The organism is Providencia sp. PROV197 (assembly GCF_028479625.1).
Classification (GTDB): Bacteria; Pseudomonadota; Gammaproteobacteria; order Enterobacterales; family Enterobacteriaceae; genus Providencia; species Providencia vermicola.
On sequence record NZ_JAMPNZ010000006.1, the window covers coordinates 172,869 to 230,539 of the forward strand.

31 protein-coding genes (2 of these 31 cut by a window edge) are annotated in these 57,671 nt (G+C 38.6%); 11 read left to right on the forward strand and 20 right to left on the reverse strand.

What is annotated here, in order from left to right; genetic code table 11:
- Positions 1–116 carry the beginning of a DNA helicase IV gene (helD, locus tag PR808_RS03870; RefSeq protein WP_272538742.1) on the reverse strand. It extends 1,939 nt beyond the left edge of the window, so 116 of the gene's 2,055 nt are visible here — the first part of the coding sequence; its start codon is at positions 114–116; its stop codon lies beyond the left edge, outside the window.
- Between the two features lie 122 nt (positions 117–238).
- On the opposite strand from helD, the gene yccS reads away from it, so the two are divergent.
- Positions 239–2,389: a YccS family putative transporter gene (gene yccS / locus PR808_RS03875; protein WP_272538743.1), complete on the forward strand. Its 2,151-nt coding sequence runs from the start codon at positions 239–241 to the stop codon at positions 2,387–2,389.
- Between the two features lie 118 nt (positions 2,390–2,507).
- Here the strand turns inward: yccS and PR808_RS03880 are convergent, their stop codons facing one another.
- Positions 2,508–3,122: a TfoX/Sxy family DNA transformation protein gene (locus PR808_RS03880; RefSeq protein ID WP_206086676.1), complete on the reverse strand. Its 615-nt coding sequence runs from the start codon at positions 3,120–3,122 to the stop codon at positions 2,508–2,510.
- A 233-nt stretch (positions 3,123–3,355) separates the two neighbouring features.
- On the opposite strand from PR808_RS03880, the gene sulA reads away from it, so the two are divergent.
- Together sulA and ompA are read left to right on the forward strand one after the other, a co-directional pair.
- A complete protein-coding gene (gene sulA, locus PR808_RS03885) occupies positions 3,356–3,877 on the forward strand; it encodes an SOS-induced cell division inhibitor SulA (protein ID WP_206086675.1) in 522 nt (173 codons plus the stop codon).
- A 354-nt stretch (positions 3,878–4,231) separates the two neighbouring features.
- Complete coding sequence (ompA, locus tag PR808_RS03890; RefSeq protein ID WP_272538744.1) at positions 4,232–5,293, forward strand: porin OmpA; 1,062 nt, start codon at positions 4,232–4,234, stop codon at positions 5,291–5,293.
- A gap of 171 nt (positions 5,294–5,464) precedes the next feature.
- Here ompA and matP read toward each other — a convergent pair whose 3' ends face one another.
- Positions 5,465–5,935 carry a macrodomain Ter protein MatP gene (gene matP / locus PR808_RS03895; protein ID WP_206086673.1) on the reverse strand — a complete coding sequence of 157 codons (471 nt, stop codon included), beginning with the start codon at positions 5,933–5,935 and terminating at the stop codon, positions 5,465–5,467.
- Positions 5,936–6,108: 173 nt separating this feature from the next.
- On the opposite strand from matP, the gene PR808_RS03900 reads away from it, so the two are divergent.
- From PR808_RS03900 to fabA, 3 genes are all read left to right on the forward strand, one after another.
- A complete protein-coding gene (locus PR808_RS03900) occupies positions 6,109–6,285 on the forward strand; it encodes a GhoT/OrtT family toxin (protein ID WP_206086672.1) in 177 nt (58 codons plus the stop codon).
- A 206-nt stretch (positions 6,286–6,491) separates the two neighbouring features.
- On the forward strand, positions 6,492–8,228 hold the full coding sequence (locus tag PR808_RS03905; RefSeq protein ID WP_272538745.1) for a Lon protease family protein: 1,737 nt from the start codon (positions 6,492–6,494) through the stop codon (positions 8,226–8,228).
- Between the two features lie 96 nt (positions 8,229–8,324).
- The gene (gene fabA, locus PR808_RS03910) at positions 8,325–8,843 is read left to right on the forward strand and encodes a bifunctional 3-hydroxydecanoyl-ACP dehydratase/trans-2-decenoyl-ACP isomerase (protein WP_206086670.1); all 519 of its coding nucleotides are present in this window, start codon (positions 8,325–8,327) and stop codon (positions 8,841–8,843) included.
- A 129-nt stretch (positions 8,844–8,972) separates the two neighbouring features.
- Here the strand turns inward: fabA and rmf are convergent, their stop codons facing one another.
- From rmf to rlmKL, 6 genes are all read right to left on the reverse strand, one after another.
- Positions 8,973–9,143 carry a ribosome modulation factor gene (gene rmf, locus PR808_RS03915; RefSeq protein ID WP_004909639.1) on the reverse strand — a complete coding sequence of 57 codons (171 nt, stop codon included), beginning with the start codon at positions 9,141–9,143 and terminating at the stop codon, positions 8,973–8,975.
- 359 nt (positions 9,144–9,502) lie between these two features.
- Positions 9,503–10,057 carry a membrane integrity-associated transporter subunit PqiC gene (gene pqiC, locus PR808_RS03920; protein WP_206086669.1) on the reverse strand — a complete coding sequence of 185 codons (555 nt, stop codon included), beginning with the start codon at positions 10,055–10,057 and terminating at the stop codon, positions 9,503–9,505.
- Positions 10,057–11,706, reverse strand: a complete 1,650-nt coding sequence (pqiB, locus tag PR808_RS03925; RefSeq protein ID WP_206086668.1) for an intermembrane transport protein PqiB — start codon at positions 11,704–11,706, stop codon at positions 10,057–10,059. Before pqiB ends, pqiC begins: the two co-directional genes overlap by 1 nt.
- Positions 11,703–12,977 (reverse strand): membrane integrity-associated transporter subunit PqiA, encoded by a 1,275-nt coding sequence (gene pqiA / locus PR808_RS03930; RefSeq protein WP_206086667.1) that lies wholly within the window; start codon positions 12,975–12,977, stop codon positions 11,703–11,705. The genes pqiB and pqiA overlap by 4 nt, the downstream gene beginning before the upstream one ends.
- Positions 12,978–13,009: 32 nt before the next feature.
- A complete protein-coding gene (locus PR808_RS03935; protein WP_206086666.1) occupies positions 13,010–14,917 on the reverse strand; it encodes an ABC transporter ATP-binding protein in 1,908 nt (635 codons plus the stop codon).
- 12 nt (positions 14,918–14,929) lie between these two features.
- The gene (gene rlmKL, locus PR808_RS03940; RefSeq protein WP_272538746.1) at positions 14,930–17,038 is read right to left on the reverse strand and encodes a bifunctional 23S rRNA (guanine(2069)-N(7))-methyltransferase RlmK/23S rRNA (guanine(2445)-N(2))-methyltransferase RlmL; all 2,109 of its coding nucleotides are present in this window, start codon (positions 17,036–17,038) and stop codon (positions 14,930–14,932) included.
- A 98-nt stretch (positions 17,039–17,136) separates the two neighbouring features.
- On the opposite strand from rlmKL, the gene PR808_RS03945 reads away from it, so the two are divergent.
- The gene (locus PR808_RS03945) at positions 17,137–18,252 is read left to right on the forward strand and encodes a YcbX family protein (RefSeq protein WP_272538747.1); all 1,116 of its coding nucleotides are present in this window, start codon (positions 17,137–17,139) and stop codon (positions 18,250–18,252) included.
- Between the two features lie 136 nt (positions 18,253–18,388).
- Here the strand turns inward: PR808_RS03945 and PR808_RS03950 are convergent, their stop codons facing one another.
- The 3 genes from PR808_RS03950 to pepN form a co-directional block, all read right to left on the reverse strand.
- Complete coding sequence (locus PR808_RS03950; protein ID WP_206086663.1) at positions 18,389–18,934, reverse strand: cell division protein ZapC; 546 nt, start codon at positions 18,932–18,934, stop codon at positions 18,389–18,391.
- 251 nt (positions 18,935–19,185) lie between these two features.
- On the reverse strand, positions 19,186–20,196 hold the full coding sequence (gene pyrD / locus PR808_RS03955) for a quinone-dependent dihydroorotate dehydrogenase (protein WP_206086662.1): 1,011 nt from the start codon (positions 20,194–20,196) through the stop codon (positions 19,186–19,188).
- A gap of 330 nt (positions 20,197–20,526) precedes the next feature.
- Positions 20,527–23,145, reverse strand: a complete 2,619-nt coding sequence (pepN, locus tag PR808_RS03960) for an aminopeptidase N (protein ID WP_272538748.1) — start codon at positions 23,143–23,145, stop codon at positions 20,527–20,529.
- Between the two features lie 467 nt (positions 23,146–23,612).
- Here pepN and pncB point away from each other — a divergent pair, with 467 nt between their 5' ends.
- The 4 genes from pncB to PR808_RS03980 all read left to right on the forward strand — a co-directional run bounded on the left by pncB (position 23,613) and on the right by PR808_RS03980 (position 30,007).
- Positions 23,613–24,827, forward strand: a complete 1,215-nt coding sequence (gene pncB, locus PR808_RS03965; RefSeq protein ID WP_206086660.1) for a nicotinate phosphoribosyltransferase — start codon at positions 23,613–23,615, stop codon at positions 24,825–24,827.
- Positions 24,828–25,315: 488 nt separating this feature from the next.
- Positions 25,316–26,716: an asparagine--tRNA ligase gene (gene asnS, locus PR808_RS03970; protein WP_272538749.1), complete on the forward strand. Its 1,401-nt coding sequence runs from the start codon at positions 25,316–25,318 to the stop codon at positions 26,714–26,716.
- Between the two features lie 560 nt (positions 26,717–27,276).
- Complete coding sequence (locus PR808_RS03975; protein ID WP_272538750.1) at positions 27,277–28,383, forward strand: porin; 1,107 nt, start codon at positions 27,277–27,279, stop codon at positions 28,381–28,383.
- 433 nt (positions 28,384–28,816) lie between these two features.
- Entirely contained in the window at positions 28,817–30,007 is a 1,191-nt protein-coding gene (locus tag PR808_RS03980; RefSeq protein ID WP_206086658.1) for an amino acid aminotransferase, read from the forward strand.
- Positions 30,008–30,083: 76 nt separating this feature from the next.
- On the opposite strand, the gene PR808_RS03985 is transcribed toward PR808_RS03980, so the two are convergent.
- From PR808_RS03985 to mukF, 8 genes are all read right to left on the reverse strand, one after another.
- On the reverse strand, positions 30,084–38,840 hold the full coding sequence (locus PR808_RS03985; RefSeq protein WP_272538751.1) for an anthrax toxin-like adenylyl cyclase domain-containing protein: 8,757 nt from the start codon (positions 38,838–38,840) through the stop codon (positions 30,084–30,086).
- A gap of 201 nt (positions 38,841–39,041) precedes the next feature.
- Positions 39,042–39,677 carry an MBL fold metallo-hydrolase gene (locus tag PR808_RS03990; RefSeq protein ID WP_272538752.1) on the reverse strand — a complete coding sequence of 212 codons (636 nt, stop codon included), beginning with the start codon at positions 39,675–39,677 and terminating at the stop codon, positions 39,042–39,044.
- Positions 39,678–39,716: 39 nt separating this feature from the next.
- Positions 39,717–40,265 (reverse strand): YcbK family protein, encoded by a 549-nt coding sequence (locus PR808_RS03995; protein WP_206086655.1) that lies wholly within the window; start codon positions 40,263–40,265, stop codon positions 39,717–39,719.
- Between the two features lie 353 nt (positions 40,266–40,618).
- Positions 40,619–42,403, reverse strand: coding sequence for a L,D-transpeptidase (ldtD, locus tag PR808_RS04000; RefSeq protein WP_272538753.1), 1,785 nt, complete (start codon positions 42,401–42,403; stop codon positions 40,619–40,621).
- 486 nt (positions 42,404–42,889) lie between these two features.
- Complete coding sequence (locus PR808_RS04005) at positions 42,890–51,862, reverse strand: C80 family cysteine peptidase (protein ID WP_272538754.1); 8,973 nt, start codon at positions 51,860–51,862, stop codon at positions 42,890–42,892.
- Between the two features lie 550 nt (positions 51,863–52,412).
- Positions 52,413–56,855, reverse strand: coding sequence for a chromosome partition protein MukB (gene mukB / locus PR808_RS04010; RefSeq protein ID WP_272538755.1), 4,443 nt, complete (start codon positions 56,853–56,855; stop codon positions 52,413–52,415).
- Positions 56,855–57,580, reverse strand: a complete 726-nt coding sequence (mukE, locus tag PR808_RS04015; protein ID WP_272538756.1) for a chromosome partition protein MukE — start codon at positions 57,578–57,580, stop codon at positions 56,855–56,857. The genes mukB and mukE overlap by 1 nt, the downstream gene beginning before the upstream one ends.
- Positions 57,561–57,671 carry the 3' end of a chromosome partition protein MukF gene (gene mukF, locus PR808_RS04020; RefSeq protein WP_206086650.1) on the reverse strand. The gene runs 1,215 nt beyond the window's last position, so 111 of the gene's 1,326 nt are visible here — the last part of the coding sequence; the start codon falls outside the window, past its right edge; the stop codon is at positions 57,561–57,563. Before mukF ends, mukE begins: the two co-directional genes overlap by 20 nt.

Here is a 57,671-nt window from a genome sequence, read left to right on the forward strand (position 1 = left end):
GGGATAAGATATTGGTGATTTTCACCGCTAACTTCAATACCTGCGTTGAGTAAGCGAACCCGATTGTAGGGATGCTGAGCCAGACGCTGTCCAATCTGTGTTGATTTCAGTTCCATACGTCCTGCACCTAAGAATATCAATGACTAAAATACGTTGGCTTGATTCCAAACGGTTTTTTATTCCGAGTAAACACGCTATCCTATAAGGAATAGGGATTTTCTTACCTTTGAGGTACTTTGTGCTAACGCTGCTTACCAGTTATCGTCGTGTGCTCTATAACAGCCATATTCTATATTATATCCGAATCTTTATAGCCCTGACAGGCGCAACCTTATTACCATGGCTCTTAGGTCAAGAGCCAAAAATCACCATTCCGCTTACATTAGGTGTCGTTGCTGCTGCATTAACTGACTTAGATGATAGGCTAACTGGCAGAATAAAAAATTTAATTATTACTCTTTTTTGTTTTTTTATTGCCTCAGTTTCTATTGAACTTTTATTTCCTTATCCTCTATTTTTCTTTTTTGGATTAGCATTTTCCACCTGCGGATTTATTTTATTGGGTGCATTAGGGCAACGTTATGCCACCATTGCGTTCGGTGCATTATTAATTGCAATCTACACCATGTTAGGCGTCCCAATTTTCGATACATGGTACCAACAGCCAGCCCTTCTTCTAATAGGGGCAATCTGGTATAACCTTTTAACCTTAATCGGCCATATTTTATTTCCAGTGCGGCCATTGCAAGATGCCATTACGCAGTGTTACCAACAGTTATCAGCTTATTTAGATGCTAAAGCTAGCTTATTTGACCCCGACCTTGAAGATGATTATCAGCAATCTGTTTATGATTTAGCGCTAGTTAACAGCAGCTTAGTTAATACCATGAACCAAACAAAAAGCGCATTACTTAGCCGCTTAAAAGGCGACCGAGGGCAAAAAGGGACGCGCAATACTCTGCATTATTATTTTGTTGCTCAAGATATTCATGAGCGAGCCAGCTCATCCCATATTCAATATCAACAGCTTAGCCGTACACTTCGCCATCATGATATTTTATTCCGTTTTCAACGTTTATTAACTATGCAAGCCCGCGCTTGCCAACAAGTTGCTCAATCTGTGTTATGGCGTAAACCATACCAACACAATCCACGCTTCGAACGTACATTTGCTTACCTTGAAAATTCCTTGCAACTCCTCAAGGAACAATCCCCTACGCTCCATGAAATCAAGGCATTACATAATCTATTGAAAAACTTGAAAGGTATCGATGTTCAACTGAAAGGGCTGAGCCTTGAACAAAGCTCATGGCAACAAAATAATAAACAAATTGAGCAATTATCTGATGAATCGCTCTCAGGTTTTAGCGATATTATTTCACGCATTAATCACCATTTAACGCCAAAATCCTCTTTATTTCGCCATGCGGTGCGAATGTCAATTTTACTTTGTACAGGTTATGCAATTATTCAATTGTTTGATATGGAAAGGGGCTATTGGATTTTACTCACCAGTTTATTTGTCTGCCAACCTAACTACAACGCCACTAAACGACGTTTAGCACTACGTATCATCGGCACGATTGTGGGTATTATTATCGGCTTACCGCTCCTTAATTTAATCCCTTCAATAGAAGGGCAGCTTACTCTCATCGTGATTTCAGGGTTGTTGTTCTTCATGTTCCGAAGCAGCCAATATGCCCAAGCCACGCTGTTTATTACTTTGTTGGTTTTATTCTGTTTTAACCTACTCGGTGAGGGCTTCGATGTCGCACTCCCTCGAATTATCGATACCTTAATTGGCTGCTTTATCGCATTACTTGCGGTGAGTTTTATTTGGCCTGATTGGAAATTTCGCCAACTGCCTCAGGTTGTACAAAAAACCATGGATAGCAATTGCCGCTATTTAGATGCGATTTTATTACAATACTACCAAGGAAAAGACAACGGCTTAGAATATCGAGTAGCACGGCGTGAGGCACATAATAATGATGCCGAATTTGCTTCCATTGTCTCCAATATGGCATCAGACCCTAAATCTTATCGAATAACCCAAGAGCAGGCATTTCGTTTATTATGCTTGAATCATACTTTACTAAGTTATATTTCCGCCCTTGGCGCTCACCGAGAGAAAATACAAAATGAAGAGAATTTAACCTTATTAAATGATGCCATTTGTTATGTCGAATCTTCTCTACAAATTACCACGCTAGATCCATATATCGTTGATGAAAAATCAGAAAAGTTGCGTGATAGCCTCTTACACCGTATTGACAATATTTCAGCGAGTGATGATGAAAAAACATTGTTAATCATGGAGCAAATAAAGCTTTTACTTGAGCTTATTCCTGAAATAAAACAAATGATCCAGCAAATCAGTTCATCATAAATATTACCGATGAGCGGGTATTAGAATATAAAACAAGCTCTTAATACCCGCTTGATTTTCTGTTTTATGCAGTGCTGTCAATTAAACGGCTTAATTAAGCACCTTTACGATGACGCTATCACATTGTCGTTAATTCAAAACTATTATACCAGGCAATTAGCTCTTGCTTAATTGTCTTCGGTAATACTGCGCTGTGGCACCCTTCAATCGCGGCGGCTAAACCAATCAACAACTTAATACTTGGCTTATGCCTTCCATGTTGTTTTAACTTCATAAAACAGGCTTTCGCACCCACCATGCGTAAATCGTCAGCATGCAAGATCCCTATCTTCCCCAAAGCCCTTTCAACAGACATATTCATATTCGGTAAATCTTTTATTCTACGCGTTGTAACCTGCTTTTGTTGCAGTTCCTCAACAGCAGAATGGTAAGCAATTTCAATAAGTTGTAGAAGACGCTTTTCGTCACACCACATTTGCTCTGATAGCTGGTAATAACGCATTTCCAATGGGATACCTTTTTTAGTATAGACTAGCCTATCAAGCCCCGAGGCCTCAAAGTGGCTTCTCGCTAACAAACACCCTCTGAGATAAAAATGCCCATCCAGTAATAATCCCACAATCGCATCATCGACTAATAAACAGTATCCGCCAAAGTGGTTTTTGCGTTTAAGCTCACCCAACTGGTTTAATAAACGGTACAAATAAAAAATTTTTTCTTCTGATAACAACATTTACCTTAACTCCTTTTTGGGCCTGGTTAACTTTCATCCTTGAGAAAATTAATTTTATTATTTCTTTCATTACAAGCAATTACGCATAACCAATTCTGAGAGTTTCAATAAAAAATGCCAAGTAGAATGCATAGAAAAACACCAAAGTTGCGAAGCGCTTTGAAAAAATAGTCTTGATATTGGATGGATATACAGTTACTGTATGTTCATACAGCATTGTTGCGAGGTGAATTATGAGCATCTATTCTTGGAATAACACAACAGAACATTCTCTTAATAATTACACACAATCTTTCCAAACTGCGGAGCCAACCAATGGCTCAATGCAGCAAGGTATGGTGAGTGAACTTGTCTACGATGAAAAACATCCTATAATGGATTTCATCTTGTTGCCTATGCTGCGTCAGTTTGGTGTTCAATCACGTTGGTTACTGTGGTTAAGCCCAAACAAAAAACTTAGTAAACACTGGTTAGAACAAGCGGGTATTCCTACACATAAGGTTATGCAGTTAAATCATATGGCACCAATAACCACCATTGATGCAATGGAAAAAGCATTAAAGAGTGGTAATTACAGTGTTGTTTTAGGATGGCTACCTGAATTAAATGAACAAGATTTTGTTCGCTTACAAGACGCAGCACAAGAAGGTCATTCTATCGGCTTTATTATGCGCCCACAAAAGACATATAATATGGTGAGTATGCAATCAGGACAGCTAAACAACCTAAAAATTCATTCAACTCACTATCACTAACCAAGATTAAGAATTTTCTTACTAAATTTAACCTTTAGAAATATTTATCCCTAAAGTGAAATGAAAAGCATTGAAGATCAATCAGATAGATAAAAAACAATCATAATACGAAATATACATATCTCTCTGATTTATACACTAAAAAAATACTTTTTTTAACGTTTATTGCTCACTCTACTTGTATCTTTCTAAGTTCGTTGTAGACTTTAGCTTGTTAAGCTTACGGCATTATTTTTTACTTTTATTAATTTTTTGTAGATAATGTCTGCGAAACCTAGCAAGTAAATTGAACCAATGGCGAATAATAAGGCTCATTGAGGCCATGCCAATATTGGATGATAACGAGGCGTAAAAATGAAAAAAACAGCTATCGCAGTAGCAGTGGCAGTAGCCGCTTTTGCAACAGTTGCTCAAGCAGCTCCAAAAGATAACACTTGGTATACAGGTGCTAAATTAGGTTGGTCTCATTACGAAGACACTAAATTCACTCCTAACGGTGGCCCATCAGTAGGTAGTTCTACTGAGCGTGACACTTTAGGTGCAGGTGCATTTGCTGGTTACCAATACAACCAGTACATGGGCTTCGAATTAGGTTACGACTGGTTTGGTAAAATGAAATACAAAGGCGCTGACAAAGGCGACTTAACCTCTATGGGTGTTTCATTAACCACTAAATTAAGCTATCCAATCATGGATGACTTAGACGTTTATACTCGTCTGGGTGGTATGGTTTACCGTACAGAAGCTAAAGCTAACCAACGTGACTACAAAGAAACTGATACTGGCGTTGCGCCTGTATACGCATTGGGTCTTGAGTACGCAATCACTCCAGAGTGGGCTACTCGTTTAGACTACCAATGGGTTAGCAACTTAGGTGATAAAGACAATATCGGTACTCGTCCAGACAACGGCATGCTGAGTGTTGGTGTTGCTTACCGCTTTGGTCAAGAAGAAGCTCCAGTAGTTGCTCCAGCTCCAGTTGTTGAGCCAGCAGCTCCAGTTGTTGAAAACAAACGTTTCACACTGCGTTCAGACGTTCTGTTTAACTTCAACAAAGCTTCTCTGAAACCAGAAGGTCAGCAAGCTCTGAACGAACTGTACAACGAACTGAGCAGCATCGACCCAACTCAAGGTCGTGTACTGGTTGTTGGCTTCACAGACCGTATCGGTTCACAAAACTACAACCTGCCACTGTCACAAAAACGTGCTCAGTCAGTTGTTGATTACTTAGTATCTAAAGGCGTTCCAGCATCTGCAATCGCAGCTGAAGGTCGCGGTAAAGAAGATCCAGTAACTGGCAACAAATGTGACGCTGTTAAAGGCCGTGCTGCTCTGATCGAGTGCTTAGCGCCAGACCGTCGCGTTGAAATCGAAATTCAAGGTACAACTGAAGTTGTTACTCAACCAGGCGCTTAATTCTTAGCCCTCGTTTGAATTTTGAACTAAATACAAAACCCCAATTGCGATTGGGGTTTTTTTTGACTTAAAACTATGGAGGCTTTAGATTATTCAAAATCTATTTTAATAGCAGCTAATCCAACTTTTTACTAATCCAGTCAAGATACCTAACGATCATCCATCAATGCATTATTCATCACCACGATTTTTTGTAGTGCCTAGTATTGCTTGGAGATCCTGTTTCAATGTACTCATCTGATTTTCATATCTATCTTTATGTTCTGCATCTTCGATCAACTGGATGATCGTTTCTGACAATGTTTTATTCCGTTTTACCGCTAAATTAGATAAACGTTGCCAAACTGAAAAATTCAAATCTATTGATTTTTTTCGTGTATGCGGGTGCTCTGCATTAAAATGTCGTTTACGCCTAGCTCGAATACTTTGCTTCATCCGGTTATCAAGATCAGGATTCATATGCAGTGAAATCCATTTAAGCACTTCGCTAGGTCTATTTTCCGTTTTTAACAGCAATTCTATCGCTTCTTTTTCTGCGCTTCGTTCGATGTAACGGGTAATCGCTTCGCCAGCACGTGCTTTATTCACGAGGTACTCCCATTTCCAGCCACATTCAAGATTTTCAAGCTGCTGATATTTCATAATTTTTCCTGAAGAAAACCGAACCTATCTTTATATTAGCAATATTATAAACAAAATGCTCAAGCAGAAATTCGATTTAGTTAAATATTCATTTTTTCAGCAAAGAAAATAACCGTTCCTTGTCTAAATAGTGTAGAATCCGCATCCACCTGTTAACAATTTTATCATCATGCATGTCAACTTTTGAAAACATACTCGTCATCTATGGGGTTGGCGGCCTATGTGCAATGTTATTCACCCTATTTATCACGAAAGATCCAAGCTGTATTATGCGTCTACTTAGTGCTCTATTAATTGGCTTCACTTGGCCAATGACACTCCCTGTTGTGCTCATGTTTTCGTTATTCTAATCGATATTTCAACAATTATTGCTGCAAGATTGCCTATCAAAGGCTAATATAACAGTCTTGCCCACTGGGTAATTTACTGGCTTGAAAATCGTTTATAAAACAAACAATACGAATGGTCAATTGACCGAATAAACACAATCAAGTACATGCGCCCAGCTAACTGGCAGGCATTTTATTTATAACCCTATTAATAGCAGATAATCATAGTGATCAGTCAAGAACTAACATGGCAAGGCCTAATTCCTAATTTATCGTCATTTCAGACACATTTAGTCTCTTCAGAATCTCTGAATCCCGCAACATTTTCCGATATTCAACCTCGGTTATTTGATGGAATGCAGCGTTTCGTTAAGGAATTAGCGCATACCCGCTTTATGTTTATCAAATCTGATGAAAGTGAGAAGTATCTTTGCACTTATGCAAATGCAATTAACTCATTACTAGAAAACACATCAGTCATTGATGGGGATTATCAATTATCTGAAGATAAACATTCTTTCCAGTGGAAAGACGGCATTAAAAGCCGTTTTTCAACTCAGCAACCTATCGCTTATCGGCATTGGGTAGAACCAGAGCAATTATTGGGTTATGTTACTCCATCATTGCAACTCGTCCCGGGCCTAGTTCATCAAGTTAATGGTGGCGTGCTTGTAATAGCAGCAAACGCATTAATTAGCCAACCACTTATGTGGAACCGTCTAAAAAACATGGTTAACCGACGCCAATTAGAATGGTTACCCTACTCTGAAAATCAACCATTACCTATTGCTATAGAGCCTCACCCCCTTGAGCTCAACGTCGTGGTTGTTGGGGATAGGCTCGCATTAGAAGAACTTGAATATAGTGCACCAGAAATCTTCGATAGCGCTATTTATGGGGAATATGAACCTATCATGTTCTTCGAAGATGAAGAACAATTGTCCCTGTGGATGAGTTATATCAAATCCATTATAGAAACAAATTCATTACCTAATATTGCAGCTGATGGGTGGGTTCCTTTTATTCAGCAAGCAACGCGTTATTGTGAAGATAAATTCAATCTACCACTAGATACCCCTTGGTTAACACGCAGCTTGATAGATGCATCCCATTACTCAATCAATGGGCAGCTTACGCAAGAATCCTTTACCAAAGCAATTGAAAACCTCTTATGGCGACACAGTTTTCTGGCTGAGCGTACGCAAGATGATATTTTACAAGAACAAATATTCGTCAAAACAGAAGGCGAAGTTATTGGCCAAATCAATGGATTATCTGTCTTGCAATATCCTGGACATCCAGAAGCGATTGGCGAGCCATCTCGGATTACCTGTGTTGCTCACCTTGGTGATGGTGAATTCACGGATGTTGAGCGCAAAGCAGAGCTTGGCGGTAATATTCATGCTAAAGGCATGATGATCATGCAAGCTTACTTAAACTATGAACTGAAACTGGAACAACCACAGCCATTTTCAGCATCAATTGTTTTTGAACAGTCATATGGTGAGGTTGATGGTGATAGTGCCTCTCTCGCTGAACTATGCGCGTTAATAAGCGCCTTAGCATTACAGCCTATTGACCAGCAAATTGCGGTGACAGGTGCTGTTGACCAGTTTGGTTATGTCCAACCAATCGGTGGAGTCAACGAGAAAATTGAAGGTTTCTTCGATATCTGCGAAAAACGCGGCTTAACAGGCGAGCAAGGTGTGATTATTCCCATGGCTAACGTGCGCCATTTATGCACCAAAGCAGAAGTAGTTGAAGCTGTAAAAGCGGGTCAATTCCATATTTGGCCCGTCGAACATGTTGCTCAAGCGATTACATTATTAACGAAACAACCTTACTTTGAACAGCAAGTGGAAGGAGATAACGTACACTTGTTAGCTTTAATTCAAGAACGTATTAACCAAGCCAATTCCCCTGATAAAGCCAGACTTCCTTGGTTCTTGAAGTGGATGAGTTAAGTAAAGATTGCGTAAAAAATAGCAGATCGGAGTTGTTCAGCGTACAAGTGTAAGCTATCCTGTACCCCTACACATAATAAAGGCTATCTGAAGAACATGGTTGATAAACGCGAGTCCTACACTAAAGATGATTTAATTGCTTCTGGAAAAGGCGAGTTATTTGGGGAAAATGGCCCTCCACTGCCATCAGGAAATATGTTGATGATGGATCGCATCGTCAAAATGACCGAAGATGGTGGCACCTTTGATAAAGGCTATGTCGAAGCTGAGCTTGATATTAATCCTGAACTTTGGTTTTTTGGCTGTCATTTTACTAATGACCCTGTTATGCCTGGTTGTTTAGGTCTTGATGCTATGTGGCAGTTAGTTGGTTTTTACCTCGGCTGGCTAGGCGGCGAAGGTAAAGGTCGTGCTTTAGGTGTGGGTGAAGTTAAATTCACTGGCCAAGTTCTGCCAACAGCGAAAAAAGTCACTTACCGTATCAGTTTCAAACGCGTGATTAACCGTAAGCTGATCATGGGCTTAGCTGATGGAGAAGTATTCGTTGATGGTAAATTAATTTATACCGCAACAGACTTAAAAGTCGGTCTATTCAAAGATACCAGCGCTTTCTAAGTCACTGAAATGCAAACCTCCGCAATTGCGGAGGTTCTTAAATTGAGTGATACCTTTAATTTAAAAACCCACAAATAATTCCAAAAGGCAGGCAGGTTATTTAACCTAAAGGTTCAGATAATAGTGGAATTAAACAACGGCTACGGTTCGATCCTCCATCGCTTTACGCCAACCACCTAACCAGTGCGAACGAGCATCTACAGCCTGATATGGACACAATTCTTTAGAGCGCCCTGCTAAACCAGCTTGATAACCTCTTGATAAAGCTCTTTCTAAACGGTCTCGCTTCTGTCTTTTCATGCCTTACTTCCCTCATCATTTAAATGGAAAAGAAAACAGCACCTACTATTTCTTAATAGGTACTCTATAGAAATAGCGCCCACCGAACAGAAAATCAAGTAAAGATTTTCATATATTTGTCATAATTGGCATAAATGTGACTTGTATAGCCCATTTATAACAACCATTTGAATCTATTGAAATTTATAAATATCTCTTTAATAATCATCATTTTAGAATAACTAAAAACGACTATTTTTAAACCTATCCTAAAAGCGTGTTTAAACAGAATTTCTAATGACAAAAAAATGCACCTCAGGTAATAGTAATCATTACGTATACCTAAAGTGCACTTAGAAAACGAATTAAAAGATGATTAATTAGTGTTTATTAATTTCATCAGCAATCCCTTTGGCAACTTGCTGCCAACCTGCTGCCAACGTACGGACTAATTCAGGATAACCATCTTCCTGCTGATCCAGTTGGACATCAAAATTACGACGGATCACATTTTTATCCTTTGAGTATGTCCAGAAGCCTTGAATGAGCACCTTACCATCATAACGACCATTAAAAGCCGTGAGTGTAATATCCAAGGTATCTGGTGAGTTTTGTAGTGGCTGCAACGAAACTAGCTTTTCAGGTAACGCTGCTGACAATTCACTCACCATTGACTGCCCTAGTTGCTGCTCTAATGGGCTTGCCCATAAGTGTGTACTTGCATTGGTGTAGCTTACATCTGTCGTTTGATAAGTGATGCCGTTCGACGTCAATACATCCGATAACATAATGCGCTGCAACCATACTTGGCCTTTATTCATCACCGCCACAGATTGCGTTTCAGAAGCGTGTATTGGCAACTGGTAATACATTTTTTCTGGTGTACTACTACACCCTGCCAACAACAAAACAAATATCGATATCAGATATCTCATTATTTTTTAACTCCTTTCGGCTGTACATCCTTAGTTGGTTCGGCTTCAAAGACTAATGCATTACTCTTATTGTTTAACGTTCTTAACAGTGGCTGAACTTCTCTCAAGACTTGATCTAAACGCTGCATATTATCCACCATCTTATTATAAGCAGGTGAGCCTGGTTGGAAGCCTTGCATTGCACGGTTCATTTCTTGCAACGTTTTTTGTAAATCATGTGGTAAATTTTGGAACTCTTTACTTGCCATTACTTTATTCAGCTCAACTAACATTGCGTTGGCTTCTTTTACCACTTTTTGCCCTTCTGCTAACGTTTGTGTGGTTTGGTTCAACATAGGCTCAATTGGCATATTGTTGATTTTATCCAGCACTGCAATCACTTTTTGCTGAATCTGCGCTAAACCACCACTGGTCGTTGGAATGATTTTATACCCAGCAACCACCGTTGGGCCTTTATATGGCTCAGCATTAGGGACAAAGTCTAAATCAACAAATAGTGCACCCGTCAGTAAATTACCCGATTTCAATGATGCTCTTAACCCATCTTTCATTGCTAATTTTAATTCATTTTTTAAATTAAAATTCGCGCCTACATCTTTAGAAAAACGCTCTGGTTCGATATGAATAAGGACAGGAATTCTAAAGTCATTATCCAGTGATTGGTCTAAACCCGCGGTATAGAACGGAACCTGTGCAACAGTCCCTAAACGAATACCCCGGAATTCAACAGGTGCCCCAGGCTGCAATCCACGTACAGAATCAGAGAAAAAGAGAACAAAGTCTTGGTACTGGGTATACAGTGAATTTTGAATACTGCTTTGGTTATCAAACAGTTCAAACTCTGTATTTTCCTTAACACTGGCTCCAGGAACCCATCCCGCAGGGACATCAAAACTTACACCGCCGGTTAATAAAGTGGCAATTGACCCCATTTCGACATGTACACCTTGAGATGACATATCAAAGGCAATGCCACTGTCTTTCCAGAAACGCACGTTTGAACTGATAAGTTTGTCATAAGGCGCATTAATAAACAGTTGATAACGCATATCGCGCTTATCCATATCAAAGTTACTGGTTTCGACAGAGCCTACGCGGTAACCACGGAATAAGACAGGGTCACCTGGATTGAGCTGCCCCGCTTTATCACTGGCTAAAATAACGCGGATACCTTTAGCATCAGGAGATGCTAAAGGTGGTGTATCTAACAAGGTGAATTCAAAGTGTTCTTTTGCTGCAAGACCAGGCTGAAGCTCAATATAAGCTCCTGAAAGTAACGTTCCTAGGCCTGTAACACCATCGCGACCAATTGCAGGTTTAACAATCCAAAATGCCGAGTCAGTACGAAGTAACTCTTTCATTTCATTATTTAAACGCGCTTTAATGATGACACGACTAAAATTGTCATCTAGCGTCACGCTTTCCACAACACCGATATCGACACTGCGGCTTTTAATTTTGGTCTTACCAGCTTCGATTCCTTCCGCATTGTAAGTGATCAATGTCACTTCTGGGCCTTGGTTACTAAAGTGATAAAATAAGATCCAGGCCCCAAGTAAAACTGTGACAATTGGGATCACCCATACAGGTGACCAACTTTTTAGCTTACTGACTTTGGCATTAGCCTGTGGTGTTTCTTGTGAGGTCACCCTATGGCTCCTTCTTGTTCAGCAGTATTCACTGCATTTTTCGCATCACAACGATCCCAAGTCAATCGAGGGTCAAATGTCATCGCCGCAAACATCGTTAAAATCACGACAACACCAAAGAAAATAATCCCCATCGCAGGAACGATGCTCATTAACTGCCCCATTTGGACTAAAGAGGCCAAAATCGTAATCACAAATACGTCAATCATTGACCAGCGACCAACATATTCCACCAGCTCATAAATAAAATGCATACGATGAGGATCACGGTTGCCATACCCTTTTGAATCAAGGCACAACCAAGCAATTCCAATCATTTTCAGCGTAGGAACCATAATACTGGCGACAAAGATAACCATAGCAACGGGGTATGAACCATCCCCCCACAGCAAAATAACCCCATCAATAATTGTGGAGTTTAAGTCACTGCCTAATGTATTTGTCGTCATCATCGGCAGCACATTTGCAGGAATATATAACATAATGGACGTCACAAGCAGCGCCAATGTCCATTGTAAACTTTGATGCTTACGAACACTGCCATAGGAATGGCAACGTGAGCATTTAGATTGTTCCGCAGGTAAAATCGCAGTGCAAACCAAGCACAAGCGTATATTTTGGCTTATACCTGTTTGACCCACTTTCAATGGATGTATGAGCTTTGGTGCAGCTTCAATACGATTCCACAACCAATGCCTATCCAGGCATTGGAATGCTCTCACCTGTAACATGCAATATATACAGTAAGGCAAAAAACTTAGCCCAATACCAATATCACCGTAGGCAATCAATTTGACGAAACTGACTAAAACACCCGCTAAGAAAATCTCCGCCATGCACCACGCTTTCATTTGGAATAAAATCCGCGTGATCACTACTTTAATCCCTTTAGGAATATGAACTTGTAGCCCTAAAAGGATAATGGTGACCATACAAAAAGCAGGTATGACTAAAGAGAAAAACAAGAAAAATAGCGCCAGACCGCTATAACGCGTCGTGGCGATAATTTCAATGATTTGAAAAAGCGAAATTTCATTTTCAATACCCGCTGCGCTCATTTTTACAAAGGGAAACATGCACGCAATGAATAACATAATCAACGCACTAAACGCATAGGCAGCGGGCTGCTTATACGGATATCGCCACTTTGAAACTAATGTCGTCTCACAGCGTGGACAGGTTGCTTTACTGCCTTGTTCCAATTCAGGAACCGCAACCAACATATCGCACTGAGGACAAAGTACATGTTCATGAGACTCATGGGTACACAAAGAATATTCGCTCCTCTAATCGATTAATTAGCTCATCCGTTCTTAAGCAATTCAAGCTCTTGCCAGCGGTCAAACGCGTGTTCCAGTTCCGCTTCTTTTGCTGCTAACTGGCTTAATGTTTGCTCTGTAACATCATGAGGTTGATTGAAGAAATCCGCATCACCAACTTTAGCTTGCAGTGCTTCAATTTCCGTTTCCAGTTGTTCAAGCTTAGCAGGTAGTTGTTCCAGTTCACGTAATAAATTATAACTGAGTTTATTTGGGCGCTTTGCCACTTCTTTTGGCTTGGCTGTTTTTTCTTGCGCAGCTACTTTACTCGTTTGTTCGGCTTTCAAACTCACGGTTTGTGCTCTTTGCTTTTGCGCGTCAAAATAGCCACCCACAAAACGGTTAATAATGCCATTGCCTTCAAAGATCCAGCATTCTGTTACGCTATTATCAACAAATTCACGATCATGGCTCACTAGCAGGACAGTTCCTTGGTAACCATCCACTAACTCCTCAAGTAACTCTAATGTTTCGACATCAAGGTCGTTGGTCGGTTCATCAAGGATCAGTAAGTTACTTGGTTTTAAGAATAATCGAGCTAATAATAACCGATTACGCTCACCACCTGATAAGGCTCTGACAGGTGTCATTGCACGTTTTGGTGGGAACATAAAATCTTGCAAGTAGCCTAATACATGGCGTGGCTTGCCATTTACCATCACTTCTTGTTTGCCTTCCGCTAGGTTGTCCATGACAGTTTTATCAGGGTCTAATGCAGCTCGATGTTGGTCAAAATAAGCAACTTCCAGTTTTGTACCACAATGCACACGACCGCTGTCTGCTTGTAAATCACCTAGCATTAAGCGCAATAGTGTGGTTTTACCACAACCATTTGGTCCAACTAATGCAATTTTGTCACCACGCATCACCTGTGCAGAAAAATCGTTTACTAGAACTTTATTATCGATTTGATAATTAACGTTTTCCATTTCAAAAACAATTTTACCTGAGCGGGCTGCTTCACCCACTTGCATTTTCGCTGTTCCCATCACTTCACGGCGCTCTGAACGCTCAACTCGCAGTGCTTTCAGGGCACGAACACGCCCTTCGTTACGGGTACGACGCGCTTTAATACCTTGGCGGATCCACGCTTCCTCTTGAGCCAGTTTTTTATCGAACTCTGCATTTTGCATTTCCTCAACGCGCAAGGCTTCTTCTTTACTGACTAAATAATCATCATATGTCCCTGGCCATGAGGCTAGCTGTCCGCGGTCTAAATCGATAATACGGGTTGCCATATTACGAATAAATGAACGGTCATGGGAAATAAACACGATACTGCCTTGGAAATCTTTAAGGAAGTTTTCCAACCACAGAATGGTTTCGATATCTAAGTGGTTTGTTGGCTCATCTAAGAATAAAACCCGTGGGTTGCTCACTAACGCACGCCCCAGCGCCGCTTTACGTAGCCATCCCCCAGAAAGGGAGGAAAGCTCCGCATCCGCAGGTAAGCCCAATTTTTTCAGCACATCGCTGATACGAGAATCCAATAACCATAAATTACGGTTATCAAGAACTTCTTGTAATTCAGCCATTTTATTTAAGTTTTTCTCACTAGGATCTTCTTCCACCACTTTGGCAATATGGTGGTAATCCTTCAGGTATTGCGCTTGCTCCGCAACACCTTCTGCAACGAAATCAAAAATGGTGCCTTCCACATTACGCGGAGGATCTTGCTGCAAGCGTGCAACAACTAAGTCCTGTTCGTAAACCAGTTGGCCATCATCCAAAGGTTGTTCTTTCGTCAGCACACGCATCAGGGTTGATTTACCCGCACCGTTTCGACCAACCAAGCAAACACGCTCGTTATCTTCAATATGAATTTCAGTATTATCAAGTAATGGCGCATCACTGAAGGAAAGGTATGCACCCGATAAATTAATTAAAGCCATTGATTCTATCCTTTACTCTGCGTGGCGAATTAACCAGCAGTTATGAATTTGACGATTACGTGCAAAATCTTCAGAAAGCGTTTTCGCAGTGATTTCTTGTGCTTGTAGTCCTAGCTCTTTGATTGCTTCCATATCCATTTTGAAACCGCGTTTGTTGTTTGAGAACATCACAGTTCCGCCGCGGCGTAATAGTCGTTTTAAATGTGTAATCAGTTGTACATGGTCACGTTGCACATCAAATGTGCCATCCATGCGTTTTGAATTTGAGAATGTAGGCGGATCAATAAAGATCAGATCAAATTGTTCATTGCTGTTTGCTAGCCAGCCTAAACAATCAGCTTGAATTAAGCGATGTTGACGCCCCGTTAACCCATTCGCTTGTAAGTTTTTTTCTGCCCATTCAAGGTAAGTACGGGACATATCGACTGATGTCGTGCTTTTCGCGCCCCCCAGACCTGCATGCACGGTTGCCGTACCTGTATAACAAAATAAGTTTAAGAAATCAGTACCTTTGCTCATTTCCCCTAACATACGACGTGCGATTCGGTGGTCTAAAAATAGCCCTGTATCAAGGTAGTCAGTTAGGTTAACAAGCATTTTGGCATTGTATTCTTGCACCAAAAAGAAATCGTCTTTTTGTGCCAGTTTTTCGTATTGCTGTTTGCCTTTTTGGCGCTGACGTGTTTTTAACACCAATTGATTTGATGTTAATTCTAATACGTTCATCGTCGCCGTGATCACGTCAAATAAACGCTGACGTGCTTTACGTTCATCAACAGTTTTTGGTGGTGCATATTCTTGGATCACCACTTTGTCACCATAGATATCGACTGCAACATTATATTCAGGCAAGTCAGCATCGTAGACACGATAGCTTTCAATACCCTGCTGTTTTGCCCACTTCGTTAATTTTTTCAAATTCTTACGTAAACGGTTCGCAAAATCAGGGGAAATTTCCGCAACGGTTTCAGAAGGCGTAGCCGCTAATTGGTAATTTTTTTGTACACAATCTAATGGACCATTTTTCGCTTTGAATTCGCGCTCTGAACGTAATTGCAAACAGCTTAATAATTCAGGTGAAGCGCTGAAAATCGATAAACGCCAGCCTGGGAAACGCGCTTTCACGACACGGCCTAATTGGCTGTGTAAGGCAATTAAGGCTGGCTCACTTTCTAAACGCTCACCATATGGTGGGTTACTGATAATGGTGCCGACTGCTTCTGTTTTAACGGGGTTTTCTAACGCAGCCGCATCACCTTGATTGAAGGTAATGACATCTTGAAGGCCTGCCCGACGCGCATTCGCGCGCGCCATTTCCAGCACACGCTTATCAATATCAAAGCCATAAAAACGCGAAGTATTCTCTTTTAAGCCTTGGCGAAAACGCACTTGTGCTTCTGTGGTTAGCTCGCGCCATAATTCGGCATTAAATTTTGACCATGCATAAAATCCCCAATGGGTACGATGCAAACCCGGTGCTTTGTCTGTTGCCATCATCGCGGCTTCGATTAATAACGTCCCCGAACCACACATTGGGTCAACTAATGGTGTACCTTGCTGCCAACCAGAACGGTTAATGATCGCCGCGGCTAACGTTTCTTTTAATGGCGCTTGCCCTGCTAAGTCACGGTAACCGCGAATATGCAGAGAATCGCCACTTAAATCTAACGCTACGCTGGCTTTTTCTTTATTCAGGTACACATTAATACGAATATCTGCCTGTTGGCGTGCAACATCAGGACGTTGGTCTAACTTGCGAACAAAGCTGTCGACAATGGCATCTTTCACTTTTAAGGCGCCATATTGACTATTACGAATTTCTTCGTTAGTCCCTGTAAAATGCACTACAAACGTATCATTCACAGAAAAAATTTCAGACCAGTCAATCGCCTGTACACCAAGGTATAAATCTAAGTCACTGTAGACATCAAAATCATTCAATGGCAATAAAATACGCGATGCCAGCCGACTCCACAGTAAGCTTTGGTACATGACCCGTTCATCGGCCTGAAAATAGACGCCCCCTTGGGTCACTTTGCACTGGCTAGCACCGAGAGCTTCCAGTTCCGTTTTCAGTAGTTCTTCTAGGCCACGAGCTGTGCTGGCAAACAGAAAATTCATAGTATTTATTACCGATTTCGATGAAAAATTGTTGCGCATTATAGCTAATCTTATGCAGTTGTCATAAAGTTGCTGCGCACAATTATAAGGATTAAAAAATGATCACGCTTTCGCGCCTTTATACGCACCCAGTAAAATCCATGAGAGGGGTGCGCTTATCTCATGCCTTCGCTGATACTAGCGGTTTGACTTTTGATCGTAATTTTATGATAACCACGCTGGAAGGTAAATTTATTACGGCGAGAAAATACCCGCAAATGTTACTGTTTACACCTGTTATGCTCAATAATGGACTTCATCTTCGAGCCCCCAATGGTGAAAGTGCAACAGTATTGTATCAGGACTTTGATGAGAAACAGAGCCCTACCGAAGTTTGGGGCAATCATTTTCACGCACTCATCGCACCCGAAACAATAAACAGCTGGTTAAGCACCTTTTTTGATGAGCCCGTTCAGTTACGTTGGCTGAGCCCACTGCTTTCTCGTCGCGTGAAAGAATACCAAGACGTGCCGATGTCATTTGCTGATGGCTACCCTTTTCTGTTAATAAATGAAGCGTCAGTTCAAGAACTACAACGCCGCTGCCCTGCCAGTATTAAACTTGAACAATTTCGGGGTAACTTAATTATTACTGGCGCAAAACCGTTTGAAGAAGACACGTGGAAAACGATTCAAATTGGGGATGTCGTCTTTACTTTAGATAGGCCTTGCAGTCGCTGTATCCTCACAACCGTAAGCCCAGAAAAAGGCATTAAACACCCCAATAGCGAGCCATTAGCGACATTACAAACTTTCCGCTCAGATGAAAACGGTGATGTCGATTTTGGGCAAAATGTAATAATTCAAAATACAGGCGTCATTCGTGTTGGTGATACATTAACCGTATTAGAAACTAAGACCGCCAAACAATATTTAATGCAAGAAAGGGAAAATGACCTTTCCACGCAAGATACTAAATATCAAGTTAGCAAAGTCAGCTTAATTTTCGACGAAACCGAATATGAAGGTGATAACCAAAATGTGATCCTTGAACAACTTGAATCTCACGGTTTAAATATACCCTATTCATGTCGAGCGGGTATTTGTGGTCGGTGTAAAATTAAATTAGTGTCTGGTGAAGTGACGCCATTAAAACAAAGTGCAATTAGGGAGAATGGTTATATATTAGCCTGCAGTTGTATCCCTAAAACAGCATTAAAATTAGCATTTAAGTAAAATTTAATTTTGGATATTTAACACCATCATCTATTTTTATTTATGATGGTGTTAACATTCCAACAACCAAATTAATGATCATACTGAAAAGAATAATTTTATTTATTCGTTTTTTGATGTGATCTATGATGATCAATCAAACCACATTTCCATATAACTGTCGTTTGGCTTTAGATGAATATTCAAGCATGCGATCATTCATGATCTTAATTGGATCACAAAATCTTAAAACACGATCAGGTAATTCCAAAACTGGCTCTGCCAATAAACACAAACTTGCACAAGATCCAGCTTCCGCAATAATAAATGTGGAATAATGATGGCTATTTTCTAAGCACACTTGAATAATCTGCCCTTGCTTGGGCGTATTAATCGCATGGAATGAAGAAAAATACCAACTTTTTGGCATTTGCGGTTTTAAAAAACGATAAGCTACAAGACTATTAAGCACTAATTCGGCCCTTTCTTCTTGTGTAATATTTAATCGTTTAGCTTGCTCATCAAATAAATAAAATTCCCCAGCGTCCTCAATACTAAATGGCATTTCATTACGAGCAAATACCGTCAGCATTTTAGCTGGAAAACATGAACGAAATATCATGCCGTTGGCGAGATCTAACATCACCCTGTCATGGTCATGATCAAAATACCAACGCCAATGATCATCTGGTTTAATATTCATAAACGGATCCTTTAGCGATTTACCGGTAAATATATATAAGAACGATCATCAATACGATCTTTCCTAAATTTACTCTACAGCTAATTTTTATACGCTAAATAATTCGCCTTGCAGACAACTGGATAATGTTATTGTCAAATAACACATTCGCTGAAAATTGAAATAAAATTGATATAAAAATAGCCACTATTAGCAATATAGTTTAAAAGGGGGCATAAAGAAACCCCCTTGTTAAGTAAATTTACAATTTACTAGATATGATTGACAATATCTTTAATTAATTTTGGTCCATGATAAATAAAACCAGAATAAATTTGAATTAATGAAGCACCTGCTTCCATTTTTTCACGTGCTGCGGTTAATGAATCTATTCCACCCACACCAATAATCGGAAGTTTGCCATTTAATTCACGAGAAATAAGTTTAATCACTTGGGTGCTTTTTAATTGAACAGGACGTCCACTTAATCCACCCATTTCATTGCAGTGATTCAAACCTTGGACAAGAGAGCGATCTAGCGTGGTATTAGTTGCAATAACACCATCAATATTATGTCGGACTAAGCTATCTGTGACTTGAATAATTTCTTCTTCGGATAAATCAGGTGCCACTTTAACAGCAACAGGGACATACTTATTGTGCAATGATTGCAGTTCTAATTGCTTTGCTTTTATTCCACTTAATAAATCGTCGAGTGCTTCACCATATTGTAATGAACGCAAACCTGGTGTATTAGGTGACGAGATATTAATGGCAATATAACCTGCATGTGCATATACCTTATCCATACAAATAAGGTAATCATCTTTACCTTGCTCAACAGGGGTATCTTTATTTTTGCCAATATTAATGCCAATAATCCCGCCATAATTGGATTTTTTAACATTCTCAACAAGGTTATCAACACCCTTATTATTAAATCCCATGCGGTTAATGATCCCTTCCGCTTCAACTAAGCGAAAAAGCCTTGGCTTATCATTTCCTGACTGAGGACGTGGCGTCACAGTACCAATTTCAACAAACCCAAACCCCATTGCACCAAATGCGTCAATGCATTCACCGTCTTTATCCAAACCCGCGGCAAGCCCAAGTGGATTTTTAAACGAGAGTCCCATGCATTGGGTTGGTTTGGTAGCAACAGATTGGCGAATCAGACATTGAAAAGGGGAATGGTTTAAACGTTGAAGCTGGCGAAAAGTCATTTCATGCGCTTTTTCGGGGTCGAACTGGAATAGTGCCTTGCGGGCAAGGTGATATAACATATCCAATAACCTATATTCTGCTAGTGCGTTTCAATAAGAAAGACATCATGTCGCACGCACCCAATGCCACCAGCAATTAAGCTTTATGAACATAAGCTTTAGTGAACACTAAAGTGCAAACGATGTTTCGTCGGATAAAACGCGCTATAGATTACCCTATTTGAACGCTTATGTGCCATGAAAAAATCAATAAAAATGCGTTTAGTTGAATTTATCACTGCAAATTAGGTTTCACATAAGCTGGAGGTGACCTATCGTCATGCGGTTACTCGTTGAAAAAGAAAATCCCAGACAATATCTGGGATTTTCTTATATTTAACCGTGGGCTAATTAGCTTTCTAACGCCTTGGTAATTTTTTCAAATAAATCACCCGATAAGTTATCGAGTTCTTTTAATTGCTCTAACACGTTACGCATCTGAGCTTGACGCTTTTCATCGTAGCGTTTTAAGCGAATAAGAGGCTCAATTAAGCGAGATGCGACTTGCGGGTTACGAGTATTCAGATCGACTAAAATTTCATACAGGAACTGATAGCCACTGCTATCCTCTGCATGGAAATTAACAGGGTTACCTGCCGTGAAAGCGCCAACTAACGAACGAACACGGTTCGGATTACTCATACTGAATGAACGGTGATTTAACAGCTTACGCACATTTGATAACGTGCCTTTTGCTGGGTTTGAACCTTGCAATGTAAACCATTTATCCATTACCAAGCCATCGTGGTGCCAGCGTTCATCAAAATCAGCCATCAATTGTACGAGGCAAGGCAGTTGTGCTTCATTAGCAGCTGTCAGTGCTGCCAGTGAATCCGTCATGTTATCCGCATTTTTATACTGATCTTCGACCAGTTTATTCGCCATCACTGCATCATCATTCACCGCTAAATATTGCAAACAAACATTACGTAACGATCGTTTTGCAATATCTTGATGATCGACACGGTAACCATCAATATTAATCGAGCGGTATACCGTCAAGAATTCATCAGACATCTCGTTGGCTAATCGGTGATGAATAAAATTGATCACCTCGTGGATAGCAACAGGATCGATAACTGTAAATAGCTCTGCAATTTCATTCTCTGATGGCAGCGTTAAGATCAATGCAGCTAGCGCAGGATCAATTGATTCACTCAATAAAACGGCACGGAAAGCATCAACTACCGACTCAGGTAAAACAAGTTCTTCACCTTTTTGGTATTTAGCGACATTGATCTTTGCATAGTTGTTGATCAGCTGCTGAGCGGCATCCCAACGTGAAAACTCGTTGCTGGCATGCTGCATCAAAAACGCTAATTGTTCATCGCTATAGTTATAATCTAACTTAACTGGCGCAGAAAATTCGCGTAATAAAGACGGCACTGGGCGAGTTGTGACTTCATCAAACACAAAAGATTGTGTCTCTTGAGTGATGTTGAGCACTGAGTTTACCAGGCTCCCACCTCGTTTTAATGGAATAACTGCCCCTTCCTCATCATATAACTCAATATCCAGAGGAATATGCAGAGCCAGTTTTTCTGTTTGATCTAACGTCGGCGGCGTCATTTGGCTAACATGCAATGTATACTGCTGTTTTTCAGGCGAATATTCATCACGTACTGTTAATACTGGTGTACCTGATTGGCTATACCAGCGGCGGAATAAAGACAAGTCGACATTTGACGCATCTTCCATTGCTTGGACAAAATCGTCACACGTGGCTGCGCTGCCATCGTGGCGATGAACATACAGCTGTATCCCTGCTTGGAACATTTCTTCACCAAGTAAGGTGTGGATCATCCGAATGACTTCAGAACCTTTTTCGTACACTGTTAATGTATAGAAATTATTCATTTCTATTACTTTTTCAGGGCGAATTGGGTGAGCCATTGGGCTTGCATCTTCCGCAAATTGTGCCGCGCGCATCACTTTAACATTATTAATTCGGTTAACTGATCGAGAGCCTAAATCTGAGCTAAATTCTTGGTCACGAAAAACCGTTAAGCCTTCTTTTAGGCTTAATTGGAACCAATCACGACAAGTAATGCGGTTGCCCGTCCAGTTATGGAAATATTCATGGCCAATCACGGATTCAATATTCAGATAGTCTTTATCTGTTGCCGTATCACTTTTGGCTAACACATATTTGGAGTTAAAGACGTTCAAGCCCTTATTTTCCATTGCTCCCATATTGAAGAAATCAACGGCGACAATCATATAAATATCAAGGTCATATTCTAAACCGAAACGCTCTTCATCCCATTTCATGGCATTTTTTAGCGACTGCATCGCCCATGGCGCTCGGTCTAAATTACCTTTATCGACAAATAATTCCAACGCCACTTCTCGGCCACTACGAGTGATAAAAATATCTTTTAATACGTCAAAATCACCCGCGACCAATGCAAATAAATAGCTTGGTTTCGGGAATGGGTCTTCCCATTTAACCCAATGGCGGCCATTTTCTAACTCGCCTTCTGCAATACGGTTACCATTAGATAAAAGATAAGGATAACGCGTTTTGTCTGCAGTAATGGTTGTGGTGTAACGCGCTAATACATCTGGGCGGTCTTGATAAAAGGTAATGTGGCGGAAACCTTCTGCTTCACATTGCGTACATAGAGCATCACCTGAAACATATAAACCTTCTAACGCCGTATTTTTTTCAGGGCTAATTTCATTCACAATACGCAGCGTAAAAGATTCAGGTAATGATTTAATAATCAATTTACCTTCAGCTTGTTGATAATCGGCCCACACTTTTCCATCAATTTCGATACTCATTAATGATAAATCTTCGCCATGTAATTCCAGGGTTGAAGATTGTGGATTAATGCGTTTCACCTGACTCACTGCGGTTACTACGGTCTTAACAGGGTCAAGATTAAAATCGAGGTCAATCTCTGTAATCGTATAATCAGGGGCTTGATAATCCTGACGATATTTCGCTTGTCTTAACTGGGTCATAAGTAACCTTTTAATTCGTTATATTCGATATCGCACTACTTCGCTGCTTTATACAATACTATAAGACACCGTAATGTGAACGGATTTGAGAAACATTTTCATCAAAAGATGTTATCTGTTTTTTATCTGATGTTACTTTCTTATATTTAATAGTCGCTGTTTTGTTACAAAATCGTTTGTTTGTTGGTGCTATAGTACTATCAAATATTTCACGACATGTTAGTATCTTTTCGTGATTAATCGTTTTGTATCTAAAACATTAGTCGCTCTCGTTTCAAAATGGATTTCTCTGATATAACAGCTTTACCTAGAAGCAAATGAGCGAATTAAGCTGAATATGCCCCGCTAATACAGACTGATAGAATAACGCTTCTATCTTTTGTTAAAGTGGGTATACTTTTGCAACTTTAACGATTTAGCAAATTGCTAATATAAGTAGATAAGCTCCGCGAGGATGTCTGCGCGCCATGAATTTAGACGCTACACCGATTATTACATCACTGCTTGATACCGATGCTTACAAGCTTCATATGCAGCAGGCTGTTTTCCACCGATACTACCACGTACCGGTTGTTGCTGAGTTCCGCTGTCGTAGCAGTGAGCTCCTAGGCGCCTACGCCGATGAAATTAGGCAACAAGTTCAGTTGATGGAACATTTATCCCTGACTGACGATGAACTGACATTTCTACACCGCTTGCCTTTTTTCCAAGAAGATTACCTCACTTGGCTAAAAACGTTCCGCTTTAACCCTGAACAAGTCATAGTCACCTCTCATGACGATGGGCAATTAGCTATTCGTATTAGTGGCCCTTGGCGTGAAGTGATCATGTGGGAAGTCCCTCTGCTTGCACTTGTTAGTGAAATTGTGCAGCGAGATAGACACCCTGAAATCACTCCCGACGATGCTGTTAGCCAACTCAGAAAACTGTTAACCGTTTTCTATGCGCAAGCTAATGAAGACCAGCTTGATTTGTCTGGCTTTAAATTAATGGATTTCGGCACTCGCCGCCGTTTTTCTTATGCGGTGCAATCCGCTATTGTTTCCATGCTGAAAAACGAATTTCCTTATCTTATCGGTACCAGTAACTACCAACTGGCCCATGAGCTCGATTTAATCCCTGTCGGTACACAAGCACACGAGTGGTTCCAAGCACACCAGCAAATTAGCCCCGAGCTAGCAAACAGCCAGCGTGAAGCCCTACAAAGTTGGTTAGACGAATACCCTGATCACCTTGGCATCGCGTTAACTGACTGTATCACCATGGACGCGTTCTTACGCGATTTTGATGTCAATTTTGCGAAGCGCTACCAAGGATTACGGCATGATTCGGGGGATCCGATCGAATGGGGTGAAAAAGCCATTGCTCACTATCAAAAGCTGGGTATCGACCCAATGAGCAAAACACTGGTTTTCTCCGATAGCTTAGATTTACAAAAGGCACTTGATTTATATCGCTATTTCCATCAGCGCATTAATCTCGTTTTTGGGATTGGTACAAGGCTAACATGCAATATTCCCCATGTAACGCCGCTGAATATTGTCATCAAGCTTGTCGAGTGCAATGGAAAACCCGTCGCTAAATTATCAGATAGCCCTGGCAAAACGATTTGTGAAGACGATGAATTCGTTAATCAACTCCGAAAAGCCTTTGATCTGCCTAAAATGGAAAAAGCCTGTTAATCCGCTATTTTTCCTCATTCAGCACAAGAAGATGCACTTTTCTTGTGCTGAGCTCAAAAACCCGCTTTTTCTTTTATTCACTTACTATTACTATAGCCTTTAAGCTCGATAACCACGCTTCGCTTCAACAGAAATGTTTTATCGCGATTTTTTACTTGTTTCCTAATAAATGGCAAGTAACATAGAGCTTTGGCCCCTGAAATATGGGATTTCGTTAATATCCCTACTTTAACTATTTTAATCGCCATAAACCGATGACACTTTTTGAATAATATTCATAGATATAATCGGTCGAATGGATTTAAAACAATTTGAATTACATCCTAAATAATTCGAGTTGTAGGAAGGCGGCAAACAAATTGAACCCTAGGAGCATACATAAGTATGTGACTAGGGTCGGTTTGTGAAGCCAACGCATCTACAGCTCGAAGTATGACGGATTGAGATAGTCGAAGTAGATATCGTTAAATATGAAGAGAGTGAATTATATGATAGTAGCGCCTGTAGTCGACGTACTGCAAGGCCGTGTGGCGGTAGGCTCTGAAGTCACCGTTCAAGGCTGGGTACGTACAAGGAGAGATTCAAATGCTGGTTTTTCTTTCCTCGCCGTTTATGACGGCTCATGCTTTAACCCGTTACAGGCTATCATTAATAATAATTTACCGAATTATAATGACGAAGTCCTGCATCTCACCACGGGTTGTTCCGTTGAAGTCACGGGTACGGTAAAAGAGTCTCCAGGTCAAGGTCAATCATTTGAATTAGAAGCCACCGCAGTCAAAGTGGTTGGTTGGATTGAAGACCCTGACACTTACCCAATGGCAGCAAAACGCCATAGCGTTGAATTCTTACGTGAAGCAGCACACTTACGTCCACGCACTAATTTAATTGGTGCTGTTGCACGTGTTCGTCATACCTTAGCGCAAGCTATCCACCGCTTCTTTGATGAACAAGGCTACTTCTGGGTTTCAACACCAATCATTACGGCTTCTGATACCGAAGGCGCAGGTGAAATGTTCCGTGTCTCTACACTGGATTACAATAACTTGCCACGTAATGACAAAGGTGAAGTGGATTTCAGTGAAGATTTCTTTGGTCGCGAAGCCTTCTTAACGGTTTCAGGCCAGTTAAATGGTGAAGCCTACGCAACGGCACTGAGCAAAGTGTATACCTTCGGGCCAACATTCCGTGCTGAAAACTCCAACACCAGCCGTCACTTGGCGGAATTCTGGATGGTTGAGCCAGAAGTTGCGTTTGCAAACTTAGATGATGTGGCTGGCCTTGCAGAAAAAATGCTGAAATTTGCGTTTAAAGCAGCACTGACCGAACGCCGTGATGATTTAGAGTTCTTCGCGCAACGTGTTGATAAAGACGTTATTACTCGCTTAGAAAGCTTTGTTAACTCTGATTTCGCGCAAGTTGATTACACGGATGCTATCAAAATCCTTGAGACCTGTGGCCAGAAATTCGAAAACCCAGTTTACTGGGGTGTCGATATGTCTTCTGAACATGAGCGCTACCTCGCTGAACAGCACTTTAAAGCGCCTGTCGTGGTGAAAAACTACCCGAAAGATATCAAGGCTTTCTATATGCGCCTCAATGAAGACGGTAAAACCGTTGCGGCGATGGATGTCCTTGCTCCAGGTATCGGTGAAATCATTGGCGGTTCACAGCGTGAAGAGCGTTTGGACATGTTAGATGCTCGCCTTGAAGAAATGGGCATGAACAAAGAAGATTACTGGTGGTACCGTGATCTACGCCGTTACGGCACAGTGCCTCACTCAGGTTTCGGCCTTGGTTTTGAGCGCTTAGTTGCCTATGTAACTGGTGTCGGTAACGTACGTGAAGTGATCCCATTCCCACGTACCCCAAGAAACGCAGCATTCTAATTTCTGCTTTTCTGTATTGATTCACGAGCCAGCGCATGTTGGCTCGTGATAATTAAGCCCTGAGATGCTTTCACTTAATAACTATCTCATCTTGTTACATTTAATTTCAGTCATCTGATAAACAGATCACATTTTTTACGTTATTGCCTTATAATTTCCCGTTATATTGCACTTACATTGATATTGCTAAGAATAATCTGCTTTTTTGCTTCATTTTTGTTTTTTGCCAACCAGAAATCTTCAGTTAAATCTCTCTAAGTTGCTCAAAAAAAGCTCAAATCGTCTACTGAAAAAGTTCCCTTAATTTTGTAATATTTTTTAAACTGGTACGATGAGTGGTTATTTTTTGTTCTATTTTTTACATTTAGAAACATCTAGTTACCATTTGTTTCAGAATCTTTGATTTTGTAGCACTTTGAGGGTAGATAATTTTATTTAGCAATGGAACACTGGTCGCCGACATAGACGACACTAATCTCTCATAAATAGTTCCAATTATTTTTTGCGAATTATTTTTGGCAGTGGCAGGTGTCCGAATAACACCAATGAGGGTAATAATAATGATGAAACGCAATATTCTTGCAATGGTTATCCCAGCTCTGTTAGCTGCTGGTGCAGCAAACGCAGCTGAAGTATACAACAAAGACGGTAACAAATTAGACGTTTACGGTAAAGTTGACGTTCGTCACTACTTTGCTGATGCTAAAGGCAGCAACGGTACTTCTAGCCAAGACGGTGATGATTCACGTGTTCGTTTAGGTCTGAAAGGTGATACTCAAATCACTGATCAACTGACTGGTTTTGGTCGTTTCGAGTGGGAAACTAAAACTAACAAAACTGAAACTAACAACGAAAACAAAAACCGTTTAGCATACGCTGGTTTAAAATTCGCTGATTTCGGTTCAATCGATTACGGCCGTAACTACGGTGTTATCTATGACACGAACGCATGGACCGACGTTATGCCTTTATGGGGCGGCGACACCATGGCTCAGTCTGATACTTTCATGACTAGCCGTAACCGTAACCTGTTAACTTACCGTAATAACAACGCATTCGGTTACGTTGATGGCCTGAGCTTTGCTCTGCAATACCAAGGTAAAAACGGCGACCAAAACAAATCAGGCGGCAAAAACGCTTGGGAAAACAATGGTGACGGTTACGGTTTATCAGCAGCTTACGACTTAGGTTGGGGCGTAACTCTGGGTGGTGGTTATTCTAACTCATCCCGTACTCCTGCACAGAAAAATGCAGTAGCAACTGGTGCTGGTGGTGATAAAGCTCAAGCATGGAACGTTGGTGGTAAATTCGACGCTAACAACGTTTACTTAGCAGCTATGTATGGTCAAACGCTGAATACTACTCACTTCGGTAAAGACGACACTATCGCTAACAAAACTGAAAACGTTGAGTTAGTTGCTCAGTACCTGTTCGACTTCGGTCTGAAACCATCTTTAGGTTATAACCAATCTAAAGCTAAAGACACTGCACGTGGTAACGGCGATATCGTTAAATATATCTCTGTAGGTTCTTACTACTACTTCAACAAAAACATGTCTGCAGTTGTTGACTATAAAGTTAACCTGTTAAAAGACAACGATTTCACCAAAGGTTACGGTATCAATACTGATAACGTAGTTGGTTTAGGTTTAATCTACCAATTCTAATTATCAGTTAACTGATAATCTAGAAAACGGTAACATGTTTTTGCAAGCAGCGCTTCGGCGCTGCTTTTTCATTTCTATGTTATATCTTCCCTTGTTATACCTACCTTAAAACCTGTTCACCTTCCCACTTATCAACCCAAACCATCGATAAGACAGGTAAATTCACCACCTTTATGGATATTTCTGGTTGAATTACATGCAATTCCTACCTAGCTCACAAGATCTCGCCAATTTTTCGTAAAACGGTTGGCAAAAGCCCTTTCACACGTTAACCTGAGAACTCGACTCGTTCGACTAAACCCGTTTTCAGCTATACCCAGCATTAACCCGCTGGATGGGGCATCTGACAGGTAAGGTTGCCATAAACACCCTTACTTTGCCTCACCACACAGGTTGGTGTTAGGTACCACAACCGAGCTTTGGAATCGACAACATGTTTGAGAAAATTACTTCTGCCCCCGCTGACCCAATTTTAGGTCTTGCTGATAGTTTCCGTGCTGACCCCCGCGATAATAAAATTAACTTAGGTATTGGCGTCTACAAAGACGAATCAGGGAAAACCCCTGTGCTTGATACCGTCAAAAAAGCAGAAAAATTCCTGCTTGATAATGAAAACACCAAAAACTATCTTGCGATTAGCGGAATGCCAGAATTTGGCCGTGTAACACAAGAACTGTTATTCGGTGCACAACATGAAATTGTCACCTCAAAACGTGCACGTACAGCGCAAGCACCGGGTGGTACAGGTGCATTACGTATCGCTGCGGATTTTATTGCGAAACAAACCAACGCGAAGCGTGTTTGGATAAGCAATCCAACTTGGCCTAACCACAAAAATATTTTTGAAGCAGCTGGCTTAGAAGTATTAACCTACAACTACTATGATGCGGCTAGCCACGGTATGGATTTTGACGGTATGCTAAATAGCCTGTCATCTGCTGTTGCTGGCGATGTGATTGTGCTGCACGGTTGCTGCCATAACCCAACAGGGATTGACCCAACCCCTGAGCAATGGGCTAAACTGTCTGACCTGTGCGCAGAAAAAGGCCTATTACCTGTTTTTGACTTTGCTTACCAAGGTTTTGCTAAAGGCTTAGATGAAGACGCTGAAGGCCTGCGTATTTTCACCAAAAATAACCCTGAAATGATTGTTGCCAGCTCATTCTCTAAAAACTTTGGTTTATACAATGAGCGTGTTGGTGCTTGCACTATTATCGCGAAAGACAGCGATAACGCAGAGCGTGCATTTAGCCAAGCAAAAGCGGTTATCCGTGCAAACTACTCAAACCCACCAGCACACGGCGCAGCAGTGGTTACCACAATCCTTTCTGATGATGCGTTAAAAGCCGAATGGATCCAAGAATTAACCGCAATGCGCGAACGTATTAAACGTATGCGTCAGCTACTAGTCAAAACCTTGGATGAAAAAGGCGCTAAACAAGACTTTAGCTTCATTATCAACCAAAATGGTATGTTCTCCTTCAGTGGGCTGACAAAAGAGCAGGTAGAGCGTCTACGTAGCGAATTTGGTATCTATGCTGTGAGCTCAGGCCGTATTAACGTGGCTGGCTTAACGCTGGAAAATATGGTTCCACTGTGTGATGCTATCGTGAAAGTTCTATAGATATTTATTCAAACAACTACATATTTCACAAAAACAGCCAGTAACTTAACTGGCTGTTTTGTTTATAACAAAGGAATTACCTCAAATGGCTCAGGAAACGCTCTGTCATTTGGACTCCTCCCCAGTTATTTCTGACATTATCATTACCAATATTAGGGTCAACGCTTCCCTCATAAGCAATACGTTGCTCCGTCAACAACTGTATCAAGCGATCAATAGTTGATTCCTCATTGTGTTTTGATAATTGCTTGTAATCATTAAAAAAGCTCACTTGCATCACATTAGTCATAGAGGCAGTGTGATTATTGTGTTGCAAAGTGACTCTCCTTCCTCCCTTTGATTGATATACCGTTTCTGCAAGCGTTGCTGAAAGTTCTTTGTAGATTATCTCAGTTGGGGAAAAATCAACCAGTACCACTTGATTACGTCCTTCGAGATCATGGATAGTGACATCCCCTTGCCCATGGCTACTTACAATATAGATATCATCCCCTTTACCACCAGCTAAATGGTCTTTTCCATCTAAAGAAATTAATACATCCTGCTTCATGCCTTGCGCCAATAAAATATCATCACCTTGACCACCATAAAGGATATTTTCGCCACCTGTTGTTATCAGCTTATCATTACCACTCCCACCTTTAATCACACGGCCATGCTGTGATATATCCATCACTTCATCATTACCAGCCTGCATATCAATAAGCCAATGCTCTCTCGCATAATTTTCGGATAATACAATTCCATCATTTCCCATAGTTTGTTTTAATGGTTTAGGAACGTCATTTAACATATCAGCAAGCTCATTAACTGGCTTCCAGATGGCTAGCTGTCCTGAATGTTTTGCTTTATCGAGTTTTTCAGATAAGTAATAAGATAACGAAGTCATACTACTCGTCGTAGATGAAATATATTTATTATCAAGTTGATTATAGTGATGAATATTAAAGCGAGCCCCGCTATCATGAGTTGGCTGTTTAATCTTGAGAATTTTACCTGATGATGAAACATAAATTTGATAAGCGGGATCGGTCTCTTCAATTTCTTGCCGTTTAAAATTAACTAAGTGGATATGGTTATTACCATAATTATCTTCAATATAAGCGGCGCCTGAGTGGTTGCCATCAATAATATAATGGTCATTTCCACCTTCACCCATCAAAGTATCTACTCCATCATCTGACAGCAATAAATCATCCCCCTCCCCGCCACTAGCAAAGTTATTTCCAGCCCCGCCATATAAGACATTATTCCCCATGGTAGCTTTAATATTATCATCACCTTCCCCACCTAATAACACATAGCTATTTAAGCTCTTATTGATAATAGTATCGTCGCCATTTTGGCCATCAATAACATGCTTTTCTAATATATAACCCGCAGGTAAAAGAATTTGATCGTCATAATCGCTGCTGCTTATAACTGGATTCACTGGGGAAATATGATTTTTCTGTAAATCCACTTTAAATACATTACTATATTTATCTTGTATTAAAATCACCTCAGAAAGATTATCTCCCACATTTGTAAAATGAACTATTAGTTTTTTCTGCCCAAATTTATCGAAGTTACCTAATTTCCCCTCATCCATCGAGAGAGCAAAACCATTCTCGGTAGGTAATAATAAAATCACCTTATCATGAACTGTGAAACTGTCTTTTACCTTCGCGAAATCAAATTTAATTTTGCCATATTCATCTTTTTCTGTAAGAATTTGATAGGTGTCAACCCCGCGAGTAACCTCAATATAATTTCCTAGTTTAACCAGAGGCAAAAAGTTATTTTTATCATTACCACGATATGTTAATTGTTCAGCACGACCTATTGGTGCAAACCATCCCCATTCTGGTGCTACATGTTTTCGGTGCTTATTTATTATGATGGTATTAACCGTTTCATCTATTTCAACTGATTTGCTTTCTGTTGTCGCAACTTGATCAGCTTCTTGAATATAACTGAGGCTGAAATATTGCTCAGGCTCTTTTTGACCAATCTGCGTCGTCATCATCCAACCATCTTGAGTTTGTATTCGGTACACATGATGCGGTTTGTTTAAATCACTATTTGGGTCAATAACATTCTCTAGCCGAATAAAAACAGAGCTTTCTATATTGGTGAAATCATGTCCATCCAGTGTGCTATTTGGTAATTTGATAGTTAGAATTAAATCATTACCGCTTAATTCAACCTGTTTTATTTCATCTAAAGAATATTCTATGCTTACATGGCTTTGTGAACGACTAGATTCTTTAATAGCCACATCAGCCCGATATTCTTTATTATTATTCTTATAGATAGGGTTTAGAAAACGTTTAGTTTTAACTGCTTTTTCTTCCTTTGCCCAATACTGCTCTGTAAGATAGAGGTCATTAGCATGCTGCATCCATTCAAAACGGCGAATATGATAACTATCATTTCCATCACCACCCACTGCATCACCTTGGGTTAAAACTAGTTTATCATCACCACCATTCCCGACTAATAAATCTTTACCTAAGCCACCATCAAGTACATTATTTGTATCATCGCCACATACACTATCATTGGTATTCCCTTTGATTATAACATTTTCTATGTTTTGTAAATGAGCAATAGAAATAAACGGATGCTTTCCTTCTTGCTTATAATGCAGTGTATTTTTTTCTAAATTAACATAAGCATGATGATCATCAGGTAAGAGGTCAATAGTAACCGTATCGTTCCCGCCCTGACCATCAAGATACTTAGTTGGCATTGTATTATTGAGTGACATTAATGCGCTTAAATTATTATCTCGCAGATAAAACAGGTCATCTTTATCTCCACCTGCAAAATATTTTTCGCCCGATAAAACCTGAAATGCATTTTTTCGCCCTTTTGCGCCAATAATGACATCATTGCCATTAGCTGTATTCCAGCTCGTTCCTCTACTGTAAGGGGTATCCAAATACAACGCTATCCTTTGAAAATCATTCACTAAATTCTCACTAAAACGCCGCTCATTTTCTCTAAACATCCGTTGCCCTAACACACCAAATTCAGTTTTATTTGAGTAAAAATTAATTTGTGAGGAACTCGAATTTAGCAACTGATTATGCATTGATAAGGTCAAACTATTTTCTGAAATTTTATGGCGAGATTTAAATGCATCAAATAACGGATTTTTATATGCTGAATTTAAAGAATAAGTATCGTGCGTAGGTTTCGTTCCTGTTTGTTTAATATCAACTATCTCTTTTGCTTCTTTTTTAGGCCTGAAATTTTTACGGATCGATAATCCCATTCTTTTATACAAATAAATTAAATCTCTAAACCATGCACTTTTTCTAATGATCTTATTACCCAGAATAAAATCAATTTCATTAGCAGTAAAAGAAAGCGCACCTTTTTTCGAAAACCGGAGCCCATAATAGCCTGATCCTAGACGTTGATTTTCTAATATGCCACTAAAATAGTTTCCATATTCATCTACTAAATAATATTTTTGCTCATTACCATAAACAGGTTCTTCAACAATACTTAAATGATGATCAAAGCCTGCCGCTAGAATATGACTCTCAAATAATGCCAGATCAATTTCCCAATTTTGTTTTTTAAATGCATTAATATACAGCTGAGTATTCATCTCTTGTTGAGTTCGCAAAGTCGGCTCTAAACCTAAAGCTCCTCGTATCCCCTCTTCTAATTCCCTATCCCAGTCAATATCAATGACCTCTTTTATATTCTCGACTGCACGAATACCATTGTAAACCCATCCACCAACAAGCAAAACTCCACCAACAACTAGTCCCACAATAGGAATAGTTGAAGATCCTACTAATACAGCAATCACTGTCACGCCATTAATTACGGCGCTAGTAATAGATAAAGAGGCGTTAACAATAAGATCTTGGCGTTGTTTAGGATCTGATACGTCATTGAGTTTAGATAAACTATCGTAGGCTTGATAGATATCAATCCCCATCCCGACTAAGTTAAAAATGATAACTGTTCCCGCAGCAAGCCTTGCACGAACAAGGGAACTCACACCTCTAGCAGAAGAGATATTTAACAACATCGGTTGTATAATCATATCCCCATAATTAAATAATGCGGATGCACATAATAAATAAAACTGTTTTTCTAACTCCTTAATTTCTTCTTCTGTGATATCTGGGTTATCGAGCTTATGTAAAATAGCATATGCACTGATCATACTCTGAATAGCACCAACTGCCCCCATTCCTTGTCCAGCACGGTTTGCAATACGTTGGAATAATGGAAGTTTAGTTCCTGCTTGACGAACTTTTAATAAGGTCGAAGAAGAAATAGTTTCTTGCTGTACATCACTATCATTCGCTAGATACTTAAATTGCTTTTTCAATACTGCAGATCCACTAAAACTCACTTGGTTATCGACTAGTTGATATATATCTCCTGAATTTAACTGTTCACGAAATATTTTAGTAAAGATAACATCGTCTTTTCCGCCTTCCATTAAAGAAAAATACATAGCTAACTTTTCAGAGGAAAAGCGAATTTTTTTATGCGAATTATCTGAGATAATATCTGATAGAGTAACAGGCTTCCCCTCTATCGTTGCCCCTAATAGCTGTAATTTAGCAAAAGCGATTTTTTCACCATTAATCGTTACCCAACTATTTTTAGGTAAACCAAATTCAGCTTGTTCGATAATAGATTTACGTTGACTCTGTAGAGAAGAGAATCTAGCTTTTAGATTCGGCGACTCCAAATCAATTGATTGAATACTTCCTCTAAAGTCACCATTTTCCATTTTTTGGAAGCCTGCCGACTTACCTCTATTTATAGACTTCCCATCGGAAAGTTGGATATCCTCATTAAAATACTGTTTAAGTTGCTGTTGAAATTGCTGCTGTGCTAACTGAAGAGAGTTATTTCTAATGCTAAATTGCACCCCTTGAGGGTCAAATAGGCAAATTTCGTATGCCCCATTACGCCTAACATGAATGATTGTATAAGTTGTTAATTCTCCTTGTAAAAATACGATCCTATTTGTCGTATCAGAAACCACTGAAAATAAATTTACCACTGATTGGTCAGAAATAGAGATACTGTTATTCTTGATTAACGCATCAATATCCTGAGTATATTTTTGCATTTTTTTCAGCAAAGTATCCTCTGCTGAAGTAAGTGTTTTTTGGTCTGCAATTAACTCGATTTGAGCCTTTCGCTCAAGAAAATCACGTGCTAAATCACTATCGGTAAAATAATATTCAATGCCATATATGAGGCCCAATTCTTGGTCTATCCCAGTCGACCCACCATTTTTCGATATAATACCATGATTAATCAAACCAATGTTTTTTCCTTGGTTTAATTGTTGGCTATATTGTTGCAACCGTTGAGCTTGATGATTTTTATACGTTTTAAATGCTTCAGAAAAAGAGAGGTTTTTAAATCTCCCATTATCACCTTCAAAATTTTTAATGCTAAGCTCACTAAATCCTTTTAAATTTTCACTTAACAAAATGAGCTTGTTATCATCCGTTACTAAAGCTAAAACTTTACCTTTATCTATGCCATCACCGGCAGGAAATAGCTGTTTAAGTAATTCTTGGGAATGTTGACTTAAATTATTTAATACTGAAAGATCGCTTTTTATTGCTACTAATAAAGTGTGGATGCTATCTGCTTGTTGCCGATAATTCGTCTCTAGCGTTGTCTCTATCAATTGATTTATTGATGCCGTGGTGAGTGTATATTCACGGTTTAATGCTCCATTTACCTTTGAATTGACAAGAGGATCTTGTAATACAATCATTAGTTTTTTAACATCAATAAACCCTTCGTTATCCGAAAAGTAATTTAACAAATAAGGATGTTGCACCAAATCGATATCTTGAATAGCAATTTCTTTTAGTGCTATTTTTTCCAATAACGAAATGAGCTGCTGGTTAGGCTGACTTGCGAGTACAGTAGGAGAAACATTACTGTTTACCGTTGTGGATTTATCCAGAGCTTCATAGATAAATTTAGATTTAACTTCACGGTTAATGCCTTGTACTTTAAACTCCTCAGATAAACTACTAAGAAATATTTTATGCTCACCGGCTTCAGTTATCATTGCTGGTCCAACAGAATGGAATAGGATATTTTCAGGGTTTATTAACGGATATTTTTTTTTGAGTAGCGATAGCTCAATAGACAATGCATTTGTTGGCTTTCGTACTGTTTCTGCATCGCCAATAATCACCCAATTCGTTATTACTTGTTTTCCCAATAAAGACATTAAATGTTCTTTACCATATTCTAAAATATGTTTTTTACTATCAACATCCATTTGAAAAATTAATGTATTTTGAGGATTTCTCGCGGCTAAATTCTCCGCTTGTAATAAACCTTTTTTATCCCGTGTCAGCCTAATAATAACAGTTAACTCTCCTGAATTCTTAATTGTATTTGCTAATACCTTTTTTTGAATATTCTGGCTGTTAACCATCTTCCAAATGGGAATATCTATGATACCGAGTTCATTTAATCGTGCAGAGAACCTAGTATAAAAATCATTGGGCAAAAGACTGTTATTTTTTTTAAGCTCCTGAACAAATAGTCTATAGGCATTCTGATTGTAAGCTACTTTTTTTATTAAATTATTATCAAGAATACGAGTATCAGGATCCCTAAACATATACAAAGGGTCGGGTTCAATATAATCATTTAGTTGAGCGAGTGATAGCTCACCACGACGAACCTCATTAATAAAATATAATGCACTAGAGCTATTATTGATCCTGACTTGCTCACTACCTGAATGATACTGATAGACAAACTTGTAACCTTTGGTATTTACCGAGTCTCTTACAAAGTCAACTGGATAAATAACCTTAGACCCTAAATACATATTTCCGACTCGCCGATTATAAGCGACGATAGGAGCGCGTACATTATTCTCAGCAAGTAAGCTAGTCGCTTTTAGTGCAAAGTTTTCATTAATACCTCCACGACCTAAATCACACCCTAGCATGACGAGTTTGTCCGGCGTTGTATTTTTTAAAACTTTTCTGCGTAAATACATTAATGCTTCAACATATTGCTGTGCATTTTTTTCCATATAAAGAGTTGGCTGATGATGACCATAATATTTTCCATGACCAATTGTTATCCAACGTACTTTTCCTACATTAATTCTATTCAGGTCTCCATGCAAAATTTTATATTGCTTCGAGCCCATATCATACTGAATAATCATAGAGTCTTCAGGATGTTTAGAAAATGCATAAGCAGTTGCTTTAGCTGAATCTTGATCACTACCATTTTGTATAATCACATTATAGGTATATTCAGTATATTTTGCCTGTCTATTAGTTTTCGCATCACCAGCTTTGTTTCGATGGTATATCAACATCGGATCTAGCCAAGTATCTAGATTACCCGTATTTAGTGGATTGCTTTCCGGCAATCGACTACTTTTATAACTTTCCTGCATATTTAAATAAACATCATCAAAATCTGTATCTAACTGAACAACAGTTTTTCCTGTGGTCGGGTCATTATTAATGATACTTTTTTTCCGTATTATTTCTGTTCGCCCTTCAATAAAACTACCTGATATTTTACGTTTAGGATCGAAGTATTGACCATTATCTCCTTCACTCCACTTTTTATTTAATGGTGCCCTATAACCCTGATTTATGAATAACTGCTGAAAGTTAGAAAGTTGTTCAACATTATTAATAATGATTGCACCTTGGGAATTCATATGAAAATATGTATCGATAGATTCCGTTGTACCTATAAGGCTATTTTTTCCTCTTAGTCTTTCTGGTAATACAAAGGTAATAGGAAAATTTTCGTTCATTATACTCGTAGGGTTAGCATCATCAGCCCCATGGTGAATCAACTCCATCCCCTCGGCTAGACCAAACTTTTTATTTAATTTATTTTTAATTTCTTTTATTTTTTTATTTATAATTCCGTTATCTTTTCCTTCCTTTCTATTATATTCAATTTCATCATTATATAATTTTTTCTGGACTGAATTTAACTCATCATAGTTTACGCTAGCCTTCCACTCTTCCCATGTCAACATCGAAGTTACTTTCACATAATGCTCCAAATCTGACATATGAAAAATAATACTGAAAATATCATAATCTGCTGTTATTGCTTTTCCTGTTTTAGAATCACCAATAACATAAAATGGCTCTATTTTATTATTTTCTAGATGATATAAACCCCATCTATCGATATTATCTTTTTTAATTTTTTTTAGAAAAAATACTTTTTCAACACCATCAAAAGATGCACTTATCTCTTTATACCCATCTTGTTCTACTGTATTTGAAAAATAAATCGTTTTATATCGTATAAGCTCCTCAACTCTTTCTGAAGTAATTTCTAGCATAACAGCAATAGCTTTACCTTCACTAATAGATGATTGAGAGTATTCATTATATTTTTTGCTATTTTCTCTCCCCGATTTTTTCGCAAATTGTTGTTGCACAGGAATAAAACCTGCATGAGGTCCCCAATCCGAACTTTTCGATTTAATAGCTAACCCTTTGCTGCTGTATTCTCCCGTTCCTATAATACTTGTTGATTTAGGGTCAATAGGGCGAAAGCCAATAATAATATTCTCTTCATTGGAAACTTGAGTAATTAGATGCTGATGTATTTCTGAAATACCTGAAACAGGCACATCAATTTCTTTGTTTAAAGGCTTAAGATGCAAGTTAATACTGGTATAATCTTTACTAATACCATCGGAAGTATTCTCTAGTGTCGATGATATTTGCGGATTATTCAAATTAATTATTTTTTCATTCTTTTCCTCATTAGTATTCTGAATAAAATCACCTTTAGATAGAGTCAAATCTATATTTACTTTCCCCATATATATCCCTATATAAATAAAAATTTAATATTAAAATCAGATTAAAACCAATTTAAAATATCAAATTTTCAAGATATAGATAGTTTCAAGAAATATAATTAGGACATAGTTTTAAATTATTTTAGATTACACCCACTGCGTATAAAAAAACCCCTGATAAGGGGTTATTGAATGGCACGCTGAGTAATCAATTTCAGTAAACTATTCATCTTGTAAAAAAGGATTGGTTTTGCGTTCAAAGCCTAAATTTGACATAGGCCCGTGACCTGGGATGAACTGATAGTCATCACCTAATGGCAACACTTTGTTTTTAATCGATGCGATTAAGTCCTGATGATTTCCACGAGGGAAATCACTACGCCCCACACCGCCTTTAAATAACACATCACCCATTGAAATTATTTTATCATCGTGATTGACTAAAATAATATGACCTGGTGTATGCCCTGGGCAATGCAACACATCAAAAGTAATACCGCCACACGTGACTTTATTCCCCTCTTCTAACCAATAATCAGGGGTGAAATCTGGACATTCTCCGATATAAAACATCGCATTTTGTTCTGCAAGGTTTTCAATCCAGAAAGCATCTTCTTTCTGAGGCCCATAAATAGGCACTGAAAAATGTTTGGAGAGTATGGCTGAAGCACCAATATGATCAGAATGGCCGTGGGTAAGCAAAATTTTAGTAAGGGTTAATCCACGACTTTCGATAGCAGAAATCAATTTTTCTGCTTCACCACCAGGATCAACCACAACTGCGTCTAGCGTATTTTCATCCCAAATAACCTGACAGTTTTGCATAAATGGCGTTACTGGGATAATGGTATATTTCATCGAACAATTACTCCGTAATCTATGTCACCTATACACAGATTACCACGTTCTTGCAGGTCCTGTATCAATATGAATGAAATTGCTTCGTGGGTAGTAACCAACACCACCCGCACCCATTTTCAGTGCCGCTTTACGAATATTACTTAATTGTAAACCTTCAATGTGAAAATCCATCGCTTGTCCACGTGTATGATAGCTTTTTTTGGCGACCCCTGAACTTTTACTGCGTAATTTATTATTCGTTTCTAAAGAACGGTAGCCAGAGATCAATTGAACGGGTTTATTCGTTCCCATCATCATTTGCAGTAAATAAATTTGATCAAACAGTTTTGGATCGATCGTTTTGACTTTGTCACAACGATAATCACGGAAAAAATGATTTAAACGAGCAAGTTCAGATTTATTGTAACGACGACCATCAAAAAATTCTGTTTTCAAAAACTCGCCTGTATTAATGTTTTGAAAACGCAAAATACGAGGACGAGGCGTCGTCATTGCGGCAAATACATGACTTGGTAATAAACTGAGGCCCACTGTTGCAGCACCAATTCCCAGCCATTTTCTGCGGGTTTGATCAATAATATCCATAGGTGATAACTCAGACTCTAATAATTTAAATAAATATTCGATGAATTTCAGACAACCTATTGAGTCTAGCAAATCACACTCAGTTTTAATGTATAATTATGTAAAGATATGCATAATTTAAGTCAAATTTATTGCTATATTCGTCAAAAATAGAGTCATATCACTAAATTCTGCGTCTTAACCGTATTATTACGTTAAATCTGTTGTAATAGATTCCTGAACAGCACGACATCAATAATTTAGCTTAATGATAATCATAAATTGTACATCAACAATGGAATTATTCGGAATTAAACAGAATTAGTGAAAAAAGAGGCGTTTCCACCTCTATTTTTTCGTTAATTATCTAATTATTACAGCATGACTTTTTTCAATAATGGCAGATAGGTATCTACATTATCAATACCATTATCATATTGATAAATATCAGCACGGTATTGCGGTTGTTGGTCTTTATCAACCCAAGCTGTTTGGTAATAAAGATACACAGGAATTCTGTCTGGTATATTGACGTAACGTGTTGACCCTTCTTTCAATGCGCCATCAATACGTTTTTGTTCCCACCCTGCATCACCAAGTAAAATGCTGGCTAGCTCACTCGCTTTATTGACACGTACACAACCTGAACTTATCGCACGCGCATTACGATTAAATAAGCTATGGTTTGGCGTATCATGCAAGTAAATGGCATCGGAACTTGGCATATTGAATTTATAGCGCCCTAATGAATTGGTTGGACCTGGCGCTTGTCTAATACGGTATGGGAAATTTGCTGGAGTGATGTTATCCCAATCGATTGAGTAAGGGTTAATTTCATAGGAATCTGCCCCCCAACCTGAATAAACAGTATACCCTTTACGGCTAAAATAACTTGGATCTTGTTTTCCTCTTGGTGCAATATCTTTACGCGCCATACTGGTTGGCACACTCCAAGGCGGGTTGATTACCACATTATTTAATGCGCTACTCATAATTGGCGTTTTGCGATCCGCACGGCCCACAATCACTTTAGAATCTAGGATAACTTCATCATTTAAATAGAAATCTAACGAATAGCCTGGAATATTCACCAAAATCCCAGTGCCACTACTTGCAGGAATAATACGCAAACGTTGAATATTCAACGCCATCAATCCTGCTTTTTGCGCAGGCTTCATATTCAGCCAAACCCGCGTGCCTTTACCAATCACACCATCGGCTTCTAAACCATACTGTAATTGAAATTTTTTAACGGCATTGACCAGTTCTTGATCATAAACTTTCGAAGCTGTTCTCGTTGGTTTTGCAGACTCTGTAACAGCAACTTCCGTCGGCTGTTCAGTTGCTTGCTCTGCAACTTGCGCTAACGTTTCAGGCGCTTCAGTTTCAACCACATCTTCTGTCATGCTATCGGCTAACAAACCTTCACGCTGTAAAATTTTACGTAATACAAGCACATCATCACTGGATTGCCCTGGTTTGAGTGTCTTCGTACTCGTTATTTCTAACTCATCTTCAGGTTGTGCCAGCAATTTAAGCATTTCTTTGCGCATCGGCTGATACATTGGATGGTTAGGTGCTTGAGCTTTAACCCACTCAGTTAGACGTTGAGAATCAACAGCATCTAACCAAGGTTTTATTTGTGCCGCTGTAGGCGCAATGATTTTGTAAGGTCGATTCGTATATAACCAATATTGCCCACTGGATTCAATAGAAGAGAGATATTGAAGATAACCAAGCATCGCATCTGATAAAATCACATCACGACCAAGCTCACTAAGCTGGTTATTTTCCAATAAGGATAGCCATTGCGCAAACTGAGGTTGAACCCCAGAAAGTGAAAGTTCCGCTATTTGCTGTTGAAATTGACTAATCGCTGTTTCATCTTGCCATAAAAGTTTCATTTGCTTATCGGCATATAATTTAGCGAGTTGTGCTGCAAAAACGGGTTTCACATCAGCTGGAAGTGAAGCCACTATTTTTGCCATACTCTCTGTTGGTGTAACCGTTAAGGTCTCTTTTACTTCAACAACTTGTGGCTGTGAAGCTTCGGTTACACTTTGCTGCGTATTTTCATCACTGGAAAATGCAGGAAACTGGAATGTCATTAACCCACATATTACTGAAACTTGCAGAGCTTTCACTCTTCTCTTTGCCATACATCCACCTTAAGTTACTACATGGATAAAAATAGTTTTTATTATAGTTGCAGCTTTATTGTATTTAATTTTAACCGTAATGTTATAGGAATAGACTAATTTTCTGTTTTTCAGATAGACATCGATAGGTCATCATTAAATGATAAAAAGAATTATTTTCATTTTTAACAGGCTAACCGACTACTTTACGCTTTAAACATAGATGAATTTTATTTTAATTAAAAGCTTTACTGAGAGCTTTCTTTAATAGCTAATTCCCATATAAAAAAAATGGTTTTTATTAGGAGGAAATATGTTTGAAAAACCTTGTTTTATTCAAATTAATTAAACAATAATTTTACCAAGTGGTGTACACTCAAGTTATTAAATCATAATCCCATATGATGGGACTTAAATTGACTGATACCATAATAAAAAAACGCTCATTTCAATCTATTGACTTGAGCGTTTTTATAAAAGTTATAGGGTTACTTTACCTTCACTACCTTAAAATGTTTTCGCTAAGTAGGACTCAACATAAGTGGTAGGAGCCCAGTTACTTTGTTCATGTACAGGCAAAGCCATATCTAGGTTATTCTCATATTTTTCCCGACTGCTCGCCAATACTTGAAGTAATCTATCGACAACTAATTCGCTATGATTTTTCCATAGATCTTTATTATCTTTATAAAACTCTACGGACACACTATCGCTATCTGAGTATTCATGGTTACGATAATAGATAGTTACGACTCGCCCAGTATTTGAGGTCAATGTTGATTCTACAATGCCATTCGACCGTTTATCTTCAATTAGCTTGCCACCATCAAAACCTACCAAAATGACTTTATTTTCTCCTTGCGTAGCATAAATAGCCACATGTCCCTCTCCATATCCATTTACAACATAAAGGTCGTCCCCTTCCATCCCATTTAACACATCATCGCCAGATAGTGAAATCAGGACATCATCACCGCTACCAGCAACCAATGAGCTTTCACCTTTACCACCATATAGCACATTATTTCCGCCATCGGCTGAAAACCGCTTAAATCCCCCATCACCCATAATAATGCGGCCATCACCGCTTTTATCATTAACAGTATCATCACCTTCCAAGGTATTTACTAGCCAATTTCCCTTAGAATTCGTAGAATCAAGGAATAAATATTCACTTCTAGGTGTCAGTGATATTGGTTTTTGGATACCTTCCAATATACCATGTAACTTTTCAACAGGATTCCAAGTAGATAATTGCCCAGTTTTATTTGTGTTCGATAGCTCTTTGGTTAATTCACCTATTAATGATTCTGAATTATATTCCATCAACTTTTGTAGTTTTGGTGTCAACTGTGGATAGATATGAATTTGAGGTGTATTCCTTTCTTCAGATTTGAATTTCACGATAACATATTTATCAAAATCAGAGCGATATCTACGATACACATTGCCATTCTCATCTGCTTCCTCTTGTGTTTCACCACTAAAATTAACAAGGTGGATATGGTTATATCCTTCGGTATCATCAATGAAAACCATCCCCTCATAACTACCATCAATTAAATAATGATCGTTTCCTTTCCCTCCCATTAGAATGTCATTTCCCTGACTAGAAAGTAGAAAGTCATGCCCCTCTCCTCCGCTAAGGCTATTTTCCCCTTCACCGCCTAAAAGAACATTATTTCCACCAAAAACCTTTATCGTATCATCACCTCGCCCGCCTAAAATAATACGCCCCATCATACTTCTGTCAGTAATAATATCATCGCCATCCTCACCAGCGATGACAGGTTCATTAGAAAGGTAACCTGCTGGTAAAGTAACAATATAATTATCATCAATGCGCTTGGTTACCTGCTCAATATTATCTATCGTACCGCCTTCTTGCTGTAATTTTAGCTTGAATATATTACTGTACTTATCTTGTATAATGACTGAATCACTCATACTTTCATCAAAATTCTCGAATCTTATGCTAAATTTTTCTTCATTTAACTTATCTTTGACTCTCAATATTTTTCCATCTAAAGTAAATGAATAAGCATTTTCGGTAGGTAATAACAACACGATTTTATCTTCTTTGCTATAACGGTCTTTTACCTCAGAAAAATCAAAAATAACTTCCCCATTTTTGTAAAGTGTTGGAATTATTTGGTAGACATCCTGACCTAAGCTAACTGTAATAAAAGCACCTTCACTAATCCCTTGTACTTGATTATTTTCATCAGTTCCTTGATATTGAAAATTTTTCGCTTTTCCAGCAGCGTAGAAATACCCCCAAGAAGGGGATAATGGCTTGGTAACACCACGAATGGTTATCTCTTTTGATTGTTCATTAATATAAACATTATCATTTCTGGAATGGGATAATTGATCATTATCTTGAAGATAAGTAATACTGAACAAATCTTTTTTTATAGATTTATCCTCTTCATTTGAAAATGTTTTTAATTCACTATTAAACGTAAACCCATCACGAGTGGTTATATTATAACTATGTTGTAACTTTCTACCATCTGCCGTTGTAAAATAAGCATTTCTTAATTCGATAGTGACTTCACTTTTTACATTAGTAAATGTATGGCCTAATTTATTTTCAGGCTCTAATGATAACTTGATATACAAATGATTATTTTCTATATAAACAGCAGATATTTCATCTAAGGTATATTCGATATCTATAGAGCTAACTGACTGGCTATCTTCATTTATAGACACGAACACTTTTTTATGTTCATTTATCTTAAAGTACTCAGGGTTTATATAGGGAACATCTACGAAATTTTTATTCTTTCGATTGTACTTTGTACGTGTCCGATAAAAATATGGGGCATGTTCTGTCCAATCAAAACGTCGAATATAATAACTGTCATCACCATCCCCCCCATGAGCCTCACCTTCCACAAGTATCAATCGGTCATTACCGCCATACCCATATGCTTTATCTTTTCCAGCTCCTACATCAATAATATTTTGTTGTTCATCACCATGAACTTCATCATTAGACTTATTGAATAAAATAATATTTTCAATATTTTCAATGTTTGCAACATTAATAGCATCCCCTGTTTTATCATTTTGATAACTCACACGACACTCATTTAAATTAACATGGACGCTATAACCAAAAATCGGCTCACTCATCATTAGAGTGTCTTGACCTAAAAGACCATCTAAATATTTAGTCGGTTCATTTCCACCCGATTTCAATGAGTTAATGTCACTATCATTCAAATAAAAATAATCTGTCTTATTTCCTCCTACAAGATATTTTTCTCCTGTAGAGATTTGAAATGCGTTCATTTTATTTTTCTTACCAATAACGACATCATCGCCAGTAGCAGTATCAATACTCATACCTTTTGAAAAAATATTATTTAAACTCAAAGTAATCTCATCAATATTTCCCCCCTCAATAGTCATACCATTAGGCGCATCATCAGAAACCTGCGTTATGCTTTCTTTAAAATGGCTGTATCCCCCTTTTGTAATATATAGATTAATTTGCTTTTGAGCTGATAGTTTAAATTGCTGCTCAAAAGGAATTTGATAATAGTGCCGTTCAATTCCATGCTTAGCATTATATCTATCTAATAATGGGTTATTGTAGTCCACATTAAAAGAGTAACGCTCACTTGTCGGTACTGAGCCAACTTGTTTTAGGCCTTTCACTTCACTCAATTGCTTGACATATTTACGGGATGCGGCTTCATAAGGTCTTTTCGCCCGAGTATGGCCATTTGGCTGTAAATGATAATTCCTTTGTAATATATCCGCTTCTCTCCAACTATAAGTAGGAGCTCCCCGCTTAAGGTATTTTATTTCTGAAAATCCGTGTCCAAGATGAACATCAGCAAGAGGCCCTCCAAAATAGTTATTATCTTCATCAACTAAATAAAATCTTTCTTCATTCTCAATAATAGGTTTTTCCATTACTTTTAAGTGATGACTAAAACCTAAATCCTCAAAAAGCTGTTCAAATGTATTTAAAGACTCTAGCCACTCATTATGCATGAATAAGGCGATATAGTTTTTATTCATTATTTCTTGTTGAGTTCGAATCGTCGGGGGTAAACCAAATGCGCCTCTGATCCCCTCTTCTAATTCACGATCCCAACTAATATCTATTTGTTCTTTAATATTTTCAACTGCCCTTATCCCATTATAGATCCATCCGCCAATCATTAAAATTGCACCTATAACTAAACCAGCTACGGGGATTGTTGAAGAAGCTGCTAAAATACTAATAATAACAATGCCATTGACAATAAAACTAGCAATAGAAAGCGAGGCATTAACGATTAAGTCTTCTCGCTGTTTTGGATCAGAGACACTTTCTAATTTCGATAAGTTATCGTAGGCTTGGTAGGCATCAAATCCCATCCCAACTAAATTAAATACAATAAGTACTCCCATCGCCAAACGAGATCTTACCAGCGAAGAACTGTTTCCAGCCATTTTCAATAGAACCGGTTGAACAATCATGTCACCATAATTGGCTAATGCCGAACCACATGTGATGTATAACTGTTTTTTTAGCTCATCATATTCATCTTCTGTAATATCAGGGTTATTTAGCCTATCAATAATGCTATAAATGCTCACTAAAGTCTGCCCAATACCTACTCCGCCCATAACCTGACCAAGTCGATTACCAAATTTTTGAAAAGGAGGTAATTTCACGCCATATCCTCTTAATTTTTCAATATGTTTTGGCGTAAACTTTATTCCATTAGCGTCTTTAAATTTTGCTAGATATTTTAATTGTTTTTTTAATATTGCAGTATCGCGAAAGTCTGCATCATACTCTACAATATCTGCTATATCGGTATCATTTAATTGCAGACTCAGTGCTTTTAGAAAGGCGAGATCTGAGTCGCTACCGCTCAATAAAGTTAATTCAGCTGCAAGGCTTTGCGCATTAAAACGAATTTTATTTGACCAACCTTCACTTCTAGTTTCTTCAACTGTTATCGCTTTTCCATCAATTGTAGTCCCTAATTTCTGCAATTTAGCTAGCGATATGTCTTCACCTTTAATATTAATCCAACTATTTTTAGGTTCATTAAAATCTGTATGATTAATAATATCGTTTCGTTGCTGACTATAGAGGCTCATACGTTCTTTAAGATCAGTAGAGAGAGGGTCAATAAATACGATCGTTCCTCTTGGCTCACCATTACTGTCAACTATAAAGCCAGCATGCTTTGCCCGTGATACCCATTTCCCATTTTCAATAGAAATTTCCTCATTTAAATAGCTCGTTAATACTTTTCTAAAATCACTCTTGGCTTGCCTTTTATTTTGTTGTTTAACTTGAATTTGAATACCGTTCGGATCAAATAAGCTATATTGATAAATACCATCTTGAAGTTTATATGTTACTGTATAGGTGGTTGACTCTCCTTTTAATAAATATATTGCGCCCTTATACAGCTCTACATCAGATAGCTCAGCCGTTAAAATATTGGATAGATGTAGGTCTTCCACCAAAATACCCGTATCGCTCAATCCTCTATCAATATGGCTTGAATACTGTTCTAGTTTCTTTAGTAACACCTCTTCACTATTGCTTAATAAGCCTTCGTGTTGCTGCTGCTCTAAATATGCTTTTCTTTTCATCAAAATTCGAGCTGAATCAATATCGCCTAATAATGATTCCAAACCATAGGTAAGCCCTAACTTTTTGTCTAGATTTTCTGAATAGCCATGTTGTCTAATCATTCCATGGTTAATTAAATTAACTTCACTTCCATTGGAGTTATTTTTCGTATTATTTATTAACTGATTAAATTGCTGCTGCCTCTGCCTATTATTTTCTTGATATAATGATAAGGCTTTATCCAATAACAGCCCTTTTAAAGGAGCGTCTTCTGAGTCAAAATTATAAGGATTCAGTTGACTAAAATTTTTTAAATCAAGGCTTAGTAACATGAAGGCATTGCGGTCAGTCGATAACGCGAGCACTTTTCCTTTATCGAATCCATTAATAGCAGGGAATAATACCCTCAATTGTTCAATAGAATCTTCGCTTAATTTATTAATGTACGATAGGTCATTTTGAATAGAGACTAATATTCTATTAATATTACCTGCTTGCTCTTGTAGTGAACCTAATGGCTTCGATTTAAATAGACTATTCCACTGCGTTAAATCTTCGTTTTTTGCTTGATTTAAATATTCGTTTACTTTAGGGCTAACTAAAGGATCATAAATTGCAATTTTTAATTTTTTAATATCAAGCTGACCATTAGAATCCGTAAAGTAATTAGCTAAATAAGGATGATCTGTAATATTTATATCTTTGATTACAGTATTTTCAAGTGCTATATTCTCAAGCAATGTGCTCAAATATTCATGATTATTATTGGCTGTAAGCGTTGCCTGCATATGGTTTGTGGCTACTGGCTGAGATATCGGTTTAGATACAGGTTGGAATGTTAATTTCGAGATTACTTGCGAGTCAAAACCAAACTCTTTAAGCTTCGTTGATAAGTCATTAGTAAACTGCTTGTGATCTCCAGCCGTAGTAACCATTGTTGTATCAATCCCTTGGAATAAAATTTGCTTAGGGTTAATAAACGGGTATTCGTCTCGTATATTTGCTAATAAAGAGTGTAAGTTTTTATTTGTTTTGATAACCGTATCAGAGTCACCAATCAAAACCCATCTAACGGGTTTTTCTTTGCTCTGTAAATTAGAAACCGAACCATATTCTAAATTCCATTGCTTCATGTCCCATTGTTCTAGGTTAGGGTCTGCCTGAATAATCATGACGTTATCAGGTTCTGACCTTGCTAACCTCTGTGCCATATCTAGCCCTTTAGATTCTCCAGTCAAGCGTATTACGACAGTAATGAATGAACCATCCTGCCCCCGATTTCTTAAAGGGTTATTTTTTATATAGTCCGCATCAACCATTTCCCATATTGGTGTATCTAGCTTACGCAATTTATTAGAAAAATAGGCATGAAAGTCATCAGGCAGCTCCCCTTTATGTTTTGCCACCTCATCGATAAATTGTTTATAACCTTCTGGATTGTAAGCTACTTTTCTTAGCAAATTAAAGTCTATATTATATGAGTCACCGTCCCTAAAACTAGCAAATGAATCTATCCCAGGAATCATACCTAATCCCTCAAACATAAAATGATTTTCATTGTCTATTAACTGTTTAAAATCTATTTCACCGCGACGTAGCTCATCAATAAAATAGACGGCTCCTAGTTTATTATTAATGTTAATTTCCAATATTTTCGGATCAAATTGATAGGTTTGCTTGAAGTGTTTAGTGGTTATTGAATCTAATACCGTGTCATCAGGCACGATCAACTTATTACCCATATAAATAACACTTACTTTTCGATTATAGGCAATAATAGGCATCTTCATGCCTTTTTCAGCGAGGGCTCCAGTGACACCAAATGCAAAGTTTTCACTAACTCCTCCTCGGCCTAAATTGCAACCAATTAACACTAATTTATCTGGACTTTGACTATTTAATATTTTTTTACGTAAATAACTCATTCCTTCCGCAAATTGTTCAGGTGTATTCTTTCCATATAAAGTTGGCTTACCGCCACCGATATAACCACCGTGACCAACAGTTATCCATCTGACCCTATCTAAATTAAGTCGGTTAATTTCACCATGAATTATTTTATATTGACGAGACTTTATGTCATATTGAATAATCATTGAGTTATCTGGGTGTTTAGAGAAAGCATGCGCAGTCGCTTTACTTGATATCTCATCCCCTTCAATTTGAACAATGACATTATAACTATACTCAGTGGGCTTTCTTGCTCTGTCAGGATCAGCATCTTTAGCACGCTCTGCTTGGTATATTTCATATGGGTCAAGCCAGGAGTCAATTTTTTCAGTACTCGCTGATTGTTCTCCAGCTAAGGTAAGCAATCGATCCTCTTTCATATGATTAATATGTGTGTCAAAGAAATCTGTATCTAATTTAGCTATCACCTTGTTATTATCAATATACTGTTCAATTTTTTTATCTTCATTAATATTAAACCTGTGGTTAACTTGATATACTTTATATTCATTTTTAGAAATGAATATATCCCCCTCTATTGTCTTTAATAAATCTTTGCTAGATTTCAACTTATCGAACAAATCAGTAAATTCCATAACATCTGAAAAAATAGTAATTATCTTACCATTAACTGTAACTTGAGCTTCTACTATATTTTTTTGTTCATTATAGCCTGTATAAATTAGCTTTATACTTAATTCATTATCTTCAATTATTTCTTTTCTTTCTATTAATAATTTTATTTCTAGGTCCCTTAGTCTTTTAGCTTCTATTCCTTTAAATTTTCCTCTATCACTTTGAGTTGCAGAATTTCCAACTATAGAAATATAAACTTTATGCTCACCATTCTCAAATGAACTAAAATTATAATTCTCTTTATTCATAGAGATAAAGTGCTCTATAAAATCAACAAATACTTGATGTTCATCGGCCATATAAGTGCCCGCATTAGGATCAAAGAATCTATATTTCCAATTTTTATTTTCATCATCATAATTAACACTGATCGCCATTGAGTGTTGCTCTGATGAAAAATGGCATAAAAAGGGCTCTTTACTATTACGAGTATGCTCCATCAAACTAGAACTTAATTCACTTAACTTAATTTCATATAAACCTTGATTCCCATAATTGTTTATATTTTTCCTTGAGTTTGCAATTCCTCTTTTTCTATTATAACTTTCCAACTCTAAATAAAGATCTCTTTGAACATCTGTGATTATTACATCCACAAAAAAGGTTATATCTGAGTGGCTATAATTTTCATTAATTGTTTTCAATTTAGATTTAAATTTATTTTTTAACTTTATGAATAGTGGATCTGATACAACTGCCTTTCCGTCATTTGTTTCAAAAAATGATGGCTCTGCATGTAACGCCTCCCAATATTTTTTAGTTTTAATTTTAATTCCATTGTTTAAGTAATCATAATAATCACTATTTTCTATATTTTTATTCAATGCTAAAAGATGGTTATATTCAAAAATTTCTTCTACATATTCAATGAAGTTTCTTTTTTTTGTAACAAGGTCAACACCTAATAAATTTTCGACATAATCGCTATATAACATACCTTTTTCATTAAAATTTTGGGTCGTTATGACATCTAGCATGTAATAATCTAATATCTCTTTCGCATGTATTTTTAGTGCATCTTGTTTTATTTTACTCAAGTGTACTGATTTTCCTTCATCATTAGTTAACACATAATTTAAGTGATTCAACATTTTCAGGAATTTTTCACCATTACCTTCTGCAGCATATGTTAAAAATGAACTTGAAAAACCATAACAATATCCAGGCAATTTAGATAAATCCAAACCATATTCATTAAATACAGTCGAATAGATGCCCCTATTTTCATCACTTGTAAAATATTCAATAAATTGAGTTTGTGAAAAATCAACACCATCTACAATATTACCCATTATTAAAAATCTCCATATAATTTAAAATGAACAAAAATGTTTAAATAAAACAATTAGCAAAACAATATTACAATTAAAAATCATATTAGTTAAATAATTTAACATTAAAAACAATATTATAGGATAGAGTTCAATATTTATATTTAATATAAATACATTACCAATTTGAAATAAACACTACTTATTGAAGTATTTTTTAGTCAACTATGTAGGTAATAGATTCAATTGAGTTTTATGTATCAAATTAATAATAATTAATTTTATATGGTAGGATTCGTCTTGTATTTATGACCTAAATTAGATATAGGTCTATGTCCAGATATCAAACTCCAGGGTTTATTGATTTTATTCATACTATTTCGAAACTATCTAAGTAATTGCCAATAAATTTAGCACTTTGGTATATTATTAAAAAGATTAGATAACTTGGTACTTGTGATTTAATTCAACAGGGAAAAGGAGTTGTAAATAATCAAGAATAGCTTTAATCAAATGTAATAGGCCGATATTTAAAAATAAATATCGGCCTTCATTTTATTCAGGTAACTAATTACTGTAATGCTGGTGTTACTGTATTAGGAGTCTCTTGCCCAAACCCTTTTAGACCAACAACATGTACGTGCTCATTATTACCAATCACTTTACGAACCAATTTATAGGTTGTCCCTTTTTCTGGACTAATATTCTCCGGCGCTGCAATAATCAATTGCATCTCTAGCCTATCACACAGCTCAAATAGCGTTGCTATTGACTTAGCATCTAAGCGTGCAGCCTCATCTAAGAATAATAAACGGCAAGGAATAATATCTTTAGCTCGTAAACGCCGTGACTCTTCTTCCCAACTTTGTACTACCATCACAAGAATTGACATCCCTGTTCCGATAGCTTCACCTGTTGATAACGCACCACTTTCTGCTTTTAACCAACCATCTGAGCCACGATTAACCTCTACATCTAACTCTAAATAGTTACGATAATCTAACAGCTCTTCCCCGATAGTTTGTGGTAAACGCTGCCCAACATCCACTTGTGGATTCAGACGCTGATACAGTTTTGCCATAGCTTCAGAGAACGTTAAACGTTGGCTAGTAAATAAGTCTTGGTGCATCTCACTTTCTTCCGATAGCACGCTCAATAACAGTGCATGGCTTTCGCGAATATTGACGTTTAGACGTACCCCTTTAACCTGACCAAATGCCACAGCCTGTAACCCTTGGTTAAGCATACGGATGCGGTTTTGCTCACGTTGAATTGTTTTACGGATAATATTCGCCACACTTTTCGAACTAATGGCCAGTTTTTGCTCACGTGCTGTTAATTCTTCCGTTAAACGTGCAAGCTCAATTTCCATTTGTTCAATCGCATCAATCGGGTCATCAGTGCGAATGATATCTTGGCGAATACGCTCACGTAGGTGCTGATAAACGGCAATAAAGAACTGAATTTTACGCTCTGGATGTTTTGGGTCTTCCGATAGACGTAAAACATCACGCAAATGCTCGTTATCTGACACAGCTAGACGTAGGGCCCCTAGCGCCTTATCCGACATTGAACGCAGGCTGTCACCATCGGTATATGCAAGTTCACGACGGTGTAAGCGGCGTTCAACACCGTTATCTTTCACCAAACGCATTACTGCACACCAACCCGCTTTCGCCGAAACGACTTGCTCACGCAGCTGGTAATAATCTTTTTCGAGTTTGCGTAGACGTTTTTGTAAGTTATCCATTTCAGCTTCACATAGTGTTAGCTGCTTTTCTAACTGATTAATACGACTACGATTTTCCATTACTCGTTGATGTAATTCATCACGACGAATCCGAGCCCGTTCTTGCGCATCTGGGTCGGCTTTAACACCGATTTCCTGCATTTCAGCTTCTAGCTCTTTCAGCATTTCTTGCTTCGTTTCAAAAGAGCTACGTAATGAAGCAAAAACTTGGTGATATTGAGCAGATTGAGCTTGGTGCTGACGTAATTGCTCACGAGCACGTGTACGTTCTGTTTCCGCTTGTTCTAAACGTTGGCGTAATTTTTCGTTTAAGTCGGCATTTTCATTGACCATACCTGTCGAGTCACTGTAACTAAAGTGAGCACGGCGCTGGACAACTTCAACCACAGCAAAGGCTTGCTGCTTCGCATTTTGCTGTGTGTGTTTTGCAGTATCATAATCTTTACGCAATTGGTCGTGCTGCTCAGGATCGCTGAGCAATACTGTCACAATCGGCTCTAATTTTTCTAACGCATTTCCATGTTTATTCAGGAAATGTGCCGCTTCTTCTGCTTCAATCAGCTCTTCGCTAATTTCTTCCGCTCTATCCGCCAAGGTTTCATCGAGCAGTAACCCCATTTGAGGTAAGAGACGATTCAAAGAAGCTAAGCTTTCTTTACCTTGAGTAAACTGCTGGCGTTGCTGCGAAGTTTGTTCTTCATATTGGCTTAATGCACGTTCAAGTTCAGTACGCTTTTGATTTAATGTCCGAATTTCAGCTTCAGGATCACTTTCAAACGCCACGGAAATATGTTGGCCAATGAAGCGACTAAATGCTTGGTGTGCACGCTGAATTTTTTGCACATCAAAAGAGAGTGTCGCATAACGCTCTGCGAGTTCATCACGTTCTGCTGTGAGCGACTCTAAATGACTTTCACGCGCTGCACGGCCAAACAGTGGCAATTCAGGGTAGCGCGAATAACGCCATTGGCGCTCAGATGAACGTACTAAAACGGCATTTTCAAACTCTTGAGCATCAAAAACGCTATCATCGAAAGAAGATGGGTCTCCCTCAATGAAATACACATCATCTGGGCAATCTTGTAGTGAATCCAGCTGGCTACGAACCACATCAAGGTCTTGTACCACGATACCGTGGCGAGCTGGGCCGTATAGCGCTGAGAAATAAGCGGCATCTTCAATGGTAATATCATCATAGATTTCAGACAGTAAAACACCATTGAAACGCTCTGCCAGCGCTAACATGCGGCTGTCTTCTGCCCCACTTGGCTGGCTTAAACGCTCAATTTGTTTTTCAAGATCGCGGCGCTGGGCTGCAACTTCATCACGTTCAACAGTAATTTCGCGCTCTTGTTCGAGCAATTGCTGCATAAACTCAGTAACAGCGGTACTTGAATCGAATGCCTCGCTCGATTGTTCGTTCAGTTGCGTTAACGCTTCTTGAGCAACAATCCACGCAGGAGCCTTCGCTGAAAGCTGAGCAATACGCTGACGAATTTGTTCAAGCTCTTGGCGCATTTGCATGCGTCGTTCACCACTTTCATTTACACCAACACTTAATTCTTCTTGCTGAGCTTCAAGCTCTGCCATTAAGGCATCGAGCTCATCGGGCTCATAGCTCTGTCCTTGGCGTTTACAAAACTCAGCGAGTAACCTTTCTGCATTTTGCTGGCTACTTAAACGCTGTTGTAATTCAGAGAGTTGCATACGTAAAGGTTGAACACGCTCAGCTAAATGTTGCTGGGATGACCAATCACGCAATAATGCACGCGCTTGTTGATAAGCATCACTGCGACTCACCTCACCCACCATGTTCTTAACGAGTTGATAGGCTTGCTCAAATTGGCTGTGTGCAGCATCTGCTACACTCATTTTTTGTTCAAGTGCCAATAAGGCTTCGGTTGCTTGCTGTTCCCGGGCCTCAAACGTGTCTAACCATTCATCTGCATTATCGATGGTTAATTCAGGTAATTGACACAGATCACGTGCACGATTCAGCGCATGCAGTGCTTGTTGATATTGAATGGCGCGCGTTTGCTGTACATCAAGCGCTTGCTGGTAATCGGCGAGCTGATTTTTTAATTCATCAACCTCAACTTCCGCCGCTTCAGCACGTGCTTCAAATTCCTCTTGTGATTCTGTCGCTTGTGCAACAACTTCACTTTGTTCTTCAAGGCGATATGTCAGCTCTTCGATATCAGCTTGATAACGGTCGATTTTCTCTTGCTGGCGAAGGGCTGCTTGCACTAAGTTTAAGTGATCACTTGCTGCTTGGTAGTCCGCCTCTAACTCTGTTGACGAGCCATTTTGCTCATTTAATTCACGCGCCATTTCAACACTGCGAACTTGTTCAACACGGAGTTGTTTACGGCTAGCGTAGAGTTCATTACGTGCTGCCAATGCCGCATCAAGGTGAATGCGTCGTTCATTTGAGTGGCGCATGTAATCCGCAGAAACATAGTCTGTGGCTTGGCTAATCAGATGTTTGAATAGATCACGGTCTGATTGAGTAACGCGGATAGCTTCAAGGGTTAAACGGTTTTCCCGTAGTGCAGCCTCCATGTCTTGGAACGCTTTACGGACTCCGCTGTTTTCTGGTAATAAATAGTCACGTAATGAACGCGTGATTGCACTTGAAATCCCGCCATACAGCGAGGCTTCAATAAGACGGTAGTATTTACTACGATCCCCTGCTGAACGCAGGCGTTTAGGCAATACGCCTAATTCAAACAGAATCGAGTGGTAATCAGTTATCGAGTTGAATTGCTTGAATAAAATGCCATCTTGCTCTTCAAGTCTTTCTTTTAACTCATTTAATGGAATAACCTTGGCCTGACGCCCATCAATCACATCCGTTAAAATTTCGGTCGGTACAGTGGCAAGTGGCACACCTTGCACCATAAATGGCTTAATATCGACTTTTTTATCACGCCCAGCGACTTGTTGTAAGCGCACCCCGACCATGACACGCTGGTGTTTTGAGTTCAGCACATCCAAGATGGCATAACAGACACCCGGACGTAATTTACCGTGTAAGCCTTTATCACGGGAACCCGATGTCGCACCCGCCTCTGTGGTATTACGAAAATGCAGCAAGGTTAAATCAGGGATCATGGCAGTAATAAACGCCGCCATGGTCGTCGATTTACCTGCACCATTCCCCCCTGAGAGTGTAGTCACCAGCTCATCAAGGTCAAAAGTACGAGCAAAAAAACCGTTCCAGTTCACCAGCGTCAGTGAGCGAAATTTTCCGCGTTCAATCATTATTCTTCATCCTCATCACTTTCTGCTGGGTCTTGGCTATCTTCGACTTCGTCGTCATCACTGTCTTTGAGTGATAATTCACCATCGAGGGAAATAGCTTCACCATCACGGATCATACGTAATTGGGCATCTTGCGGATTATCACCACTGCGCACATCAGCACCAAAACGGAAAACCGATTCGCTAATAATGAATTTACTCGAATCATTTTGCAAAAAATGCACCATGCCTAAACGGCGTAAACGGTTTAGTGAGGTTCTTAGTTTTTCCTGCAATTTTTGTTTATCAAGGTCAGACCCTGTCGAGCGCTGATTAACAAATTTCAATAATTTGCTTTCATCTGCCAGCGATAGCAGCTCCTCAAATAACTCTTGTGAGGTAAAAATACCTTGGTTACTTAAGCGCTCTGGACTCAAATAGAGGTAACAAAGGATTTTCCCAACCATCATATCCAACTCAGACAATACGGAGCGTGGGATTAATGTGGTTGAGCGAGGACGCAGATAGAAAAAACCTTCTGGCGCACGGATTAACTCAACGTTATAACGTGCGTAAAATTGCTCTAACGCTTCCTGAAAATCCATCAAAAATGCGTGGTTATCAAGGTCATCAATGCTAATGTGACGACCTGAACGCAATTGGCTGTCTAGCTCTGGAAAAATAGGGTTAGCTAATGCTTGAGCCAGCTTAACTGGCATAAATTGTTCAATATTTGTCGATGACATGTGCCTGTACCTTGGCTCCGTGATCATTAATAGCTTGCCATTCTGCCGGTAATCCCGCCAAATCAGCCTCTGCGATACCTAATCTTACAGC

Coding starts and splice junctions, on each gene's coding strand:
- ompA (WP_272538744.1), top strand. CDS start 4,232: ATGAAAAAAACAGCTATCGCAGTAGCAGTGGCAGTAGCCGCTTTTGCA.
- mukB (WP_272538755.1), bottom strand. CDS start 56,855: ATGATTGAACGCGGAAAATTTCGCTCACTGACGCTGGTGAACTGGAAC.
- PR808_RS03980 (WP_206086658.1), top strand. CDS start 28,817: ATGTTTGAGAAAATTACTTCTGCCCCCGCTGACCCAATTTTAGGTCTT.
- sulA (WP_206086675.1), top strand. CDS start 3,356: ATGAGCATCTATTCTTGGAATAACACAACAGAACATTCTCTTAATAAT.
- PR808_RS03990 (WP_272538752.1), bottom strand. CDS start 39,677: ATGAAATATACCATTATCCCAGTAACGCCATTTATGCAAAACTGTCAG.
- PR808_RS03900 (WP_206086672.1), top strand. CDS start 6,109: ATGTCAACTTTTGAAAACATACTCGTCATCTATGGGGTTGGCGGCCTA.
- matP (WP_206086673.1), bottom strand. CDS start 5,935: ATGAAATATCAGCAGCTTGAAAATCTTGAATGTGGCTGGAAATGGGAG.
- fabA (WP_206086670.1), top strand. CDS start 8,325: ATGGTTGATAAACGCGAGTCCTACACTAAAGATGATTTAATTGCTTCT.
- PR808_RS03985 (WP_272538751.1), bottom strand. CDS start 38,840: ATGGGGAAAGTAAATATAGATTTGACTCTATCTAAAGGTGATTTTATT.
- PR808_RS03935 (WP_206086666.1), bottom strand. CDS start 14,917: ATGGCTTTAATTAATTTATCGGGTGCATACCTTTCCTTCAGTGATGCG.
- pncB (WP_206086660.1), top strand. CDS start 23,613: ATGAATTTAGACGCTACACCGATTATTACATCACTGCTTGATACCGAT.
- PR808_RS03880 (WP_206086676.1), bottom strand. CDS start 3,122: ATGTTGTTATCAGAAGAAAAAATTTTTTATTTGTACCGTTTATTAAAC.
- asnS (WP_272538749.1), top strand. CDS start 25,316: ATGATAGTAGCGCCTGTAGTCGACGTACTGCAAGGCCGTGTGGCGGTA.
- ldtD (WP_272538753.1), bottom strand. CDS start 42,403: ATGGCAAAGAGAAGAGTGAAAGCTCTGCAAGTTTCAGTAATATGTGGG.
- PR808_RS03975 (WP_272538750.1), top strand. CDS start 27,277: ATGATGAAACGCAATATTCTTGCAATGGTTATCCCAGCTCTGTTAGCT.
- pqiC (WP_206086669.1), bottom strand. CDS start 10,057: ATGAGATATCTGATATCGATATTTGTTTTGTTGTTGGCAGGGTGTAGT.
- pepN (WP_272538748.1), bottom strand. CDS start 23,145: ATGACCCAGTTAAGACAAGCGAAATATCGTCAGGATTATCAAGCCCCT.
- PR808_RS03945 (WP_272538747.1), top strand. CDS start 17,137: ATGATCACGCTTTCGCGCCTTTATACGCACCCAGTAAAATCCATGAGA.
- PR808_RS04005 (WP_272538754.1), bottom strand. CDS start 51,862: ATGGGTAATATTGTAGATGGTGTTGATTTTTCACAAACTCAATTTATT.
- mukE (WP_272538756.1), bottom strand. CDS start 57,580: ATGTCATCGACAAATATTGAACAATTTATGCCAGTTAAGCTGGCTCAA.
- pyrD (WP_206086662.1), bottom strand. CDS start 20,196: ATGTTATATCACCTTGCCCGCAAGGCACTATTCCAGTTCGACCCCGAA.
- PR808_RS03950 (WP_206086663.1), bottom strand. CDS start 18,934: ATGAATATTAAACCAGATGATCATTGGCGTTGGTATTTTGATCATGAC.
- PR808_RS03995 (WP_206086655.1), bottom strand. CDS start 40,265: ATGGATATTATTGATCAAACCCGCAGAAAATGGCTGGGAATTGGTGCT.
- rmf (WP_004909639.1), bottom strand. CDS start 9,143: ATGAAAAGACAGAAGCGAGACCGTTTAGAAAGAGCTTTATCAAGAGGT.
- rlmKL (WP_272538746.1), bottom strand. CDS start 17,038: ATGAATTTTCTGTTTGCCAGCACAGCTCGTGGCCTAGAAGAACTACTG.